The following is a 55,910-nucleotide window of genomic DNA, read 5'->3' as shown; positions in this document are numbered from 1 at the left end:
GGCCGAGGCCAGGAACGCGGAAGCAATGACGCGGCCGGTGCGGATGCCGGCGAGCGCCGCCGCCCGCTCGTTCTGCCCCACGGCGGAGAGCCGGCGCCCATAGACGGTGCGGCCCAGCAGCAGGCCGGCGAGCGCCACCGCGATCACCGCGATAACCAGCATCAGCGGCACGCCCTCGACCCGGCCGGCGGCCAGCGTCTTCAGGAAGGGGCTCATCGAGAAGCCCGCTGCCCAGCGATTGGCGATCAGCGTAGCGGTGGCGAGGATATAGCCGGTCGCCAGCGTGGCGATGATGGCGGGGATGCGCAGCACGACGACCAGCAGCGCATTGGCGAGCCCCGTCACCAGCCCGATGCCGAGCACCGCCGCCAGCGCCAGCGGCAGGCGGGCATCCGAACCGGCCGCCACCACGATGCTGGCAAAGGCGCTCAGCGTCAGCACGCTGGCGATCGACAGGTCGATATTGCCGCGCCCGGTGGTGACGACCAGCATCTGGCCGAGCGCGACGAGGGTGAGAAAGCTCGCCGAAATCGCCACCCCGGACAGCGAATGCAGGCTGAACCGCCCGGTGGTGATCGACAGCACCGCCCAGAGCAGCAGCACGCCAAGCGCCGACCAGACCCAGCGGTGGCGTTCCAGCCGTTCCATCAGCGCGGTCATCGGCGGGCCTCCCGGCGGTCGGCGAGCGCGCGCAGCGCCAGCATGGACAGCAGCAGGCAGCCCTGCACGGCGGCATTGTAGTCGGTGGAAACGCCGAGAGCGCCGAGCAGCGCCCCCACCAAAGCGAGGGTGAGCGCGCCCGCCACCACGCCGAGCGGCGAGATCATCCCGCCGATCAGCGCGCAGCCGCCCATGACCACGGCGGCGACGCTGATAAGGGTGAACGGGCCGCCGGCATTGATGTCGCTGGCGGTGTTGATGGCGGTGAGCGACAGGCCCGCCGCCAGCGCGAACAGGCTCGCCAGCATGTAGCGCATGATGGCGTAGCGCAGCGGCGACCAGCCGCCCAGCGTCATCGCCTGCGCGTTATTGCCGAAGCCGCGCAGCACGACGCCGAGCGGCGAGCGGTCGATCGCCAGGGCGATCACGGCCGCCACCGCGATGAGGATCAGCGTGGCCGGCACATCGGCCAGCGTCCAGGCGAAGGCCGCCGACAGCCATTCCGGCGACGCGCCGCCGGGGGTGGGCTGCAGCGTGTAGCCAAGGCCGAGCCAGATGAAGGACGCGCCCAGCGTGACGACGATGGCGGGGATGCGCCGCAGCTGGATCGTCGCGCCGATCAGCCCATAGGCGAGGACGCTGGCGAGGAGCGCCACCCCGCCAAGCCAGGGCGTGTCGAACAGCAGCGTGGCGCTCAGCACATTGATCAGGCCGGCAAAGGCGCCGACGCCGAGGTCGATCTCGCTGCCGCCGACCACGAACATCTGCGCCAGCGCCACCAGCACCAGCGCGATCGCCGGCCCCAGCAGCAATTCGAGCCCGAACATCGAGACGGTGAGCGGGTTCACCCACGCCATCAGCGCGAACACGGCGGCGAGGCTGGCAAAGGGGGCAAGATCGACCAGCCGGTCGAGCGGGCCGCGCGCGCCGGCGGTGGCGTCGCGCTCGGTCGCGCCGGTGCCGGCGAAGGACGCATCGACGATCGCCGCCTCGGTGATCTCGTCGCCCACCAGCTCGCGCACGATGCGCCCGCCTGAGAACACCAGCACCCGGTCGCATTCGAGGAATTCGATGTCTTCCGTCGAGTGCCAGATGACGAGGCGCCCGGCCCGCGCCACCGAGCCGATCAGCGCGTAGAAATCTTCCTTGGCCGCGACATCGACGCCGCGCGTCGGATCATCGAACAGGATCGTGTCGGCCTCGCCCACCAGCGCCCGGGCGACCAGCGCCTTCTGCTGGTTGCCGCCGGACAGGTCGAGGATCGGGGAATCGAAACGGGCGGGATCGAGCTTCAGCTTTTCGGCGGCGGCGCGGGCGGCGTCACGCTCCTGCCCGTCATCGACCCGCCCCAGCGGCGCCCGGCTTTCCAGCCGGCCGAGGGCGATGTTGGAGAGCACGCTCCAGAGCGGAAAGACGCCTTCCTTCTGCCGGTCGCCGGAGACGAAGCTGGCCTTGCCCGCGCGGGAGATGCCCGGGCCGGGCCTTCCATAGAGCCCGTGCAGCAGGTCGCGCTGGCCGGAACCTTCCAGCCCGGCAAGGCCGACCACCTCGCCGGCGCGCAGCACCACGTCGCGTCCGAGCGGGGCAATGAGGGCGCCGCTCAGGCGGACCCTTTCGCGCGCGCCCTCGCCAATGGCGGGGCGGGCGGCGCGGCGGCTCGCCATCACTCCCTCAGTCGGGCCGCCCATCGCCTGCACCAGCGCTTCCACGCTCGCCTCCACGGCCGGCCCGGACCAGACGGAACGGCCATTGCGCAGCACCAGAACGCGGTGGGCGATGTCCACCACCTCCTGCAGCTTGTGGCTGATGAAGATAAAGGCGAGCCCCTCTCTGGTGCGGGCCTTGATGAAGGCGCGCAGCTGCCGGCTGCGCTCCAGCCCGAGCGAGGAGGTCGGCTCGTCGAGAATGACGAGGCGCACCTGCGGGGTGGCGACGGCGCGGGCGATCTCCACCATCTGCCGCTGGCCGATCTGCAGATGGGCGACGCGGGCGTCGACCGAAATCCCGTGATCGGGAAACACTTCGTCCAGCGCGGCGCGGGCGCGGGCGCGAAAGATGCGGCGCCAGCCCGGCAGCGCCCGCGCCGCTTCCGGCGCTTCCAGAAAGAAGTTCTCCGCCACCGAGAGATTGTCGCAGAGCGACAATTCCTGATGGACGATGCGGATGCCGCCGGCCTGCGCCAGCGTGGTGTCGTAGAGGTCGGGGGCGATGTCGACGCCGCGGATCTGCAGGCTGCCTTCATCGGCGCGGGTGACGCCGCACAGCACACGCATCAGCGTCGACTTGCCGGCGCCATTGCCGCCGACGAGGCCCAGCACCTCGCCGGGCGCGACCACAAGATCGATGCCGTCATTGGCCCGGGTGGGGCCGAACGCCTTGCAGATGCCGGACAGACGCACCACCGGCGGGTGGGGGGCGCCAGGGTCCGTCCCGGCGGCGGGGGGCGAGCGGCGAAGCGGCGCCGACACCCCGGCGCTGGCGGCCGGGGCGTCCTGCGCGGCAGGGAAGACTGCCGTCATCATCAGGTTCCGTGGTCTGCCTCGGGAAGCGATCGGCCGGCGGGTCAGTTACCCGCCTTCGCCTTGAGCAGATTGTCCTGCACCCATTGCTGGGAATAGGACGGGCTGACGATAACGCCGGCCGGAAGGCTCTGATAGTCCTTGAGATTGTCGTCGGTGACGGTGGCGACCGGCATGATCATCAGCTTGGGCGGGTTGGCACCCTTGACCAGCTCATAGGCCAGCCAGAAGGCGGCGCCGCCAATGCCGGGCGTGGTGTTCATCGAGATGGTGGAATAGCCGTTGGCGTCCTTCTGCTTCGCCCACCACTGGATGAAGTTGGAGGAACCGCCGCCCTCGATCACCGGCATCTTCTTGGCGTACTCGCCGCCATACTGGTCGAACGCCTGGGCGATGCCGGTGTCGTCCGAGCCGCCCTGGCCGAGCACCGCATCGACATGCGGCAGGCTGGGCAGCGCATTGGCCACTGCCGACTGGGCGACGGAGGCGGTGGCCTGGCCATAGACGGTCGCCACCACCTTCACGTCGGGGTAGTTCTTCAGCACGGCTTCCTGCGCGCCATACATGTCGGCATCCGGCGCCGAGCCCTTCACGCCGCGCACGACGATGACATTGCCCTTGCCGCCGATCTTCTTCAGCACCCACTCGGCCTGCTCGCGCTTGTAGCCCTTGAAGTCGAAATTGAGCTGCCAGTTGCAGGGGGCGGAGGCGATGGAATCGAAGGACACCACCTTGATGCCGGCCTTGCAGGCCTTTTCGATGATGCCGTTCACCGCCGTCTCGGAAGCGGCGTCGACGGCGATGGCATCGACCTTCTTCAGGATCAGCTCGGCGATCTGGCTGTTCTGCTGGGCGACGGTGCCATCGCCATTCAGGATGATGTAGTCGGCGATCCTGCCATCGGCCTTGGCCTTCTCGGCGGCTTCCTTGAAGGCATCGACCATCTGGTGGCGCCAGCTATTGCCGAAATAGGCATTGGCGAGCGCGATTACCGGCTTGTCCGGCGTGGCGAGCGCCGGCAGGGCGCCGGCGGCAATAAGGGCAAAGGTCGCGCAGGCTGTGGCACAGGCGCGCGAAAGGGTTTTCAGGCGCATATCGTTCCTCCCATTGGCCCCGTTGGTGGGGCTCTTGATGGATTTCCCAGGCATCGGCGGTCTTCTGCCGCTCGATGGTAGCAAGAGTATCTCATTATACCAGTTGCGCAAGCCCGTCGGCCGGGTTCATCTGTCTCCCGGCAGGGCCGGAGGCTCTCCATACCGCCACCGAGAGTACCCCGATGCTTGATGTGTTCGAGATCATCGATCCCCGCTTCCGCGACCTCATCCTCCCCATTGCCTGGCTGGAGCGGCTGCATACGGGGATGCGCTGGTGCGAGGGGCCGGTCTATTTCGCCGACCAGCGCTGCCTGATCTGGAGCGACATTCCCAACAACCGGCTGATGCGCTGGTGCGAGGACACGCAGGCCGTCGGCGTGTTCCGGGCCGATTCCAACTTCGCCAATGGCAATACGCGCGACCGGCAGGGGCGGCTTGTGACCTGCGAGCACCGCACCCGCCGCCTCACCCGCACCGAGCCGGATGGCACGCTCACCGTTCTCGCCGACCGCTACCGGGGGGCCCGGCTCAATTCGCCGAACGATGTGGTGGTGAAGTCGGACGGCACGCTCTGGTTCACCGATCCGACCTACGGCATCGCCTCGGACTATGAAGGCGGCCGGGCGGAGCCCGAGCAGGACGGGCGCTATGTGTTCCGGCTGGACCCGCGCGCGGGCACGCTGGCCGTGGTGGCCGACGATTTCGGCCAGCCCAACGGCCTCGCCTTCTCACCCGATGAAAGCCTGCTCTACATCGCCGATTCCGGCGGCATCGGCCGCGAGGCCGGCAACCGCCATATCCGCGCCTTCACCGTCCGCGCCGACAACACGCTCGCCGATAGCAGGGTCGTCACTGAGGTGACGCCCCATGCCCCGGACGGGTTTCGCGTCGACGAGGCCGGGCGCCTGTGGTCGAGCGCCGGCGACGGGGTGCATTGCTACACACCGGAGGGGGACCTGCTCGGCAAGATCCGCGTGCCCGAGCGCGTCGGCAACCTCGCCTTTGGCGGCGCGGCCGGCAACCGCCTGTTCATCTGCGGCCACACCTCGCTCTACGCCGTCTTCGTCAACACGCGCGGCGCGAGGCCGCCGGCGCCGAAACGGCTTTAGTGGGCGGCTCGAACCGTCGGCCTCGGTGAATCCGCCCGCGTCGGCAGCGCCAGCGTGATCAGCCAGCAGAGGAACAGCATCAAAGCCGAGCCGAGAAGGCAGGCATAGATTCCGCCGAACTGGTAGAGGAAGCCGGAGGCGAGGATGCCGAGGAAGCGCCCGGCCGCGTTGGCGGCATAGTAGAAGCCGACATCCTCCGCCGCCTTCTCCGAGCCCGCATAGGCGAGCACGAGATAGGAATGCACCGACGAGTTAACCGCGAAGGCGACGCCGAACACGCCGAGGCCGATGACCAGCACCAGCGTCGGATCAGGCGGCGCCAGCGCCAGCGCGGCGGCGATCAGCGCCGGCACGAGGGCGAGCCCCAGCGACCACCACCGCGCCGCCGGCACCTCGCGCGACAGCCCGTCGGGGCTGCGCGCGACCAGCGCGGGCGCCGCCGCCTGCACCAGCCCGTAGCCGATGGTCCACAGCGCCAGAAACGCCCCGACCATGGTGAAGGTCCAGCCGCTGGCATAGAGGAAAACCGGCACGCCGACGACGAACCACACATCGCGCGCGCCAAACAGGGCGACGCGGGCGGCCGCCAACAGGTTGATGCCCTTCGACTTGGCGAAGAGTTCGCGCGCGCTGGCGCTGGCCTTGGCCTTGCCCATCATGGCGGGGAGCGAGAACACCACGCCGAGCATGACGAGAAAGAGCGCGCCCGCCATCAGCCACAGCCCATAGCGGAAGCCGACCAGCTGCAGCAGCAGCCCGCCGAGGAAGAAGCCGACGCCCTTCATCGCGTTCTTCGAGCCGGTGAACCACGCCACCCATTTGAACAGCCGGCCCTCGGCCTGCCCGCCCGCCTGCGATTCCGTGATCTTGATCGCCGATTTCGAGGCGGTCTTGGTCAGGTCCTTGGCGACGCCGCACACACCCTGCGCCAGCAGCACCCAGGTGACGAGCAGCGTGCTGCCCCATTCCGGCGAGGCGGCGGAGAGCAGCAGGAAGCCGGCGATCTGCGTCACCAGCCCGACGGTGAGCATGCGGGTGATGCCGTAGCGCGCCGCCAGCCAGCCGCCGATGAAATTGGCGCCGATGCCCGCCGCCTCATAGAGCAGGAACAGGAAGGCGAGCGTGAAGGGCGAATAGCCGAGCTGGAAGAAGGTGAACAGCACCAGCATGCGCAGGGCGCCATCGGTGAGGGTGAAGCCCCAATAGGCCGCCGTCACGATGGCGTAGTTGCGCAGCCCGCTGCCTGAGGAGCCTGTCATGGTCAAATCCCGACCTTGTGCATGTGGCAGGCGAGATCGACCATGCGGCAGGCATAGCCCATCTCATTGTCGTACCAGGCGTAAACCTTCAGCAGGGTCTCGTCGGTGACCATGGTCGAGAGGCCGTCGACGATGGAGGAGCGGGTGTCGCGGGCATAGTCGGCGGACACCAGCGCGCGCGGCTCATAGCCGAGAATGCCGTTGAGCGCGCCCGCCGCCGCCGCGCGGAACAGGTCGTTCACCTCCTCGACGCTGGTCGGGCGCTGCATCTCGAACACCGCATCGGTGAGCGAGGCGTTGAGGACAGGCGCGCGCACCGCATGGCCGTTCAGCTTGCCCTTCAGCTCCGGATAGATCAGCGCGATGGCGGTGGCGCTGCCGGTGGTGGTCGGCTGCAGCGAGAGCATGGCGGAACGGGCGCGGCGCAGATCCTTATGCGGCGCGTCGACCACCACATTGGTGTTGGTCGGGTTGTGGATGGTGGTGATCTGGCCGTGGCGGATGCCGATCGCCTCATGCACCACCTTCACCACGGGGGCGAGGCAGTTGGTGGTGCAGGACGCCGCCGTGACGATGGGGTGCATCGCCGGCTCATAAAGCTGCTCATTGACGCCGACGACGACATTGAGCACCGACGGGTCCTTAACCGGCGCGGCGACGATGACGCGCCGGGCGCCCCGGTCCAGATGCCCCTGCAGCGCGGCCGGGGTGAGGAACCTGCCGGTGCATTCCAGCACGATATCGACACCGAGATCGCCCCAGTGGATGTCGGCCGGCGCGGCATGGGCGGAGAAGCTGATGCGCCCGCCATCGATGATGACCGCGTCTTCGCCTGACGCCTCGATCGGCGCGCGCCAGCGGCCCTGCACGCTGTCGAATTCGATGAGATGCGCGGTCGCCGCCGCGCCGCACTTGAGCTCATTGACATGGACAATGTCGAGCCGGTTGCCGGCGCGCGGGTCGCTCGCCTGGCGCTCGGCCGCCCCCATCGCCGCCCGCAGCGCCAGCCGCCCGATCCGCCCCATGCCGTTGATGCCGACTCTCATGCCCGGTTTCCTCTCGGCTGGCTGACGCGCGCGATCTCTCGCAGCTCGCTGCGCCGTAGCAGTCCGGGATGACAGTTCAGTGACAGTGCCGGCACCTCTGGAGCGCGAAACGGCGGAGAAGCGCCATTTCTATCGGCTTTATTTCGGGACGGATCGACATAATCAGGCGCGGCCTGTCACCGCGACGGGGCCGTCTCGGTCATGGCGATGGTGGAGAGATCCGCCTCCGCCGCCACCGCCGCCTTGAGCGCGGCCTCGCGGCGCTCGCTGTAGCGGCTGGTGAAATAGTCCCGGCGGTCGCGGGTGAGCAGAGTGAACTTCATCAGCTCCTCCATCACATCGACCACCCGGTCATAATAGGGCGACGGCTTCATCCGCCCGTCCTCATTGAACTCCTCGAACGCCTTGGCGACCGAGGACTGGTTGGGGATGGTGATCATCCGCATCCAGCGGCCGAGCACGCGCAGCGTGTTCACCGCATTGAAGGATTGCGAGCCGCCCGACACCTGCATCACCGCCAGCGTGCGCCCCTGGGTCGGGCGGATGCCACGATATTCCAGCGGCAGCCAGTCGATCTGGCTCTTGAACACGCCTGTGATGGTGCCGTGCCGCTCCGGGCTGCACCAGACCTGGCCCTCCGACCATTCCGACAGGCTGCGCAATTCCTGCACCTTGGGATGGTCGGCCGGCACGGCGTCCGGCATCGGCAGGTCGCGCGGATCGAAGATGCGGGTTTCCGCCCCCATGGCGGTGAGCAGGCGCGCCGCCTCCTCGACCAGTAGCCGGCTATAGGACCGCTCGCGCAGCGAGCCGTACAGCAGCAGGATGCGCGGGGGATGGCTCAGCGGGCTAGCGGGCGACAGCTTGTCCGCGTCCGGCCGGTCGAAATGGGCGGGGTCGAGCGCGTCGGTGAAATCGTCTGTGGTCATCGGGCAGCCTCGGATGATGCGCGGCGCGACAGGAAGGCGGCGAGCCAGAAGCCGCACGCCAGCAGCAGCGTCAGGACGATGATGGCGGCGAGCACGCCGTCATAGGAGCCCGACATCGACCAGATGAGCGCGGCGCCGAGCGGGGCCACCGCGCGCGAGATCGTGCTCGGCGCCGACATCGCTCCGTTCACCGCGCCATAGGCCTCGCGGGTGAGCATTTCCGGTACGGAGAGCCCGCGCACGATGGTGGTGATGCCGTTCGCCGCGCCATAGAACAAAGCGACGAGCGCGATCAGCAGGAAGCTCGGCGGCAGCACGTCGAGCGCCACCAGCGCCAGCGGGAACACCGCCACCGTGACCGAGCCGATCAGCCGCACCGGCGCACGCGGCGCGAACACCCAGATGGCGACGCGCCCCGCCACCTGCGCCGGGCCGATCAGCGTCATGGCGGCGACAACGGCGGAGACCTCGAACCCCTTCTCCACCAGCATCGGGTAGAGATGGAAGGTGAAGGCCGAGAAGGCGGCGGAATAGGCGGTGAACGCCACCGCCAGCGCCCAGAACACCGGCTGCCGCGCCGCCCATGCCACCGCTGCCCTGCCGCTGAGCGGCGCCGCCGAGGAGGAGCGGTGCGGCGGCGCGTCGGCGGCGGGGTCGATCACCGACCAGTAGCAGCCGGCGCAGACAAGGATGTTGATGCAAGCCAGCACCATGAGCGCCTCGCGCCAGCCCACCGTATCGAGCAGCAGTTGCACCAGCGGGATGAACACGGTGGAGGCGAAGCCGCCCCACAGGGTCAGCGCCGTGATCCCCGCCCGCGCATGCGAAGGGCCGGAGCGGCGGGCGATGACGGCGAAGGCGGGATCGTACAGTGTCGCCGCCTGCAGGGCGCCGATGCCGGCCACCGCGACATAGAACAGAGCGAGGCTCTCGACCTGCGACCACAGCACCAGCAGCAGGCCGGCCAGCACCGAGCCAATGGTCATGATCACCCGGCCATGGCCGCGGTCGATGGCGGCGCCGATGGGATAGGCCGCAAGCCCTGCGAAGGCGAGCCCCAGCGTCGCCGCGCCATAGAGCGCGCTCTTCGACCAGCCGAGTTCATGGCCCATCGCCTCGGCGATCAGCGGGAAGCTGTAATAGAGCGAGCCCCAGGAGCAGACCTGGCCGATGCCGAGCCCGGTGACGAACAGGCTGCGCGCGCCGGGCGGGCGATGCTCGCCGGCACCGGCGACAAGAACATTCTCGCTCACGCCCGCACTCCGCCCGCCCGCGCCACGCCGTCCGTGACGGGTGCCCCCTGCCCGCCGCTGTCGTGCGCGGCGCAGCCGGCATCGGCGCAGCATTCGTCGGCGAGATAGCCGATCAGCGCCTCCATGGCGGGGTAATGCGCGCGGCAGATCAGCGTCGTGGCGTGGCGCTCCTGCGTCACCAGCCCGGTGTCGACGAGGCGCTTGAGATGATGCGACAGCGTCGAGGCGGCGATGCCGATCCGCTCCTGCAGGCCGCCGACCGGCAGGCCGGCATGCCCCGCCCGCACCAGCGTCCGGTAGATCTGCAGCCGGGTGGGGTTGCCGAGGGATTCAAGCTGGCGGGAGGCTTGTTCGAGATTCATGGAAATAAGCTAGGCGCCGCCGCCATCAGTGGTCAAGCCCTGTTTCGACAAATGTCGAAATATCACTTACCGCCCCTCAAGAGGCGCCGGGCGCCGTCCGTGGAAACCACCACCGGCCGAGCCGCAGCGCGACATGCACCAGGAGGATCAGCACCGGCACCTCGACCAATGGCCCGATGACGGCGGCGAAGGCCACCGGCGAGGCAAGGCCGAAGGCGGCGATGGCGACCGCGATCGCCAGCTCGAAATTATTGCCGGCGGCGGTGAAGGCGATCGCCGTGGTGCGGGGATAATCCGCCTCGATCAGCTTGCCCATGGCGAAGCTGATGAGGAACTGGACGATAAAATAGATCGTCAGCGGAATGGCGATGATCACCGCGTCCATCGGCAGGCGCACGAGATCGCCGCCCTTCAGGCTGAACATGGCGACGATGGTGAACAACAGCGCGCCGAGCGTGATCGGGCTGATCTTCGGCAGGAACACGTTGGCGTACCAGTCCGGCCCCTTGCGGGCGATGAGGACGCGGCGGGTGAGGAAGCCGGCGAGGAAGGGAATGCCGAGATAGATCAGCACCGCCTCGGTGATGGTCCAGAAGCTGACATCCACCACGCTACCCTCCAGCCCGAACAATGGCGGCAGCACGGTGAGGAACAGCCAGGCATAGGTCGAGAAGAACAGGATCTGGAAGATCGAGTTGAACGCCACCAGCCCGGCGACATACTGGTTGTCGCCCTTGGCCAGCTGGTTCCACACCAGCACCATGGCGATGCAGCGCGCCAGCCCGATGAGGATCAGCCCGGTCATATATTCCGGGTAGTCGCGCAGGAAGATCACCGCGAGGGCGAACATCAGCGTCGGGCCGATCAGCCAGTTCTGCACCAGCGACAGCACCAGCACCCGCTTGTCGGCGAAGACGCGGTGCAGCTCCTCGTAGCGCACCTTGGCGAGCGGGGGATACATCATCAGGATCAGCCCGATCGCGATCGGGATGTTGGTGGAACCGACCGAGAGCGTGTTCAGCGCCTCCGGCAGGCCGGTGAACACCGTGCCGAGGATAACGCCCAGCGCCATCGCCGCGAAAATCCACACGGTGAGGTAGCGGTCGAGAAAGGACAGCCGCGCGGGCCGGGGCGTCATCGCCATTGTCTGGGACATCGGGGGTTCCGGTTCTCGTTCAGCCGGCGCGATGGCCGCTGGCGTCGATGACCAGCTCGCCGTCTTCCTTGCGGAATTCGCCGCGCTGCGGGGCGTCGATGAGGTCCAGCACCGCCTCCGAGGGCCGGCACAGTTTTACACCGCGCGGGGTGACGACGATGGGGCGGTTGATCAGGATCGGGTGCGCCATCATCGCGTCGAGCAGCGCGTCGTCGCTGAGCGCGGGATCGCCGAGCCCAAGCTCCGCATAGGGCGTGCCCTTCTCGCGCAGCAGGGCGCGGACCGGAATGCCCATGCAGGTGATAAGCGCCACCAGTTCCTCGCGGCTCGGCGGGGTCTTCAGATATTCGATGATAACAGGCGTGATCCCGGCATTGCGGATCAGCCCCAGCACGTTGCGCGAGGTGCCGCAGGCGGGGTTGTGAAAGATGGTGACGGCGGCACTCTCAGGCGACATCGCAGGCCTCCTCGGTGGAGTTTCCTTGGGCGTCATAGGCGTCGGCCTCATGGGCCCCGGTAGGGCAGCAGGGCTGAAGATCGGCGATCAGCGGGGCGCAGATCTCCGGCTTGCCGCCGCAACAATCCTTCAGGAGAAAGGAAGCCAGATGACGTACCGCCTCCAGCTGGGCGCGGTAGATGATGAGCCGGCTCTGGCGCTCGGCGCCGATCAGCCCGGCGCGGGCGAGAATGCCGAAATGGGTGGAGAGCGTGTTGTGCGGCACGTCGAGCCGGCGCGCCACCTCGCCGGCCGCCAGCCCCTCCGGCTCATGGGCGACGAGCAGCCGGAAGACATCGAGCCGGGTCGGCTGCGAAAGCGCCGCGAAGGCGGAGAGAGCTTGATCCGTGTCCATATGTCGACGATAGCCGACACGTGGACGCAAATCAAGCTCTCTGATTTGGCCCACCGTGTATGTCCGATGACCGGGCGGTGCCTTAGGGCGGCATCGCGGTCCAATAGGTGCCTTCCAATGGGAAGGGCTGGAAGCGCTGGTGCAGCCGGCGCAGCAGGCCTTCCGGGTCGAGATCGGCGAACAGCTCGGGGTGGAGCCACTTCGCGAAGGCCTGCAGCGCCGCGACATTGAACGGCGAATTGTAGAAATGGTGCCACACGGCAAACGCCCGGCCGGCTTTCACCGCCGGCATTTCGGCGATGCCGACGCGCCCGGTGGCGCGGGCAAGGCTCTCGGCCGCCTGCCGGGGCGCGACATCCGGCCCGAGCGCGATCCACGGGCTGTCGGGCGGGCTCGCGGCACTGCCGATGGCGGTGCCGATATAGATATCCGGCGGGTTGACCAGCAGATATTCGAGACTGACCGTGCCGGCATCGGCGGGGATGACGCCGGCGGCGAGGTTGCTGCCGCCCGTCGCGGTGACGAAATCGCCCATCATGCCGCGCACCATGGTCTCGCAGCAGGGCATCAGGCCCACCCGGCTCTCAATGAAGACGCGCGGCGCCGGCGGGCGGTGCCGCGCCAGCCGATCGCGCACCTGCTCATAGGCGGCGCGCCATTCGGCGACAAACGCCGCCGCCTCCTCCTCCCGCCCCAGCACGGCGCCAAGCACTTCGATGCTTTTGGGCGTATTGACCAGCGGATCGGTGCGGAAATCGATGAAGACGATAGCGATGCCGGCCTGTGCGAGCACCTCGATCACCCGCGCATTGCTCGCTCCCGGGCCGTGCCCGTCGAGCCCGAAAATGGCCACCTGCGGGCGCAGCGCCAAAGCCCGCTCCAGGCTGAAACTGTCCTGGGAAGCGCGGCCGAAGCGGGGAATGTCGGCGATGGCGGGGAAGCGGGCGCGGAAGCGGGCATAGGTCGCCGGATCGACCTGCTCATACTCGCCCATCATGCCGACGACGCGGCCGATGGGGTCGTCGCGGTCGAGAATGGCGAGGGCCGGGATATAGCGGCCCTCGCCGAGGATGAGGCGCTCGACCTTGTCGGGCACGATGACCGTGCGGCCGGCGAGGTCGACGATCTCCCGCGCCGCCGCCGCCGCCGGCCAGAGCGCGACCAGCCCGGCGACCAGCAGGGAAATAAGCGCGGCGGCGCGCGCGGCAGGGCGTGCCGTCATCGACGGGTCAGAACTTCGCCGATGCGGTGACGATGAAAGAGCGCCCCGGCTGGTAGAGCGGCACGACGTCCGCGATGTCCTGGCCATAGGTGCCGCGGCTGGCATAGGTCTCGTCGAACAGATTGTTGATGTCGAGCCGCAGCATCAGGTGCGGCGCGGTGACCGGCCGGTACTCCGCATAGACATTGACGACAGTATAGCCGGGAATGGTCGTCGTCAGCGTCTCGCCATCCGGCAGCAGCGCCGGCACGTCGTCCATCTCCAGCGCCACCTCGATGTTGCCGCCGATGGTGAGGCCCCATTCGGGAATCCTGTGGGCGGCGACGAAGGTGATCATCTGGCCGACCGGCGTGGCGAGGTAGTTGCCGGTGTCGGAATCCGCCGCCTCGCCGTCGATGGTGACGTCGATATCGGCATATTTCACCCTGACGAAGCCGGTCTCCCATTCATAGCCGCCGGCAATCTCGAAGCCGCGCGATTCGATGTCACGGGCGCGGATCGCACCCAGGACGCGGTTGCTGTAGGTGACGACGCGGGCATTGTAGATGTCGGTGCGGAAGATGCTGCCTTCCAGGGTGAAGCCCTGATAGGTCGCCTTCAGCCCCGCCATGGCGTTGTTCGAGGTCACCGGCTCGGCGCCGCCGTCATAGTCCCAGGCCGGGTTCATGTAGAAATTCTCGGCCAGCGGAATACCGGCCCAGACATGGGAATAGCCGGCGCGCGCGGTCAGGAAGTTCTCGATCACATCGTACTCGCCCGAGACATTGCCGCTGAGCCCGGCATTGTCCCACGACTCGCCTGTGGTGCCGGTGAACCACTGGTTATCAGCGCGGCCGCCGAAGGACAGGCGGGTGCGCTCCCACGGCTCCAGCCGCGCCTGGGCGTAGAGGCCGACATTGGTCGCCTTTTCGGTGGCGGCGTCATAGGGATCGTAGAGCTGGGCGGTGTCGTCGTAGAAGTCGATGCCGGCGATGACATCGCCGATGCCGAAGGCGAACTTGTTCTCGAACTTGCCGTTGAAGCTGTCGGTCTTGCCGGAGACCGTATAGGGCGAGGGCAGCCCGGAGCGGGGGTTGAGATAGGTGAGCTTGGAGATCTCCGTCGAGCTATAGGCCAGCACCAGCTTGGGATCCCACCAGCCCTCGGGCGTGGAGTCGGTGTAGGTGAACACGGTGTTCTGGCGCTGGATATCGTAGGGCGTCAGTTCCGGGTCCCAGGGCCGCGCACCGGGAAAGTCCGAGCCATTAGCGCGGTAGGGGCGCGGGGCGTCGTCGCTCACGCTCTCATAGCTGATGCTGAAGCGGTCGCCGGTGGGGGCCTCGTAGGACACCTTGCCGATGCCGTTGATGAGGTTGGTGCTGGTGCCCATCACCACATCGCCATTGCCGGCGGTGAACTCGTTGCCCTGGCCGATGTTGAAATAGCCCAGCGTCTCGAAGCCGCCCTGCCGGGCGTAGCCGGTGATGTTGGCGAGCGAGGTGTCACCATTGAAGTTGAAGGAGTATTTGCCGAAGCCGCCGAAGCCGTCGGCATCGAGAAAGTCCCGCGCGTCCTTGGTCTCATAGGCGATCGAGCCGGCGAGCGCGCCGGGGCCGGCATCGGCGGGGGCGACGCCCGCATCGACGCGCACGGCCTTCAGCACGCCCGGGTCGATCAGGTTGGTGCCCATATGGTGGAACACCTTGTTGTTCTGCCGGCTGCCGTCGATGGTGACGGCGAGGTTGGTCTCCTCGATGCCGTGGACATAGACCTTCTGCGACATCGGCACCGAGCTGCCGACCTCAATGCCGGGCTGCTCGCGGAACACATCGGCGAGGTTCTGCGGGTTGAGCCGCTCCAGCGCCTGCGGGCCGATCACCGTCTCGGCCACGCCGCCCCGGCTGATGCCGTCGCCGGCGACCGAGATGACGTCCAGCAATTCGCCCTCGACCGCGCCGCCGGCATGGCTTTCCACCGGCGCGCTCTGGCCGACCACGGCGGTGCCTTCGCCTGTTATGCGGAAGGCGATGCCGGTGCCTTCCAGCATGCGGGCAAGCGCCTGCTGCGGGGTGAGGCTGCCCTGCACCGGCCGCGAGGTGACGCCACGCGAGGTCGCGGAGGCCAGCGTCACCTGCAGGCCCGATTGCCGCCCGAAGGCGTTCAGCGCGCTGGCGAGGGGCTGGGCGGGAATGTTGAACGGGCGGGCCGCGCTGGTGGCGACGGGCGCCGGCGCTGTCTGCGCCACGGCGGAGGACAGGGCCGCCAGAGAGACAAAGGCCGTCGTCGCCATCAGGCGCAGCAGGCGCCGGTTCGTGCAGGATCGCGCCGCGTGATCGTCGGCGGGGCGCATCGGCGCGCTCATCAAGTCTACTCCCCAGATCGTTCCGTGCGTTCAGCGAACGCATCCCGGGTGTCAGACGATCGAGCGGATGCGGTTTTTCATCCCGACGGGCAAAATCTTCTAGAAGCGCGAGAGAACCCGCATATAGGGCGAGATTTCCCGCATCCTGCCACCATGCGGCTCCACCAGCGCGCGCAAAGCGCGGTCGGGATCGGTGAGATCATAGAGGCCGGTGACGCGCTGCTGCGCCAGGGTGCCGTCCGGCACGGTGATCCAGGCGCGGTGGTAGCGCTGCAGCTGCTCGACCACGGCGGCGATCGTCGCGTCCTGGACGAACAGCCGGCCCTCGCGCCAGACCGCGATGTCGTCCACCGCGATCTCGCCCTTCTCCAGCGCGCCGGTGCGCAGGTCGACCCGCGCGCTCTCGCCCGGCACCAGCCGGGCATGCGCCTGCCCATGGCCGGGATAGTCCAGGCTCACCGCCCCCTCCGCCAGCTCGACGCCGGCATCGGTGGAGGTGAGCCGCACATTGAAGCGGGTGCCGAGCACGGTGACATCGACACCGCCGGCATCGACCACGAAAGGGCGGGCCGGATCGGGGCGCACATCGAAGAACGCCTCGCCCGCCAGCAGCCGGACGACGCGCGCGGAGCCGCTGAGGTCCACCGCCACCGCGCTGTCGGCGCCGAGTTCGATCCGGCTGCCATCCTCAAGCGCAAGCGCCTGCCGCGCGCCGGTGCCGGTGCGGTAATCCGCCTCCAGCAGCAGAAGCAGCGCGGGAAAAGCGAGAAAAGCCGCAAGGCCCGCCGCCAGCGCCGCGCCGATCGCCAGCGGGCGCCACAGGCGTCGCGGAAAGGAAACGACGCGGGAATCGGCGGCGTCCTGCCGCTCATCGGCCCGAGGCTCCGCAGGGGCCGGCGCCAGCGCGGCCATGAGCTGCCAGGAATGTTCGACACGGGCATAGGCACGGCGATGCTCGTCCCGCTCCTCCAGCCATTGCGCCAGCGCGCGCGCCAGCGCGGCATCGCCGGGCGCTTCCCGCACCCGCATCAGCCAGTCCGCCGCCACCTCGTGGAGCGACAATGTTGCATCGTCAGTCAAGGCGCGTATCGCCGCTCATTCGCGCTTCTCAGGAAGCGGCACCGTTACCATGCAGAAGACGATCTGCTGCGCGCTAGTTTTCATGTCCACATCGCGATTGTCACCCGCCCGCCCGGTCGAGCTCCTGCGCCAGCCGCGCCAGCGCCGCGCGCACATGCCGATGGGCGGTGGCTACCGAGATGCCCAGCCGGGCGGCGACCTCCTCCAGCGTGCAGCCGGCGAAACGGTACATTTCCAGCGCCGCGCGCTGCTCGGGCGGCAGCTCGCTCACCAGCCGTGCCATCCGCCGCAGCTCGTCCCGGTCGATAAGCTGCCGCTCGGGCGAGGCCTCCGGCGCCGGCTGCGCCCAGTCGGGAAGCGCGTCCGATTGCGTGCGGGATTCGAGCCTGCGCCGCTTCAAGCTGTCGAAGGCAAGGTTGCGGACGATGCGGTAGAGATAGCCGATGCCGCGCTCGGCCTCCTCGCTCGCGGGCGGGAATTTGAGGAAGGCGTCATGGACCACGTCCTCGGCCGCCTCGCGCGAGCCAAGGATCGGCGTCGCATAGGCGACCAGCGCCGAGCGATGCGTGGCGTAAAAGCCCGACCAATCATTCCGTCCCATGCCGACAACATTGACCCTGGGTCACAGCGGAATGGGAATAGACGGATCGGTTTTTCTACGCAATCACAATGATTTAGAAGGAATACAATGTGTGCGGGCGCGGACGCCCGGCACGGGACTGGCCGCGCCCGCCAGCGACGGACGGGATCAGGCCGGCACGCCGGCGCCGACCGCCCTCACAGCGGGCCCATCACATAGGTGGGAAGCCAGGTGGCGATTTCCGGGAACAGGCTGAGAATGACGATGCCCATCAGCATCAGCACCACATAGGGCACCGATCCACGCAGCACCTGCTGGGCCGGCACCTGCGGCGCGATCGCCTTGACCACGAACAGATTGAGCCCGACCGGCGGGGTGATGAGGCCGATCTCCATATTGATCGTCAGCACCACCGCGAACCAATAGGGGTCGAAGCCCGAGGACACGATGATCGGGTAGAGCAGCGGCGCCGACATCACGATGATGGCGACCGGCGGCAGGAACATGCCGGATACCAGCAGGAACAGGTTGATCAGCGCCATCAGCACCCAGCGGTTCACGTCGAGCCCGGCGATGGCGGCGGCGACGGTCTGGGTGATGAACAGCGAGGACAGCGCGAAGGCGAAGAGTTCCGCCGACGCCATGATCATCATGATCATCACGCTTTCGCGCAGGGTGGAGGAGAAGATCTCGAAGATCGGCTTCGGCTGGAACAGCCGGTACATGATGATGACGACGCCGAGCGTCAGGAAGGCACCCGCGCCGGCCGCCTCGGAAGGCGTGGCGACGCCGCCATAGAGCACATAGAGCGTGCCGACGATGATGATGAGGAAGGGCGTGACCTTGGGCAGCGCGGCAATTTTCTGGCCGAAGGTGAAGCGATTGCCGCTGATGTCGAAGGTGAAGTTCTTGCGGCGGCAATCATAAAGCGCCCAGGCCATGAACATGGCGGTGAGCATCAGCCCCGGCATGACGCCGGCCAGGAACAGCCGGCCGATCGAGGTCTCGGTGGCGATGCCGTAGACGATCATCGTCACCGACGGCGGAATGAGGATGCCGAGCGTGCCGCCGGCGCAGATCGAGCCGGTGGCGACCGAGGCGGGGTAGCCGCGCTTGAGCATCTCCGGGATGCCCATCTTGCCGATGGCGGCGCAGGTCGCCGGGCTGGAGCCGGTCATGCCGGCGAAGATGGCGCAGGCGCCGATATTGGACAGAACCAGCCCGCCCGGCACCCGGTTAAGCCAGCGGTCCAGCGCCTCGTAGAGATCGCGTCCCGCCGGGGTGGCAGCCACCGCCGCGCCCATCAGCACGAACATCGGGATCGAGACATAGGCGAGGTTGGCGATGCCGGCGAACATGGTCTCGGCCAGCACCTCGAACACGCCGATGCCGTTCGCCATCAACAGCCCGCCAATGGCGGTGAGGCCCAGCGCGAAGGCGATCGGCATGCCGGTGGCGAGCAGCAGAAACAGCAGGCCGATGATGAGCCCGCCGGACAGAGTGGGGGAAAGGCTCATCATGCGTGACCCTCGGCTTCATAGGCGCCGCTCAGGCGGCGGACCAGCTCGGCGACATATTGCAGCGACAGCAGGGCGAAGCTGACCGGCAGCGGCAGCAGCGGGATCCACAGGGTGATGGCCGCGACCGTCGAGGTGCGCCATTCGTTGACATAGGCCTCGTGAAAGAACGTCGCGCTGGCGATGGTCATCAGCACCGCGAAGGTGAGGCCGAGCAGCGCACCAACGATGCCGAGAGCCCGCCTTGGGCCGGGCGGCAGCGCGATCTCGATCACGTCGACGCCCACATGGCCGCGGGTCTTCAGCACATAGGGCGCGCCGAGGAACATCGCCGCCGTGGCGGAGAACACCACGAAATCGGTCTGCCAGATGGTGGGGGCGCGGAAGACATAGCGCAGGAAGATCATCTCGCAGATCACCAGCATCGCCGCGACGAGCAGCAGCCCGGCGATGAGGCCAGCGACTTTGGAGAGAAGATCGACCGCTCGCAGGAACAGGCTGACCATGGGGAGCTTTCGCGTGTCGAAGGGAGGGGCGCGCGGCGCGGTGACGACGCCCCCGCCTTCTCGCGGGGGTGCGCCGTCACAGCTGCGCAGGCCAACGTCCCGCGGCGCCCGGGCGGGGCCGCGGGACGGGCGGGCTACTGGACGGACAGCGCCTTCTTGATCAGTTCGTCGCCGCCCTTCACCTTCTCGGCGAAGTTCTTGTAGGAGCTTTCCTGCGCCACCTTCAGCCAGGCGTCGTAATCGGCGGCGGACATCTCCACCACTTCGACCCCGGCCTTCTTGTAGGTGTCGATCAGCTTCTGGTCGCCCTTGCGCACCTCCTTGGCGAACCAGGCCTGCGCCTTCTTGCCGGCGTCGAGAAGCGCCTTCTGCTGCGCCGGGTTCAGCCGGTCGAAGGACTGCTTGGACATCAGCACCGGCTCATACATGAACCAGATCGCGTTCTCGCCGGGCGCGGTCAGGCACTTCACCTGCTCATAGAGGCGATAGGAAACGAAGCTCTCCGAGGAGGTGTTGGTGGCGTCGAGCACGCCGGTCTGCATGCCGGAATAGATTTCCGAGGACGGCATCGAGGCGATGGAGGCGCCGGCGGCCGCGAGCATCTGCTCGAAGGCCGGGCCGGCGGCGCGCGTCACCTGTCCCTTGATGCTGTCGGGCCCGGTGATGCAGCCCTTCTTGGAGGCGAAGGCGCCCGAGAGCCAGGCATCGGCGATGACCAGGGCGCCGTTCTTCTCGATGATCGCCTTGATCTCCTGCATGAAGGGCGAGTCGTTGAGGCGGTCGGCGCGATCGAAATTGCGCACCAGCCCCGGCATCAGCGTGGCGGAGAATTGCGGCACGCGGCCCGAGGCGTAGTCGAGCGGGAAGGAGGTGATGTCGAGCTGGCCCTTGGTGATGGCGCCCCATTGCTCGTTCGCCTTGAACAGCGACGCGCCCGGGAAGACCTGGATCTTCAGCCCGACATTGGCCGCCTCGACGTCGCGGGCGATCATCTGCACCATCTCGTCGCGGGGATCGCCCTTGCCGCCCGGGAACTGGTGCGAGGCGCGCAGGGTGATGTCCTGCGCGAAGGACGAAGTGGCGAGGGCGAGGCCACCGGCCAGGCTGAGGGCGCAGCCAAGGGTCAGGGCGCGCGCAAGGCGTCGCGTTGCGTTCATGGTTTCCTCCGTGTCGCCGCCTTCCGGCGGACTGTTGGCGTTTCCTCGGTATCGTCGCGTCGGGCGGTTGATCCGCCACCTTGTCGCGTTTTCCGCAGCCGGTGTGATCGCAGTGGATCAACGATGTCAGGCACTCCGGCGGTAGATATCCTTGTAGCTGTCGCGCAAAATGTTCTTCTGCACCTTGCCCATCGTGTTGCGCGGCAGCTCCTCGACGAAGAACACCCGCTTGGGCTGCTTGAACTTCGCCAGCCGGCCTTCGAGCGCCTGCAGCACGGCCTGCTCGGTCAGATCCGCCCCCTTGGCCGTCACGACAACGGCGGTGACGCCCTCGCCGAAATCGGGATGCGGCACGCCAATGACGGCGCTTTCCACCACGCCCTCAATGGCGTCGATCTCGCCTTCGACCTCCTTGGGGTAGACGTTGAAGCCGCCCGTGATGACGAGATCCTTGCCCCGGCCGACAATGCTGAGATAGCCGCGCGCATCGATGCAGCCGAGATCGCCGGTGACGAAGAACCCGTCGTGAAATTCGCTCGCGGTCTTCTCCGGCATGCGCCAATAGCCCTTGGTCACGTTCGGGCCCTTCACCTCCACCATGCCGATCTCGCCGGCCGGGAGTTCAGCGCCGGTGGCGGGATCGGTGATGCGCAGAGAGATGCCCGACAGGGGAAAGCCGACCGTGCCGGCGATCCGCTCGCCCTCATAGGGGTTCGAGGTGTTCATGCAGGTTTCGGTCATGCCGTAGCGTTCCAGAATGGCATGGCCGGTGCGCTCGCGGAACGCCCGGTGCGTCTCCTCCAGCAGCGGGGCGGAGCCGGAGACGAACAGGCGCATGTTCGCGGTCGCCGCGCGCGTCAGGCCCGGCTGGTCGAGCAGGCGGGTGTAGAAGGTGGGCACGCCCATCAGGCAGGTGGCGTGTTCCATCAGCGCGATCGTCTCGCGCGGGTCGAACTTGGCGCGGAAGACCATCGACGCCCCGCTGAGCAGCACGATGTTCACCGCCACGAACAGGCCGTGGGTGTGGAACAGCGGCAGGGCATGGATCAGCACGTCCGCCTCGGTGAAGCGCCAGCACTCTTTCAGCGCCCGCGCATTGGAGAGCAGATTGCCATGGCTGAGCATGGCGCCCTTGGCGCGGCCTGTGGTGCCTGAGGTGTAGAGGATGGCGGCGAGGTCGTCCGGCCCGCGCGGCACGTCATCGAAGTCAGACGGGAAACCGGCGGCAGCGTCCATCAGCGAGCCGGCGCCCTCGCCGTCCAGCGTCTCGACGGCGGCCACGCCAAGCTCGCCCGCCAGCGCGCGGGCCTCGGCCGCGCTCTCCGGCCGGCAGACGAACAGCGCCGGCTCGGCGTCACCGAGGAAGTACCTGACCTCGTTGAGGGTGTAGCCGGTGTTGAGCGGGAGGTAGACCGCACCGGCGCGCACCGTGGCGAGATAGAGGGCGAGGCAGGGCCAGGATTTCTCGACCTGCACCGCCACCCGGTCGCCCGGCTTCACCCCGCGCGCGACGAGAAGGCCGGCGAGCCGGGCGGAGAGCGCCAGCATCTCGCCATAGGTGACGGCCGAACCGTCCGCCAGCAGGGCCAGCTTCTTGTCGCGGGAGGGGGCGGCGGACGCCAGGGCGGAGAACAGATGATTGTCGGACATGACGCTTTTCAGGTGACGGGAACAAGGGCGCGGGAGGCGGGATCGACCTTGAGCAGCTTGCGCACCTGCGGGCTCGCGACGATCTCGCCTTTTCCGGCGAAGGCTTCGTGGTTCTTCTCGATATCGGCGGGGGTGTAGCGGTAGTTCACCATCAGCCCCGCCGCCTGGGCGAGGCCCTTGGGCGAGAGGTCGCCCATCGGGTTGATGCGCTCCAGCCGGGCGCCATTGCCGAGATGGAAGCGGGCGACCGGATCGACCGGCGTACCCTTCGGCGTGCGGGCGGCGAGGAAGTAATAGGCGGCGATGGGGGCGAGCACGCCCGCCAGTTCCTCGCGCAGTTCCGGCTTCTCCGCCCAGTCCGGCGCGTCGAGCGCCTCCAGCGCCTTGCGGTCGGCGGCGGAGAGCACCACGCTCTGCTCCGCCCGGCGCTCGGCGTCGAGCCATTTGCGGAAGCCGGGCACCGGCGAGAGCGTGACGAAGGTGGTCAGGACAGGCAGTTCGCGCGAGATCTCCTCCAGCACCTGCTTGATGAGGAAATTGCCGAACGAAACCCCGGCAAGGCCCTTCTGGCAGTTGGAGATCGAATAGAACACCGCCGTGGTGGCGTCCTGCGGCCGCAGGAGCGGCCGGGCCGGGTCGAGGATCGGGAAGATCGCGCCGGGGCTTTCCTTCATCAGCGCGACTTCGACGAAGATCAGCGGCTCGTCGACCAGCGCCGGGTGAAAGAAGGCGTAGCAGCGCCGGTCCGGGGAATCGACCCGGGCCCGCAGATCGTCCCAGTCGCGGATGGCGTGCACCGCCTCGTAGCGGATGATCTTCTCCAGCACATTGGCCGGGGTCGACCAATCGATGCGCTTGAGCACCAGGAAGCCGCGATTGAACCAGGAGGAGAACAGGTGCGCGAAATCGCGGTCGACCTCGGCGAGGTCGCGCCGGCGCACCATCGCCTCCATCAGCTGCTCGCGCATCCGCACCAGCGAGAGCGTGCCGCCCGGCGCGAGGTTGAAGCGGCGGAAAAGCTCCTGCCGGCGCGGCTCGCTGGCCCGGTGCAGGTCGGCGACGGCGGACGGCACCTTCCGGCCATAGGCCTCGATCGCGGCGGCGAGGCCGTCGGGATCGGGGCCGAACTTCTCGGCCAGCACCTCGAAGAAGGCGATGGCCTCGCCGGTCTTCATATGGGCGTAGCGATCGAGAATATCGGCCGCGAGGGCGACACCGGAGGCTTCGCCGCGCCCGGACAGCAGCGTCTGGCAGCGCTCCGCCAGCGTCTCCACCCGCGTCGCCCCGCTCACCCTTTGCGAGCGGTCGAGCAGCGTGCGGCCGCGCTCGGCGATGGAGGCGAGCAGGTCTGCCACGAAGGAGGTGTTGGATCCCATGGCCGTTCCAGCGGTGGAATTTGCCAATGGCCCCGCCAAAGCGCGGCCTTCTGTATGGGATGATGACGGATTTGCATCGCCAGTCAACCATCAAGTATACAAGATGATGCCTCTTGCATTGCAGCACGGGAAATGGCTTTCTCTGCGCGGAGGTATGCCGTGCGTGGTGAACAGACGCCGAGGCTTCGCGAAGCCCTTGAGGAAGACATCGTCGCCGGGCGGCTGCGCCCGGGGCAACGGCTTGACGAGGCTGGCCTCGCCGAGCGCTTCCATGTGTCCCGCACGCCGATCCGCGAGGCGCTGATCCAGCTCTCCGCCTCCGGCCTCATCGAGATGCGGCCCCGGCGGGGGGCCTATGTCGCGCTGCTCGGCCCGCGCGAACTGGTCGAATCCTTCGAGCTGATGGCGGAAATCGAAGCCTCCTGCGCGCGGCTGGCGGCGCAGCGGCTGGGGCCGGCGGACCGGGCCGCGATCTCGGACGCCCATCTCGCCTGCCAGCAGGCGGTAACGGCGGGCGATGACGACGCCTATTACCCCGCCAATGCCCATTTCCACGCCGCGATCTACGCCGCGACCGGCAACCGCGTGCTGCGGGCCGAGGCGACACGGCTGCAAACCGCCCTTCAGCCCTATCGGCGGCTTCAGCTGAAGGTGCCGCGCCGGATCGCCACCTCGCTTGCCGAGCACGAGGCCATTCTGGAAGCGCTGCTTGCCGGCGACGGCGCCGGGGCGGCCGAGCGCATCCGGGCGCATGTGCTGGTGCAGGGCGAGCGCTTCATGACGCTGCTGGCCGCCCTCCAGCAGGAAGCGCAGATGGCGGATTGACCGGGGCGACGCCCGGGTGTGCCAGTGGCCGCGGCCGGCTGTGGCGGAAGCCCACCCCCTGGCAAGTCAAGGGGCTTCCGATCAAGTGAGGCCACCGGGCCGGAAACCACCTCGCGCGAAAAGGCTCTAGGCGAGCCCGGCGACGAAATCGGACATTGTCCTCACCAGCAGCACGCCGACCGTGGCGCCGGCATCCTGCAGCCCCACCGTCTTCTCCTGGAACGCCGCCGCCTTGCCGTGTTGGGCCACCATGGTCTTGGTCCGCTCCAGCGCCGCGTCGGCGGTGTCGGCGGCTTCCTTCAGCGCCGGCGCCAAAGCGAGGCCGGAAGCCGCCGCCTGTTCCAGCGCGCCGGCCACCGGGTCCAGCACGTCGAGAATGGTCTTGTCGCCGAGCTTGGCCTTGCCACGCTCGGCGATGCCGGTGGCGAAGGCGCGCCAGAACTGGGCGAGCTCGGCGGTGCCGATGGCCTCCACCCCCTCCAGCGCCTTGGCGCCTCGCAAAAAGCCCGTGGCGGTGAGCGTGCCCATGGTGGAGGGCGCGGTCTTGGCCATGATCGCGCCGGCGGAGCGCAGCAGCTTGGTGATCCCCGCCGCCGGCCCTTCCGCCGTTACCGTGTCGGCGGCGGCGGCGAAGGACTTCGCCATGGTGATACCGAGATCGCTGTCGCCGACCTTGCCGTCGAGCGCGATCAGGAAGTCGCGCTGTTCGGCGAACATGTCGCACCAGCGCTGGAAAAGGCCGATCAGATCATCGGCGCGGAGCGCGTCCATGCGGAAACCTCAGGCCTTGATGTGGGCGAAGAACGGGGTATTGGCCGACGCGGCGACCAGCGGGTCAAGCTCGGCGTCGAGCTTCAGCACCGAGATGGAGGCGCCGGCCATTTCCATCGCGGTGGCGAACTCGCCGATCCAGACATGCTTGACCTTGGAACCGCGCGCCTCGAACAGCTGCGACACCCGGCGGAACAGGATGTACAGCTCCTCCTTCGGCGTGCCGCCGAGGCCGTTGACCAGCACCGCGAACTCGTCGCCATTGCCGGCGGGCAGCTCGGCGAAGATGCGCTCCATCATCTCGTCGACCACGGCATCCGCCGGGGCCAGCTTGGTGCGTCCGATGCCCGGCTCGCCATGGATGCCCATGCCGATTTCCATCTCGTCGTCACCGACCGAGAAGGTGGCGTGGCCGATCTCCGGCACGACGCAGCTCGACAGGGCGACGCCGATGGTGCGCACATTCGCCCGCGCCTTGTCGGCGAGGCGGGTCACTTCGTCGAGCGACAGCATGTTGGCGGCGGCGGCGCCGGCGACCTTGTAGACGAAGAAGATGCCGGCGACGCCGCGCCTTTTGTGCTCCTCGCCGACGACGGAGGAGGCCACGTCGTCATTGCCGACGACCTGCTTCACCGTGATGCCGTCAATGTCGGCCAGCTCGGCGGCCATGTCGAAATTGATGATGTCGCCGGAATAGTTGCCATAGATGTAGAGCACGCCCGCGCCCTGATCGATGTACTTGGTGACCTCGTGCATCTGGTCGGCGCTGGGGGACTGGAACACCCCGCCCACCGCGCAGCCGTCGAGCATGTTGTCGCCGACATAGCCGAGGAACAGCGGCAAATGGCCGGAACCGCCGCCGGTGGCGATGCCCACCTTGCCCGGCTTGCGCGTGGCGACGACCAGGCAGCGCTTGTCGCCGTTCACATAGGTCACCTGCGGATGCGCCCGGTAGATGCCGTCCAGCATCTCGTCGACGAAATGCGCGGGATCGTTGAGAAACTTCTTCATGTCGGTCCTCGTGAGCTCAAATCGGGCGGTCTGTTTCAGTTTTTCTTCTGGCTGAACACGAAGAAGGCGGCGGCCATCAGGATGAAGCCGCCCACCACCACGCGCTGCCAGGTGGAGGGAATGCCGACCATGACCAGCACGCTGTTCACCACCACCACCAGCAGCACGCCCAGCAGCGTGCCGAGCACGGTGCCGGTGCCGCCGGTGATGCGCGCACCGCCCAGCACCACGGCGGCGATGACGTTGATCTCGCTGCCGACGAGATCGAACGGATTCGCCTGCCGGTTAGCGCAGGTGTGGATGATGCCGGCGAGGCCCGCGAGGCCGCCGGCATAGGCGAACAGGAAGATGTGGATGGTGCGCAGATTATAGCCGAGCCGCTCCGCCACGCTGGCATTGCCGCCCACCGCGAAGATGGCGCGGCCCATCAGCGTGCGGTTCAGCATCCACCAGGTGATCAGCGCGGCGATGGGAAGCACCAGGAAATAGAACGGCAGGGTGATGGTGCGCCCGTCGGCGGCGTCGAACTGCAACAGCGGCAGGCGGCCAAACGCGCCCATCTGCGGCGGCAGCGACATGATCCACACCGTGCCGATGAAGGCGAGCAGGATGCCGCGAAACAGATATTGCGTGCCGATGGTGACGATCAGCGAGGGCACGCGCAGATAATGCACCAGCAGGCCGTTGATCACGCCGAGCCCCGCGCCACCAAGCACCGCCGCCAGCACGATCAGCGCCATCGGCGCGTCGGGAAAGTGGTTCTTCACCAGCAAAGTGAGCGAATACATGGTGAAGGCGGCGATGGCGGTGAAGGAGACGTCGATGCCGCCCGCCGCCAGGATGATGAACACGCCAAGCGCGAACAGCCCCATCACCACGCTGGAGCGTCCGATGTCGATCAGCGAGGAGGGTTGCAGGAACGCCGGATTGGCGATCGCCACCGCGACGCAGATTCCGACCAGCAGGATGAAGGTGATCACCTCCGGCCGCCGCCGCACCAGCTCCAAAAGCGGGTTGGCGCGGGCGATGGGTAGCTCGGCGCTGTCGATCGGGTGCGTGGTGCTCATTGAATCGTCTCCGGCGGGGCGGAAGGCTGCGGCCGGGAGGCAAGCATGGCCTGGTAAAGCTGATCTTCGGTCGCCGCGCCGGCCTCATATTCGGCGACGATGCGGCCGCTGTTCATGACCAGGATGCGGTCGCAGTTCTGCAGCAGTTCCGGCAGGTCGTCGCTGACGATGAGAAGGCCCATGCCGGCCTCGGCAAGCTGCTGGATCACCTTGTAGATCGTGTCCTTGGAGCCGACATCGACGCCCACCGTCGGGCCGTGCAGGACGAGGAGCTTCGGCAGAATCGAGAGCCAGCGGCCGATCAGCACGCGCTGCTGGTTGCCGCCGGAGAGCGCGCCGACCGGCAGGTCGATATTGCCGGTGTTGAGCCGCATGTCCTTCGAGATCTTGTCCGCCAGCGCCCGGCCCTTCGCCCGGTCGACAATGCCCACCGCATTGGCGAGGTCCTGCACGACAAGGGCGATCTCGTTCTCGAAGATCGACTTGTCGAGGAACAGCCCCTCCCCCAGCCGGTCTTCCGGGACATAGCCGATGCCGAGGCGGATCGCCTGCGCGGGATGGCCGATGCGCTGCACCTTGCCATCGATGCGGATGCGCCCCTCCGCCGCCGGGGTGACGCCGGCGATGGCGGTGGCCAGCTCGTTGCGGCCGGAATCGGCAAGGCCGGTAATGCCGAGGATCTCGCCGCGCCGCAGGCTGAAGCTCACGCGGGCAAGGCTCGGCGGCAGCGACAGCCCGTCCGCCGCGAACAGCTCCTCCGCCATCGGGGCGCCGGTGCGGTAGCGCGCGCCGTCAATGTGGCGGCCGGTCATCATCTCGGTGAGCTGGTGCTTGGTGTAGTTGGCCAGCGGCCCCTGCCCCACGCACTGCCCGTCGCGGAACACGATGGCATGGCCGCCGATGCGGTAGCACTCATCCAGCTTGTGGGTGACGAACAGCACCGCGACATTCTCCGAGCGCAGGCGCTCGACCACGGCGATCAGATTGTCGACCTCGCGGCGGGTGAGCGAGGTGGTCGGCTCGTCCATGATCACCATCTTCGCCTTGGTGGCGATGGCGCGGGCGATGGCGACCAGCTGGCGCTGCGCCAGCGGCAGGTCGGAAACGATGGCGGAGAGATAGGCCGGCGCCGTCGGCAACCCGACCACCTCAAGCGCCGCCTCGGCGGTGCGCCGCAACCGGCCACGGTCGAACAGCCGCCCCAGCCGGCCGCCATGGGCGACGAGCTGCTCGTTCAGCGCGACATTTTCCGCGACGGTGAGGTTCGGCAGCAGCGACAGGTCCTGGTAGACCGTCTCGATACCGGCGGCGAGCGACTGGATGGGGTTGAGCGCGCGGAAGCTGCGCCCCTCCAGCACAATCTCGCCCTCGTCCGGGGCGTGGGCGCCGGACATGATCTTGATAACGGTGCTCTTGCCGCAGCCATTCTCGCCGAGCAGATGATAGGCCTCGCCCGGCTCAATGGTGAAGCCGACGCCGCGCAGCGCATGGACGCCGCCGAAACGCTTGTGAATGCCGCGCAGTTCGAGGAACGCGCGGGAGGCAGACGCGGCTGGGAGGCCCTGGGACATTAAGCCGTGGGACACTGGCGACCCCTTCCTCGATTGGCGGCGCGGCGGAACGGCGCGCGGGAGAGCTGCCGGGGACGCGCGCGGCGCCCCCGGAGGCCTGGTTGGTCAGGGGATCAGAAGAGGTATTCCTTGTAGTTGGCCTTGTCGGCCAGAACCATGCCGTTGCCGATGATCAGCACGCCGACGCCCGGCCCCTTGGTGACCTTCACCTTCTCATAGCCCGGCACGCCGAGATTGGCGCCGTCCTCGATCTTCTTGCCGGCGATCAGGCTCTTGGCGACGGAGTTCATCGCCATGCCGGCCTTCTGCGGATCCCAGAAGCCGATGGCGGTGATGGCGCCTGACTCCAGCAGGTCCTGCGAGGGGTTCGGCAGGCCGGTGCCGACCAGGCACACCTTGCCCGAGAGGCCCGCCTCGTCGATGGCGCGGCCGACGCCGAGCACGTCATTGCCGGCCGAGGTCTGGAAGCCCTTGATATCCGGGTGCTTGCGCAGGATTTCCTTGGCCTTCTCATAGGTGGCGTTGGCGTCGTCGAACGACTCATTGTTCGCGTCGACCAGCACCATCTCCGGGTGGGTCTTGGCATTGGCCTCGCCGGCGCCGACCCACTGCATGTGCGTGCGGCTGCCGAGCGAGCCGACAAAGGTGGTCCACTTGCCCTTGCCGCCCATGCACTGCGCCAGGCGCTCGTTCAGCGCCTTGCCGTAATCGGCATTGTCGAAGGCCTCGACATCGGCATGGGTGTTCTTCTGGTTGTCGGCCTCATGGGTGACGACGATGATGCCGCGATCCATGGCGCGCTTCAGCGTGCCTTCCAGCACGGACGGGTCCATCGGCACCACGGCGAGGCCGTTCACGCCCTTGGCGACGAGATCGGTGACGATCTGCAGCTGCTGGGCGGCATCGGCGGTGGCGGGGCCGTACTGGGTGGCGACGACGTCCGGGTTTTCCTTCTGGAACAGCTTCACGCCGGTTTCCATGCGGTCGAACCACGGAATGCCGCTGATCTTGACCACGGTGGCGATGACAGGCTTGTCCTGCGCCACCAGCGCGCCGGCCGAGCCTGCCACCAGAGCCACGGCCATGGCCGAGCCGAGCAGCATCTTCTTGGAAAGAGCTCCCATAGTTTCCTCCATTTTTGTTGCTTCCCTCATGGCGAGTTTCGATGCGTGAGGGGATCGCATCACACGAGCCGTTTGCTCTTGTTGGGCGTCAGGAAGCCGACCACGTTGTAGCGGCCGACCGCCAGGAAGGTCAGAAGCAGCGCGCCCCAGGCGAAGTCGCGCACGAAGTTCGACAGCCCGCCGAAATTCAGCATGCTGGACATCAGCTGCAGGGCGATGGTCGCCAGCACCACGCAGATCACGCGGCCATAGCCGCCCTCGGGCCGCACGCCGGCCATGACCGCGATGAGGATGGCGATCAAGAGATAAGAGGTGCCGTAGTCCCACTTCACGTTGACGTTGCGGGACGCGATGATGATGCCGGCAAGGCCGGAAAGCAGGCCGCTGGTCGCATAGGTGGCGATGAGCACGCGCGTCTTCGGGAAGCCGGCATAAAGCGCCGCCTTGGGGTTCGTGCCCATCAGCATCAGCCACAGCCCGAAGGGCGTGAACTTCAGCAGCGCGGCGATGAAGGCGGCGACGCCGATGAAGATGAGGAAGCTGATCGGCACGCCGAGGAACAGGCCGTTGCCGATCTCCGACAGCAGGTCCGGGGTGCCAACCGCCACCGCGCGCCCATCCGAGGCGACGACCGCAAGGCCGGTGAACAGCATCTGCGTGCCGAGCGTGCAGAGAATGGGGGTGATATTCAGCCGGCTGATCAGCAGCCCGTTGAACGTGCCGCCGAGGACCCCGACCAGCAGCGCGCCGACGATGAAGGCGAGCGAATAGGCCGCCTGCTGGTCCGTGCTCGACAGGAACGAGCCCACGACCACCGCCGAGACGACGCCGGAAAGATTGGCCAGCGCGATGCCGGAGAGGTCGATGCCGCCATTGCCGGCGCACATGGCCAGCATGACGCCGATGGCGAGGAAGCCGATCTCCGGCAGCTGGCCGGCCATGGACTGGAGGTTGAACGGCGACAGGAAGGCGCCGCCTGATATGGCCGCTCCCAACGCCAGCACCGCCACATTGATGGCGATGAGCATGACCAGCTGTCCGCCGGTGGCTCGCATGGTCTCCTCCCGGAGTCGCGCTGGCATTTTTAGTAAACTATGACCAGCTTCACTAAATTCGTAGCAAAGGCTTTTGCCCGGCGCAAGCGGCCTGCGGCGCCGCTGCGACACCGAATTTCCGCCCGGCCGGAACCTGCCGAAAAGCGCGGCGGGATCAAAAAAGCGGCAACATCCGGCGCCGGCAGGGACGCACCGCCGCATGAAATGCCGTATGCAAAATCCTTATGGGACAGCCCTTCTTACGCATTTGCGGCTCTCGTCGCACCGCCGAGAGGGCGAACGGCGACGCCATCTCGGCGGCGGAGACGCGGGCACGTTCCGGACAGGTCGGCCACCCGCGACGGGCGGGCCGCACCATTCTTGCAAGACGGTTGCAAGGTCGAGATTTTTGGCTTAACGCTCGAAAAGGCACCCGAATGTTTACTAAACAAAATCTGCATCACATGTGCATCACGGGTTCCATGAGGACACGTAGCCGGACATGAAAGCCAAGACGTCTTTCACCATTCGGGACATAGCCGGGGCGGCGGGCGTCTCGCCGGCCACAGTCTCGCTCGTGCTAAACGGCAAGGGGGAAATCTCCGGCCTCACCCGCGCCCGGGTGCTGGAGGCCGCCGCGCGGCTCAACTATGTCCCCCGCCTCGTCAAGGCGCGGCCGGAGGCCACCGGCACCATCCGCTTCCTCAAGATCGCCAAGCACGGGCACACCGTGAACCGCGACCACAGCGTCTTCGTCTCGGACTATATCGACGGCATGTCGGCCGAGGCGACCCGGCGCGGCTATGCGCTTGAGGTGGTGAGCCATGAGGGCCAGGGCATGACGGCGGTCGCCGACATGATCGCGGTCGCCCCGGTCAGCGGCATCATCGCGCTCGGCACCGAAATGTCGGAATCCGACATCCGCGTGCTGCAGGGCGTCGGCCGGCCGATCGTTTTCATCGACACCTTCTACGACGTGGTGGAAGCCAATTTCGTCAATATGAACAATGAGGATGCGGTCCATCAGGTGATGGCCCGGCTGCGCCAGCAGGGCTTTTCGCGCATCGGCTTCGTGGCGAGCCATGTCGAGACCACGAATTTCCAGCTCCGCCAGCACGCCTTCCACCGCAACGCCGCGCGGCTGGGGCTGACCATCGACCCCGCCCATATAATTTCCGTCGAATCCACCTTCGACGGCGCCCATATCGATACCGTCAAGGCGCTGAGCGAGGGGCTGGCGCTGGCCGACGCCTATTTCTGCACCAATGACGTGATCGCCTATGGCTTCATCAAGGCGCTGCGCGAATTCGGCATCCGCATCCCTGAGGATGTCGGGGTGATCGGCTTCGACAATCTCCCGCTCGGCGCCACCATGGAGCCGGCTCTCACCACGATCGACGTGTCGAAGCGCAAGATCGGCAATCTTGCCGTCACCCTTCTCGACGATCTCATTAACGCCGCCGAACCACAGCGGCCGGTAAAAATCCTGGTCGGCGCCAGCCTCGTCGCGCGGGCCAGCGACCGTGGCCCGGCCGATCCCCGCCCCGCCCCGCGCGCCGTGCGCCGCCGGGGCGTCGTCCCGGCCGCGTGAGGAGAAACCCATGCCGACGCTGGCGATGATTCACACCGTTCCCGCGCTGCCCGCGCGGCTGGAAACACTGGCCGCGCAGGCGCTGCCGGGGTGGAGCTTCACCCATTCCGTCGATGAGAGCCTGCTCGCGGAGACGATCCGCGAGGGCCGGCTCACCGACGCGACGCGGGCGCGCCTCGCCGCCGGGGTGCAGGAAGCTGCCGCCGGGGCCGATGCGGTGCTTGTCACCTGCTCGACGCTGGGCGAGGCGGTCGATGCCCTGCGCCCGACCCTTGCCGTGCCGCTGTTCCGCATCGATCGCGGCATGGTCGAGGAAGCGGTGCGCCGCGCCCGCCGCATCGGCGTGCTGGCGACGCTGTCGACCACGCTGGAGCCGACCGGTCGGCTGATCGACGCCACCGCCGCCGCGACGGGGCGCGAGATCACCATGGTCGCGCGGCTGTGCGAGGGCGCCTTCGCCGCGCTCGCCGCCGGCGACCGCGAGACGCATGACCGGCGGGTGCGCGAGGCCTTCGAGGAGGTCGCGCCGCAGGTCGATCTCGTCGTGCTGGCGCAGGCCTCGATGGCCGATGCGCTGCCGGCTTCCGTGCGCGCGGCGGGCACCGTCCTTACCAGTCCCGAACTCGGGATCGCCGCCGTCGCGGCTGAACTGACAGGTCGCGCACCTGCGACCGCGCTTTCCGGGAGAGAGCCCTGATGAAATACCGCACGCTCGGCCGCTCCGGCCTCAAGGTTTCCGCCCTCAGCATGGGGACGTTCTCCTTTGGCGGGGTCGGCGCCTTCGCCATGGTCGCCAATCACGGCGTGCCGGAAGCGCGCCGGCTGGTCGATACCTGCATCGATGGCGGCATCAATGTCATCGACACCGCCAACATGTATTCGCTCGGCCGCTCCGAGGAGATCGTCGGCGAGGTGCTGGAAGGCCGCCGCGACCGCGTGCTCATCTCATCCAAGGCGCGCATGCGGATCGGCGACGGACCCAATGACGAGGGCGTGTCGCGCTATCACCTCATCCGCGAGTGCGAGCGCAGCCTGAAGCGGCTGCGGACCGACCATATCGACATCTATTTCCTGCATGAATGGGACGGCGTGACGCCGCTGGAGGAGACGCTGTCGGCGCTGGATTCGCTGATGCGGCAGGGCAAGATCCGCTATATCGGCTGCTCCAACTATTCCGGCTGGCACATCATGAAGGCGCTCGGCATCGCCGAGGCCAAGGGCCTGCCGCGCTTCGTCACCCAGCAGATTCACTACACGCTGGAAGCGCGCGAGGCGGAGTATGAACTTCTCCCCATTGCCGTCGATCAGGGCGTCGGCGTCATGGTGTGGAGCCCGCTGGCCGCCGGCCTGCTCTCCGGCCGCTTCGGCCGCGACAAGTTCCCGGCCGATTCGCGCCAGGCCGCCGGCTGGAGCGAGCCGCCGATCCGCGACAGCGAGCGCCTGTGGCGGATCGTCGATGTGCTGAACGACATTGCGAGCGCGCGCGGCGTCACGGCGGCGCAGATTTCCATCGCCTGGACACTCTCCCGCCCCGGCATCGCCTCGCTGGTGGTCGGCGGCACCGAGGAAGCCCATTTCCGCGACAACATCGCCGCCGTCGACATCACGCTCACCGCCGAGGAGCTGGAGCGGCTGAACCTCGTCAGCCGTCCGCCCTATCTCTACCCCTACTGGCACCAGCACAATTTCGCCCGCGATCGCTTTTGCGAGGGCGATTGGGCGCTGCATGCGAGCTATGAGGACCTCGGCCAGGTCTAGGCGTAGGGCTGTCGATCTGGACGGAGATGTGTTTCACCGTCTCCGTCCGGCCGGCTGCAACCTCGGCGAAATCATCGCCGTAACCGGCCTACCCAGCGCCGCGCGCCGGACATCCGCGACACGTCTTTCGCCCGCGTACGCACAAGGGCGGACAGCGCACGTGCCGAGCCTACGAACGTTCTGGAAACGGGGTTCGTAAAACAGACTGCCCAAGACGAGGCGCAGGGTGGTTTGTGGGCGTTCGGGATACCGTCTGCGCGGTGGTGTCAGGCGATTCCACCGATGCCCTGTGGCAGATGGCGCTTGATCGCCACCCGCTGCCCGCCGTCCGGCTGGATCGGCAGTCGCCTCGGACCGCGCGGCAGCGATCACCGGCACCGAGTACATCATAGACGGCGGCACGGTTCCCACCGCCGAGCGCTGGGCCGAACAAACCCGGGGCCGACCGGAAAAAACCCGTGCCGACGGGAATAAGCGGCGCGGCAGGGAGTCCAACCTTCAGACGCCGCCAATAGACGCCGCTCGGCCGCCGAAGGAGAACGCCATGCGACACGCCCTCTCGCCTGCCTCGGCCGCAGGGCTGGTCTCCGGGTGCACCGTGGAACACGCGCGGCGCGATTGATCGGCTGACGAGCGCCACCGGCAGCGCCGACCCGGCATCGACACCTACCTCACTAAGTATTGGACATGTAAACGCGGAAGTCGTTTCCGCGATTGGCGCTACGCGCGGCCGTCACAACAGCGGATCACGCAGACGTGCCGATAATGATATCGCGTACAAAAAGGAAAAGCCTCATGAATACAAAGACCAGAAACATCCTTGCCGCCACCGCAGCCGCCGCAGCCGTCATCGGCATGGAGCCGGCGCGCGCGGCCGACCCCATCCCGCAGAGCCAGGCGGTCAAGAATGTCGTGCTGGTGCACGGCGCCTTTGCCGACGGCTCGGGCTGGCGCGGCGTCTATGACCAGCTGACCCAGCGCGGCTACCGCGTCACCATCGTCCAGAACCCGCTGACCTCGCTCGCAGACGATGTTGCGGCCACCACGCGCGCGCTGGAACGGCAGAGCGGCCCGGCCATTCTCGTCGGGCATTCCTGGGGCGGCACGGTCATTACCGAAGCCGGCGACAATCCGAAGGTGGCGGGGCTGGTCTATGTCTCCGCGCTCTCGCCCGACGCGGGAGAAACGACCGGCCAGCAATATGAAGGCTTTGCGCCGGCCACGGACTTCGTGCTCGACAAGGCGGAGGACGGTTTCGCCTTTGTCGACCGCGAGAAGTTCAAGGCCGGCTTCGCCCATGACGTCAGCGATCAGGATGTCGCCTTCATGCGGGACTCGCAGGTACCCATCAACCTCTCCGCGTTCGGCACGAAGCTGACGAGGGCGGCCTGGCGCTCCAAGCCGAGCTGGGCGGTAATCGCGACCGAGGACAAGGCGTTCGACCAAGCGATGCTGCTGCACATGGCCAAGCGGATCGGTGCCGACATCACCACGGTCTCCGCCAGCCACGCGCTCTTCATGACCCAGCCCAAGGTCGTCGCCGACACGATCGACAAGGCGGCGCGGACGGTTTCCAAGCAGCCGTGACCCATCGATGATGCCGCCTTGTCGGGGTCGGCAGCTCCACGGGGCGCCGCCCCGACAAGGCGGGTCCCTGCCGTGGCGCGGCGACCGCCCGGTTGCGTCCTCTATCGTTTCGATCAAATCCAGCAACTCTCCCATTTTTTGCTGCGCGCCCTATAGTGCGGGATCCGCGCCCCTTCCCGACGCCTTCGCCGGGGTGGGACGCCGATCTCCGCGTGTGGGAAGGCGATGGGAAAGACGGACAAGGACATCCTGACCACGGCTGAAACTGCCAAAATACTCGGCGTGTCGGTCCGTACCGCGCAGCTGCTCATCGAGGGTGGCTCCGTGCCGTCGTGGAAGACACCGGGCGGGCACCGCCGGGTCTACCGCGCCGATGTCATGGGACTGATTGAGCGGCCCGCACCGGGCGCATCCGGCGCGCCGCTCGCGTCCGCCACCGTCATCATTGTCGCTGCATCCGAACAGCTTGCCCATTATGATCGCCTGTTCGCCGGCATTGCCGAATGCACGGTGGAGGCGGTCGACAATGTCCACCGGGCCCTGTTTGCCATCGGCTCCGTCCGGCCGCACGCCATCATCGTCGATCTTGAGCCGCCCGATGCCGAGCGGGTGAGGCTGCTGCACAGCCTGTCGGTCAACCCGTCGCTGGGCCACAGCCGGATTCTCGCGGTCGCGGCCACAGGCACGATCGCCAGCGCCGATCTGCCCGGCCGTGTCGTGCCTGTCGAGACCGCCGAACAGGCGGCCGCCGCGATACGTGTGTCCCTGACCGACACGGGTGTGCCGACCCCGCCGCCCGCCGAGACGCTGTTTCCGATCGCGCTCAATGAGAGCCAGAGGCTGGTGGCGCTCGAGCGCTCGGGACTGTTGGACACGCTTCCCGAGGAAGCGTTCGACCGGCTGACGTGGCTGGCCGCCCGCACTCTCGACGCGCCGATCGCGCTGCTGACCCTGCTCACTCCCACGCGGCAATGGTTCAAGTCGCGTATCGGCGTTGATGCGCCGGAAACCCCGCGCAGCTGGGCCTTCTGCAATCATACGATCCTGCAGAAGGGTGTGTTCTCGGTGGAGGACCTGCCCAGCGATCCGCGCTTTGCCGCCAATCCGGCCGTCGCGGGGGATCTCGGCTTCCGCTTCTACGCCGGCGCCCCCGTCCACGACAATGAGGGCTTCACCGTGGGGTCGCTGTGCGTCATCGACCGGAGGCCGCGCACGCTGGACGATGGCGAGAGGCGGGCGCTGATGGCGCTTGCGGCGCTGGCATCGGACGAGGTGCGGCTGCGCTCCACCGAGCGGCAGTTGCGGGACGCGCTTCGCACGGCAGAGCGGCAGACACCGGGCCCAGGGCCCCATCGCGCCGGTCGCGCCAGCCGGGCCTGAAGGTGGAGACCGATCTCACAGAGGACGGCCGGCGCGAGGACGTCAGAGGTCGTAAGTCCGGCGGATCATTCCGGCGGCACGCTCGCCGATGACGGCGCAGGGGGCCTGCGTGTTTCCGGTGGTGACGCGCGGCATGATGGAGGCGTCGGCGATGCGCAAACCCTCGACCCCATAGACATTGAGAGAGGCGTCCACGACCGACATCGCGTCGCGGCCCATCTTCGCCGTGCAGCTCTGGTGCCAGTAGGTGACGGCGGATTCGCGCACGAACTGCTTCATCGCCTCGCCCTTGAGCGGGCCCGGCATCGCCTCGCCCTTCACCAGAGGCTGGAAGGCCCGGGCATTGCCAAGCTCGCGACAGAGCTCGATGCAGGCGAGTGCCGTCTCCATATCGGCCGGGTCCGACAGCATGTTCGCGTCGATCTCGATCGCGGACAGCGGATCAGCGCCGGTGAGGCGAAGCCGGCCACGGCTGCTTGGCCGCGCCAGCCCGGCGAACATCGTCCACCCCTGCGCGGGCACACCCCGTGCCGCCGTTCGCTCGCTCGGCACCGGGAACTCGGCCTGGCAGAACAGCAGGTCGGGCGATTCAAGCTCGGGACGAGTCTTCCAGTACAGTTTCGCCTCGCTGCCATTATTGCGTGGCGCGAGGGCGTCGCGGTACTCCCAGATGCAGCAGAAAGCCGTGTGATCCTGCAGGTTCGCACCGACGCCGGGCAGATGCTGGCGGACGGGGATGCCATGTCGGCCAAGCTCCGAGGCGTCGCCGATCCCCGAATACATCAGAACCTTTGGCGTATGGATGGCGCCGAGCGAAAGGATCACCTCCGCACTGGCGCAAATGCGCGAGACTTCTCCGTCGCGAACCACTTCGATCCCGACGGCGCGCCGGCCTTCGAAGATCACCCGGCGCACCGTCGTTCCGGTCATGACCGTTAGGTTGGGCCGGTCCATCCAGGGCCGCGCATAGGCGCGGAAGAGGGAGTGGCGTCGCCCATCCCGCACCAGCATGTCGGAGAGGGCGACGCCTCCGGCGCCTTCCATCATCGCGCCATTGGGATGATCGAAGCGCGGGATGCCGATTTCGGTTGCGGCATCGAGCAGGGCGAGCGCGACCGGGCTGGGATCGCGCGGCGGCTGCACCCACACCGGGCCCGATGTGCCGCGATAGTGCGGATCGGGCGTGCCCTGCCAGTTTTCGATTCCACGATAGATGTCGAGTACCGCCGGGTAGCCCCAAGCGGGATCGCCGCTCTCCTTGGCAAAGAAGTCCCAGTCGCTGCGGTGCCCGCGCGACCATACCATCACATTGATGCTGGACCCGCCGCCGAGGCCCTTGCCCATCGACATCGACAGAGTCCGGCCGTCGAGGTGCGGATTGGGCGTCGCCTGAAAGCCCCAGTCACGCGCGCTGCCGAGATTGAGCGGCCACTGCGACGGGTCGAGCACCGTCTCCGCGTCGTCGTCGCCCCCCGCCTCGACGAGGAGCACGTCGACATCGGGGTTCTCGGCCAGGCGCCGCGCCACCACCGAGCCGGAAGAGCCGGCGCCGCAGACGATGAAATTGTACTGCGCCGGCGGTCTTTCCCTCAGCCGGTGCTGGTTCTCGGCGGCTCGCCTGGCGAAATCCAGCGCCTCGTCCTTGTCCATCTCGCTCATGTCGCAAACTCCTTTGAATGGCGACGCGGTATCAATTTTATCAAATTCATCAAATATAGCTTTTGTGCTAAATCGCTGCGGCGGGCCGTGAACCGAGACAACAGGGCCTCGTTGCCGTAACGGCGGGCCCCGCTCGTGACCGCGCTTCGTCGTGCGCCGCCGATCAACCGGCCTGAGGCGCCGTGCGTCTCAGGCCGGCATGGGTGTGGGGGTGTCGGCCGTTCGGCGGGGGCCTATGCCTCGCCGGCTCGCCCGTCCGGGGGCGAGAACGCCCCCTGCGCGATCGGCCCGCTCAGTTCGTCGCGGCCGGATTGACCTGCCAGATTTCGTCGACCAGCTTGTCGCCGCGATAGAGCAGCACGTAGCGCACCTTGACGGTGTTCGTGCCGGCGAAGGTGGCGTCCACCGTCACGGTGCCGCCCTTGGGATTGGCCGCCTCCACCGCCGCGGCGATGGTCGCGTTCTGGGCGCCCTGGGCGGCGAAGAAGGTCGACCAGACCTCCTTGATCTTGGCGGGCTGGCTATAGGTGCCGTCGAGCGGGCCGCCGACCCAGTGCAGGGTCGCGCCGGGGCCATAGGCCGCCGACACGCCCGCGAGGTCGCCGCTGGCGATCGCGGTGATGCGCGACCTGGCGAGGTCCTCGGCGGATCCCGCCAGCGCGGCCGAGCCGGGAGCGGCGATAAGGACGAACGTGGCGGCGAGGGTTGAAAGGCGCATGTACCTGAATCTCCAATGTGGCCTGCACCGGGAGACTCGTGCCGCGCCGCTTTATTCCGCCGGACAGGGCCCACGTTCCGATTTTCGCGTCGGACGGGGGGGCGTCGGGGGCGGGGGCGAAGGGCCGGAGAAAATTCGCGCCCGGGCGGAATAATCGCGCCGGCTGCGAGTCCCACCTTCCGAAGGCGTCATCGCCCGAAGGAGAAAAATCCATGCGACAGCGACACCCATCTCGTGTCGGCGTGCTGCTCGCGCTCTGCCTGGCCGGCAGTGCGGCCGAGGCGGGCGACCACAGCCATGGCGCCGCTACGCCTTCCACAACCGGCGCCGAATCTCCGTTTCTCGCCGAGAACGCCGCCGCCATGGACAAGATGATGGCGGAGATGGAGGTGACGCCGACCGGCGACATCGACGCCGACTTCACGGCGATGATGATCCCGCACCATCAGGGCGCCATCGACATGGCGGTCGCCTATCTGCGCTACGGCCAGAACCCGCAGCTGCGCCGCCTCGCGCAGGAGATCGTCATCGAGCAGCAGCAGGAGATCGCCGCGATGCGGCTTGCCCTCGGCCAGCCCCTGCCGCCTTCCGCGCCGGCGCCGACCCTGCCCGAGGCCGGCGCTGCCCATGACCCTTCCGCCATGCCGCAAAACACCCTGTCGCCCCGCCCGATATCCGCCAGCACCATGGCGATGCCGGCCCTGCCGACCCCGGTGAAGTAGGAACCGTCCCATGAACAGATCCGTCCTCACCGGCCTGCTCGCCAGCGCCCTGCTCTCCTGTGCGGTGCCTGCCTTCGCCGGACAGGCGCCATTCGCCGCCGCCGCACCCGACATTCCGCTGAGCCGCCGCGACCGTGTCTATGCCGCCGAGCAGTTCTCCAACACCATCTCCGTCACCGATCCCGCCTCCAACCGGCTGGTCGGCATCATCCGGCTGGGCGAGCCGCAGCCGATGAACTTCAGCCCGCTCTACAAGGGGCAGGTGCTGGTGCATGGCATGGGCTTCGCGCCGGACGCCAAGACCCTCGTGGTGGTGTCGATCGGCTCGAACGCCGTCACCTTCATCGACACCGCCACCAATGCGGTGAAACACACGACCTATGTCGGACGCTCGCCGCACGAGGCCTTCTTCACGCCTGACGGCAAGGAGGTCTGGGTGACGGTGCGCGGCGAGGACTACATCGCCGTGCTCGACAGCGCCACCTATGAGGAGAAGACGCGCATCAAGGTGCCGAACGGGCCGGGCATGCAGATCTTCTCGCCCGACGGCACATACGGCTATGTCTGCTCTTCCTTCATGCCCGAGACGGTGGTCATCTCAGTCGCCGACCACGCGATTATCGGCCATGTGAAGCAGGCGAGCCCGTTCTGTCCCAACATCGCCGCGACGCCGGACGGCAAGCAGGTCTGGCTCACGCTGAAGGACATCGGCAAGACGCAGGTGTTCAACGCGCAGCCGCCGTTCGAAATCATCAAGACGCTCGACACCGGCCCGCTCACAAACCACGTCAACTTCGTCCACAAGGCCAATGGCAGCTTCGCCTATGTGACAATCGGCGGGCTCAATGAGGTCAAGGTGTTCCGCACGGACGACTTCATGCCTGTGGCGACGATCCCGGTCGGCAAGCTGCCGCACGGCCTCTGGCCGTCGGGTGACGGCTCGCGCGTTTATGTCGGGCTGGAGAACGCCGATGCGCTGGCCACGATCGACACGCTGACAAACAAGGTGATTGCCACCATCCCGATCGGCCAGGCGCCGCAGGCGGTCAACTATGTGCCCGGCGCCGTGCCGGAGGGCGAGGGCACGCAGAACCTCCAGCCGCTCGGCGTCGCGGGACAGGCGGCCCATCTCAGCCTGACCAAGGACGGCAAGGCCGCCGACAAGGCCCCGACCAGCATCACGCTGTTCGACCAGGGTCTGATCCAGGTCCTGCAGGCGTCAGTCACCGGGCTCGCGCCGAAGAAGCCGCATGTACTGGCGCTGGCCAGCCAGCCCGACGGCACGGGCGCGATCGAGCCGCTCTCGGCCTTCATGTCCAATCCCGCCGGCTCGGCGATCGTCAACGCCGCCGGGCCGATCCGCCAGATCGTGCAGAACGAGGCCAAGGGCCAGCGCCGCTATCTCGTCATCACGGAGGGCACGGTCGCGCAGCCCGGCGCCGTCGTCCAGCGCCAGGCGCTGGAGTGACGCGCCACGCCTGCGCCAGGAAAGTCGCTCACGGGAGAGGTTCGCCTCTCCTCGAAAGGAGACACCGTGAATAACGAGATGGTGCGCCTTATCGAGCCGCTGATCCCGGCATTGCGGCGATATGCGCGCGCGCTGATGCGCGAGCGGACGGCGGCGGACGATCTGGTGCAGGATTGTCTGGAGCGTACCATCAGCCGCTGGCACCAGCGGCGGCCGGGCGAAGACCCACGGGCCTGGATCTTCACCATCCTGCACAATCTCGCCATGACGCGGCTGCGCCGGACGACGCAGCGCCCGATCCATATCGGGCTCGACGACGCCGATCCGGCGAGCTACGCCTCCGCGGCGCGACAGGAGGACGGGCTGCGCCATCGCGACCTCGTCAATGCGCTGGCGCAGCTGCCGGATGAACAGCGGACGGTGCTTCTGCTGGTCACGGTCGAGGAACTCTCCTATGCCGACGCGGCGCAGGTGCTGGGCGTGCCGATCGGCACGGTCATGTCGCGCCTGTCGCGTGCCCGCGAACGCCTTGCGAAGCTGATGTCCGCCGAGCCGCGCGCAGCCCGCCCGTCGCCCCATCTCCGGAGCGTGAAATGAACCCTCTTCCGATCACCGAGGACGACCTGAACGGCTTCGTCGACGGCACGCTCACTCCCGAACGCCGCGCCGAGGTGAGCGCCTATCTCGACGCTCATCCGCATATTGGCCGACGCATCGCGGTCTATGGCGAGCAGCGCGACATGCTGCGCGACGCCTTTGCGCCTGTCATGGACGAGCCGGTGCCGACGGAACTCGACCTGTCGCGCATGATCGCGGAACGACGCCTGCCCCGGCAGGCGCCGCGCTGGGCGATGGCGGCGGCGGCGGTGCTGCTGCTGTCGGTGGGGGCCGCCGGTGGCTGGTCGCTGCGCGACCTGAGGCCCCCGACCTCCGAAGGTGTCCAGGCGCTCGCCCGCGAGGCGGCGGCGAGCTATGCGACCTATGTGCCCGATCAGGTGCGGCCGGTCGAGATCCGGGCCAGCGATCGCGACGTGCTCGCGGCCTGGACCGCCAAGCGCATCGGCCGTCCGATCGGCATTCCGGACCTGACGGCGGCGGGCTATCGCCTGATGGGCGGGCGCGTGGTGCCGACCGAGCACGGTCCTGCCGCGCTGTTCATGTTTGACGATGATCGCGGAACGCGCCTCGTGATGCTGGCGCGGCCGATGAAAGCCGATCCGGCCCTGCCGATGTCGCCCCATACCGAAGGCGCACTCAACGGCTTCGCCTGGGCCGATGACGGCCTCGGCTACAGCCTCGTCGGAGCGGTGGCCCCGGACCGGCTGCATCCGCTGGCAGATGAGCTGCGCCGGCAGATACGCAGCGAGGCCTGAGCGACAGGCGATCACGCGCGTCGCCGGCTCACGCGCGCGGCTGGCCGGCAGGTCGCGCGGGCGGTCAATGGACCGCGATTCGCGAAAAGCCCCCGGCCGACGCCGGCGCGCGCAAGCGGCTGTGGAGAGGATGGTCCGAACGTCACCGCCGAGAGCCTGAAGCGCTTCTCTGAGGTCGCCCGCGCCAGGCTACGGATGGAAGCCGGGGAGCATCACCGGGATCATCTTCGCGCGCTGGCCCAGCGCGTCGAGGTGGTGAGCAAGTCGGAAATTCGGCTGATGGGGAAGTCGGACCTTCTGCGCACGCGGGCTGCCGCATCAAGCGTAGGAGCGGCGGCGAACGACGTTCGCAGTTTTGTACCGAAATGGCGCGCCCGAAGAGATTCGAACTCCTGACCCCCAGATTCGTAGTCTGGTGCTCTATCCAGCTGAGCTACGGGCGCCCGGCTTCCTGCCCGTTAGGGAGGAAGCCTGTTCGCGGCCGGTCGGCAACACGTGATAACCAACCGCGAGGGCCCGTCTGCTACCCCGTTTGCGCGCGCATTGCAAGACGTCCTGGCAAGGAAGCGCGCTATCCACAGGCTGCGGCCATCCAAGACCTCTTGGAACGCGGCAGGTATCGCGGCTCACCTGGACATACCCGTCTTGCATCACCGGCGGGCCGGGCGGCTCTTACGCCCGCCCCCGCTCCAGTCACCGCACCTCGAACGGCATGTTGGCGGTGGCGCCGGCGCCCTTGCCGTCGCGCAGTTCGACGAAGACGCGGTAGCGGCCCGGCTTGAGGCCGGAGATCCGGGCTCCCGTGGGGCCGCTCTGGCGCACCGAATCGGGAAACAGCGCCGGCACCTGCTCGGCATCGCCGCCCACGCCACGATCGGCGCTCTCGGCCATGACGAACCAGCGCACCTCCATCAGGTCGCCATCGGGCTCGATGGCATCCAGCGTGAAGGCGCCCTCGTCCTCGGCCGCCCAGGCGGCGAAAGGCGCGCTCGGCTCGCCCGCCACCCGCAGCGAGGCGATGCGGGGCGCCTGGTTGCCGCCCGGCGACTGGCCGCCCCAGGCCTGGGCCATCGCTTCCGCCGCCTCCAGCCACACGCCATCGGGCAGCAGCAGGCTGTGCCAGCTCGGCGTCACCTCCTGCTTCTGGCCCCAGAGGAAGAGGATGGTGCCGGCGCCCTGCTCTTCCAGCGCGGAGAGATAACGGCGCAGCTGGATCGCCTTCTGGGTCGAGCTCGGCTCAAAGGGCGCGCCCCAGGGGGCGTGCGCGGCCTGCCACTGGCCGAGCGCGCCGAGCTCGGTGATGATGATCGGCCCGTCCCAGCCCTGCTTGCGGGCCCGCTCGACCACCGAATAGAGCGCATCGCCATAGGAATTGAGGCCGAGCACCCTGATGCTGGGCGCCGTCTTGCGCAGCTTCTCCACCTTGTCGCTGCCGGTCTCGGCCAGCACGGCGAGCGGCGGGTGAAGCGGATCGACGCGGGCGACCATGGCGGCCACCTCCTCGATGACGGGCCAGACGGGCGAATCATCGGCGAGATCGACCTCCACCTCATTGCCGATGCCCCACATCAGCAGCGCGGGATGCTCGCGATATTTCGTCACCATGGCTTCCAGCGCGGCCAGCTGGCGGGCGCGGAAGGCGGCATCCGTGTAGTCGGCGCCCTGGCGCGGCTGGCCGACCCACAGGCCGGCGATCACCTTCAGCCCGAGCTTGCCCGCTTCGTCGAGCAGCGGGCCGGGGTCCTCGCCATAGCTGCGCACGGTGGTAGCGCCGAGGCCCGGCAGCAGCGCCAGCGGCCCATCGCCCGCGACGCCGCGCACGGCGAAGGGCTGGCCGTCGACCTCGATCTCGCGGCCGGAGACCGTGACGGTGACCGGCGCCGCGCCCGGCGTGCCGGGAAGCACGGGGGTGGCGAGCTGGGGCTGGGCGAAGGCGGGCACCGCCATCAGAGGCAAAGAGGCCGCAAGGCCGGCGAGAAGGCGACGCCGGCTGACGCCGATTCGCGGGCGCCGGCTTTCGATGGTGGAGCTAATTTTCAAATCGCATCCTCTCTCGGCGCTGCGCCCCCGCGCCCTCAGCCGTAGGATCGCAGCGCCCGATGGGCGTCGAGATCGACCGGGCGATCCGGCACCCGCAGCTGGAACGTAGCGCCGATCGTGCCCGGGACCAGCTGCACATCGCCGCCATGGGCCTGCATCAGCTCGGCGGCGATGGCGAGGCCGAGCCCGGTACCACCCCGGCTCACCGAGCCCTGGAACGCCTCGAACAGATGCGCCTGCGCCCGCTCGGGCACGCCCGGGCCGGTGTCGGCAACCTCGATGACGACGATGGCGCCCTCGCGCCTTCCGGTGATGCGGATCTGGTCACGGGCGACATCGTTGGGCGCGCGAGCGCGCAGCGCCTCGACGGCATTGCGGCAGAGGTTCAGCAGCACGCGGAACAGCTGGTCGGGATCGGCGTCGACCATCAGGTCGCGGTCGATCGATTCGACGAAGCCGATGCCGGTCCCGTCCTCCCCCACGCCGAGGCCAAGCGTGTCGCGCACTTCGGCCACCAGCGGGGCGAGCGCCACCATGCGCCGCTCCGGCGGGGGCTCCTGCGCCTTGCCGTAGGCGAGCGTATGCTCGCAATAGGCGATGGCACGGTCGAGCGCCGCTTCCAGCTTGGGGGCGAATCGCTGCACCGCCGGGTCGCGTATGTCGGCGAGGCGGTCGGAAATCAGCTGCACCGAGGCGAGCAGATTGCGCAGGTCGTGGTTGATCTTCGACACGGCGAGGCCCAGCGCGGCGAGGTGGTTCTTCTGCTGCAGCGTTTCGGCGATCTGCCGCTGCATGGTGGTCAGCTCGCGCTCGGCCTGGCCGATCTCGTCCAGCCGCCGGTCGTCGTCCACTTCCAGCACCGGCAGGGCCGGGTTGAGGCGGAAGGCGACCATGCGCTGGGTGAGGCGGCGCATCGGGCGCACGAACATCCAGGCAAGGCCGAGATAGACCAGCGCCCCAGTGAGCGCGGCGATAACCAGCGATACCAGCAGCACATTGCCGGTGAAGCGCAGCATCGCCTTGCGCAGCGGCGTCTCGCTGATGACGATCTCGACGAAACCGTCGCCGCGCGGCGGGGTGCCGACGGCGCGGATCACCCGCCCATCCGGCGCCAGCAGCGTGTCGAACGCCTCGCGCACCGCCTGCAGCGGCCCGACATCGCGCACATCGGCGTGGTGGTCGACTTCCGGCGGCATGTCGGAGGAGGCGAGCAGGCGGCGCGTGTTGTCGCGCTTGAGAGCGACGGTGATGGCGCCGACGCTGCGCAGAAGTTCCTGCGTCAGCTGCGGCGAGATCATGCCATCCGGCGCGGCGTCGAGCACCAGGGCAGCGGTACGGGCGGAGGCCAGCCGGTCGGAAAGCCAGTTGAGCCGGAAGGCGGCGACGGCCGGCACCAGAATCAGCACCTCCGCCAGCAGCACGAAGGCGAGGGTGAAGGCCAGCAGCTTGCCGGACAGGCCGAGATGGAAACGTCGCCCTTCGCAGAGCCGGGGCGCGGCCGGGTCGTCCGAGACGCCGAATCCCATCGCCCCCGCCAGCAGGCGTCCGCCGCCCGAACGCGCGCGATCGCCGCCCGCCGGGACGGCGGGCACGGCGACGCCATCGGTCCCGGCTTGCGATCGCTTCTTCATGCCACCAACGCTTCTTCCGCTCCCGCGCCCCACCCCTCGCGAGTCGGGCGCGCGCGCCATCGGATGGGAGGATTACGGCAGGGAAACGACCTCGGATCAGGAAGGCGCGTGGCCGCCCCCTCCCCCGGCCCGCCTCCCGCGCCCGATCACATTCATGTAAGGCGCGGCGGCGCCGTTGCCAGAGGCCCCGCTGCCATGCTTGCGAGTCAAAATGCGCCGCAACAGCAGCTGACGCGCGCCGTCCGAGGCGACGGGGTGGAAGCGGCTGCGAGCGGTGGAATGGGCGGTGGATGGAGGGGCGCAACCGGAGTGGCGCAGGGACTCGGCATTGACTTGGGCAAGAGTGCCCCCTATAAGCCGCCCAACCACGGCTGCCCCGCCGTTGGGTTGCTTCCCGCATCTGCGTTTTTCGCCCCGGCTGGTTCCGTGGCGTGCCGGAACGGGAACCTTCCGGCACCAGGGCGGCAGATCGAACAAGCGGAGAAAGACCCGTGAAGCGCACTTATCAACCGAGCAAGCTCGTGCGCGCCCGCCGGCACGGCTTCCGTGCGCGCATGGCGACCCGCACCGGCCGCAAGATTATCAATCTTCGCCGTGCTCATGGCCGCAAGCGCCTGTCGGCCTGACCTAGCCTTTCGACCCCACATGGCTGGGGCGCGCCCCTCTGTTGCCTGAGGATCGGCGCCCTATCATGGACCGGCTCGTCAAGCGCAAGGATTTTCTGGCCGCAGCGTCCGCGCTGCGTGCCAATTCCGGGCCGCTTCTACTCCAGGGCCGCGACCGCGCCGATGAGGCGCCGGCCCGCATCGGCCTCACCATTACCAAGAAACACGGCAATGCCGTGGTGCGAAACCGTATCCGCCGGCGCCTGCGCGCGGCGGCCCGCGACGCCTTGCCACGCGCGGCCAAGGACGGTTTCGACTATGTGATCGTCGCCCGGCGCGCTGCGCTCGGCACGCCTTTCACCGCCCTCATCCACGACATAGAGCGGGGAATCGCCCGCCTTCACTCAGGAAGCCGGCGCCCGCCGAAGCCTGCGCGCGACGCCGCGCAGAGCCCGCCGCGCGCCGACGGAGAGCCCCTGCCATGACGTCCGAAAACCGCAATATGATCCTCGCCATCGTCATGTCGATGGCGGTGCTCATTGCCTGGCAGTTCTTCTCCGGCGTGCCGCAGATGGAGCAGCAGCGCCAGGCGGCCCAGCAGCAGGCGGCCCAGCAGGCCGCCGCGCCGGGCCAAGCCGCCGCGCCGGGCCAGGCCGGCAGCGAGGCCGGCTCGCAGGCCCCCGCGCCCGGAACCGCCGCCCCCACCGCCGCCGGCACCGCGCCGCGGGCGATGACCCGGGCCGAGGCGCTGGCCCGCACGCCGCGCATCGCCATCGAGACGCCGAGCGTCATCGGCTCCCTCGCCCTCAGGGGCGGCCGCATCGACGACCTGTCGCTGAAGGGCTATCACGAGACCGTCGACAACAGCAGCCCGATCATCGTCCTGCTCTCGCCCTCGGGCGGACCGAATCCGTTCTACGCCGAATTCGGCTGGGTGCCCGGCGCCGGCGTGAATGTCGCGGTGCCGGCCGGCGACACGCTGTGGACCGCCCCGGAAGGCGCGCGCCTCACCCCCGAGACGCCGGTTGTGCTGACCTGGGACAATGGCGCCGGCCTCATCTTCCGCCGCACCCTCTCCATCGACGCCAACTACATGTTCCATGTGCTTGATGAGGTGGACAACACCACCGCCGAGCCGGTCGCGCTGCACCCCTATGCGCTGGTCTCGCGCCACGGCACGCCGCACACGCTCGGCTATTACATCCTGCATGAAGGCCTGATCGGCGTTACCTCCGAGGGCGGGCTGCACGAAATCAAGTACAGCGCGATCGCCGAATCGCGCAGCCAGACCTTCCCCTCGGTTGGCGGCTGGCTCGGCATCACCGACAAATACTGGGCGGCGACCATCATCCCCGGCTCGGCCGAGAAGGTGCAGGCCCGGTTCTCCGCCGCGCAGACCGGCAATGACCTGACCTACCAGACCGATTTCCTCGGCGACGCCGTCACCGTGGCGCCCGGCGCCAAGGCCTCCACCGATGGCCGCCTGTTCGCCGGCGCCAAGGTGGTGCAGCTGGTGGACGGCTATCAGACCCAGTACAATATCGACCGCTTCGACCTGCTGATCGACTGGGGCTGGTTCTATTTCATCACCAAGCCGCTGTTCCTGGTGATCGACTGGATCTACCGCTTCGTCGGCAATTTCGGCGTCGCCATCCTGGTCGTCACCGTGCTGTTGAAGGGCATCTTCTTCCCGCTCGCCAACAAGAGCTACGCCTCGATGGCGAAGATGAAGGCGGTGCAGCCGGAAATCTCGGGGCTGCGCGAGCGCTATGGCGATGACCGCGTCAAGCTCCAGCAGGAGATGATGGCGATCTACAAAAAGGAGAAGATCAACCCGGTCGCGGGCTGCCTTCCGATCCTGATCCAGATCCCGGTCTTCTTCGCCCTCTACAAGGTGCTGTTCGTCACCATCGAAATGCGGCATGCGCCGTTCTTCGGCTGGATCCGCGATCTCTCCGCGCCCGACCCGACGACCATCTTCAACCTGTTCGGCCTCATTCCCTGGGACCCCGCCACGGTGCCCGTCATCGGCCACTTCCTCATGCTCGGCATCTGGCCGATCATCATGGGCATGACCATGTGGGCGCAGATGAAGCTGAACCCGGCCCCGCCGGACCCGACGCAGAAGATGATCTTCGACTGGATGCCGCTGGTCTTCACCTTCATGCTGGCCTCGTTCGCCTCCGGCCTCGTCATCTACTGGGCTTGGAACAACACGCTCTCGGTGATCCAGCAGTCGATCATCATGCGGAAGAACGGCGTGAAAGTTGAATTGTGGGACAATCTGAAGAGCATATTTATCCGCACGAAGAAGCCGAAGGCCGGCTGATGCGGGGACATTGAACGCCATGGAACAGGCCGACGATACGTCTGCTGCGTCGGCCTTCACGGCCGACGAGATCGAAGCCGGGCGCCGGCTCTTTGCCGGCGAGTGGAACTTCCTCACGGCGGCGCCCACCATCGCCACGCTGCCGCCGATGCGCTCGATCGAGATCGCCTTCGCCGGCCGCTCCAATGTCGGCAAGTCGAGCCTGGTCAACGCGCTGACCGGGCGCAAGGCGCTGGCCCGCACCTCGGTGACGCCGGGGCGCACGCAGGAGCTGATCTTCTTCGGCCTCGGGCCGGAGCTGACCCTGGTCGACATGCCCGGCTATGGCTTCGCCAAGGCGCCGAAGGACAAGGTCGACGCCTGGACCGCCACCGTGCACGCCTATTTGCGCGGGCGGGCCAATCTCGCCCGCGTCTTCGTGCTGATCGATTCCCGCCACGGGCTGAAGCCGATCGACCGCGAAGTGCTGGATGGGCTCGACAAGGCCGCCGTCTCCTATGCCGTCGTGCTGACCAAGGCCGACCAGCTGCGGGCGGACGAGCTGGTGGAACGGGTGGCGGAGACGCAGGCCGGCCTTGCCCGGCGGCCGGCGGCGTTTCCCATCGTCTTCCCCACCTCCAGCCGCGAGGGCTTCGGCATCGGCGATCTCCGGGCGGCGGTGATCCGCCTGATGGCCGAGCGCGGCATACGCTGAGGCATCTTCCTGCGGGTTGGCGCGTTAAAGCCCCGCAGGGTTAGATCGCCGGCTTTTGACCCCTGTCATGGCCACACCCTGTCGGGCGCGCGAAGGATCGCGCGCGTCAACCGCAGGAGAGAACCATGCCCAAGATGAAAGCCGCCATCTTCGTCGAACCCGGCCGAATCGTCCTCGACGAGAAGCCGATTCCCGATGTCGGGCCGCTCGACGCGCTGGTGCGGATCACCACCACCACCATCTGCGGCACCGATGTGCACATTCTCAAGGGCGAGTATCCGGTCGCCCGCGGCCTGACCATCGGCCATGAGCCGGTCGGCATCATCGAGAAGCTCGGCTCGCAGGTGACGGGCTATGCCGAGGGCCAGCGGGTCATCGCCGGCGCCATCACCCCCTCAGGCTATTCCTATGCCTGCCTGTGCGGCTGCGGCTCGCAGGACGGGCCCGGCATGAAGCACGGTTTCAAGCCGATGGGCGGCTGGAAGTTCGGCAACACCATTGACGGCGCCCAGGCGGAATATGTGCTGGTGCCGGATGCCCTCGCCAATCTCGCCCCGGTGCCGGATTCGCTCTCCGACGAGGAGGTGCTGATGTGCCCGGACATCATGTCCACCGGCTTTTCAGGCGCCGAAAGCGGCGCGGTGCAGATCGGCGACATCGTGGCGGTGTTCGCCCTCGGCCCGATCGGCCTGTGCGCCGTCGCCGGCGCCAAGCTGAAGGGCGCCACCCGCATCATCGGCGTCGACACCGTGCCCGAGCGGCTGGCCATCGCCCGCCAGCTCGGCTGCAGCGACGTGGTGGACTTCAAGCAGGGCGACGTGGTCGAGCAGATCCTGGCGCTTACCGACGGGCGTGGCGTCGATGTCGCGATCGAGGCGCTCGGCACCCAGGGCACGTTCGAGAGCGCGTTGAAGGTGCTGCGCCCCGGCGGCACGCTGTCCTCGCTCGGCGTCTATTCCACCGATCTGAAGATCCCGCTCGGCGCCTTCTCGGCCGGGTTGGGCGACAACAAGATCGTCACCACGCTCTGCCCCGGGGGCAAGGAGCGCATGCGCCGGCTGATCGACGTCATCGCCTCCGGCCGCATCGACCTCAAGCCGCTGGTCACCCACCGCTTCAAGCTGGACGATATCGAGGCGGCCTACGACCTGTTCGCGCACCAGCGCGATGGCGTGCTGAAAGTGGCGATCACGCCGTAGAAGAACAGGATGGCGCCATCCCGGCCGCAACGCTGAGCCGGGATCGCGCCATCAGCCCCGCAAACGTCCCGGACCGGCCCTGAGGTCCGTCCGGGATGACGCTGCGATGTCAGCCATCATTGGCGGAAGAGAGCTGTTCGGCCGAGATATAGCCGCCCTGCTGGCGGATGCGCAGGCCCGGCCCGCCGCCGGTGCTGGCCTGGCCGGGCGCGAGCAGTTCGACGCCGGCCTCCTCCAGCGCCCGCAGCACCCGCTCCGCCTCGCCGGGGTCGAGGTCGTCCACCGCCTCACCACCACGTTCGAAGGCCTGCAGCCAATCAGGTGTCACCCGCGCCTTCGCGGCCAGTTCGGCGGCGCTCCAGCCCAGCAGGGCGCGCGCGGCGCGGCATTGGCCGGCGGAAAGGGCGAGGCTGGCGGGAAGTGTTTCGGGCATGGCGCGGCTCCTGACGTCTGACCCTGCTGAGGTAGGGCGCCGGGCGGGGAAAGTCATCACCCGCCCGCCCCTTGTCTGGCGTGGGCCGTCGCCGGCGCGTTACGCCGCGTCGGTGGCCGGCGCGCCGGTCAGGAGAGTGTGGATCGCCTGCGCGTCGCGGCAATGGCGCAGCTTGCGGGCGGTCTCGGGGTCGCGCAGCAGCCGGGCCACCCGCGCCAGGGCCTTGAGGTGATCGGCCCCCGCCGCCTCCGGTGCCAGCAGCAGGAAGATGAGGTCGACCGGCTCGCCGTCCAGCGCCTCGAAATCGATCGGCCGGTCCAGCCGGGCGAACATGCCGAACAGCTTGTCCATCTTCGCCAGCTTGCCGTGCGGAATGGCGATGCCATTGCCCACCCCGGTGGAACCGAGGCGCTCGCGCTGGTTCAGCGTCTCGAAGATCTCGCGCTCGTCCCGTTTCAGCAGCGCCGCCGCATGGGCGGAAAGCTCCTGCAGGGCCTGTTTCTTGCTGCCGACCTTGAGAGTCGGAAACACCGCGGACGGTGCCAGAATGTCGTTCAGAGCCATGAGACGATCCGCGGCGTGGCGATCCGGGTCGGGGCGAGATGAAGCGCGCGAACCGCTCCAGCGGCCGCGCGCTTCCCATGAGGCAGGGTGATCAATGGATTTCTTCCGCCAGGGCGCTGGCCGGCGGGTCCACCCAGCCGACATGACCGTCCCCGCGCCGGTAGACGACGTTGATGCGGCCATGGCCGGCATGGCGGAACACCAAAGCGGTGGCGCCGGTAAAGTCGAGTTCGAGAACCGCGTTGCTCACCGAAAGGCGCGGCAGGTTTGCGGTCGCCTCGGCGACCACGGTCGGGCACCAGCCCTCGCTGGGCTCGGCCTCCTCGTGGTCGGGTGCCGAGAACACGGTGACCGGAACCATCTCGCCCCTCGGGGCGGGCTCGCCGGCGCCCTCGCCATGGCCGGCGCGGCGCTTGACCCGGCTCTTGTAGCGCCGCAGCCGCGTTTCGATCCGCTCCACAGCGGCATCGGCGCTGGCGTAAGGGTCCTGCGCGTCCGCATGGGCCTGCAGCACCGTCCCGCTGTCGAGATGGAGCGCGCAGTCCGCGCGATAGCCGGAGCCCTCGCGGGCCACGGTGACGTGGCCGGACCAGCCACCGTCGAAGTACTTGTCCATCGCCCCGGCGACGCGATCGGAAACGCGCTGCCTGAGAGCTTCGCCCACGTCGAGATTTTTACCTGAAACCCGCAGCGGCATCGTGACTAGTCCCTCTGCTGGGGCGGGTCGGGAAGCGTTCGCGAAATCGCCCCTCGCCCTGCCCGAACTCCCTAACATGCCCGGCCGGTGCCACTAAGAGGTATGAGCCGCGAAGGAAAGTGTCAACGAGAAGCGGTGGACAGCGTGTGTGAAGCTTGTGTGAAGCCGGTTTGAAACCCGCTTCGCGCCCCTTCCTGGCCTGTTCAGCCGGCGGCGGCCGCCGCCTGCTTCTCGCGCCGGCGCTGCACGGAGGAGGGAATCCGCATCGCCTCGCGATATTTCGCCACCGTGCGGCGGGCGATGTCGATGCCCGCCTCGCGCAGGCGCTGCACCAGCGTGTCGTCGGAGAGCACGTCGTCGGGGCTCTCCGCCTCGATCATCTGCTTGATGCGGAAGCGCACCGATTCCGCCGAATGCGCTTCCCCGCCATCCGAGGACGAAATAGACGACGAGAAGAAATATTTCATCTCGAAGATTCCGCGCGGCGTCGCCATGTATTTGTTGGACGTCACGCGCGAGACGGTGGATTCGTGCATGCCGATGGCGTCGGCCACTATGCGCAGGTTCAGCGGCCGCAGATGCTGCACGCCGAGCGAGAGGAAGGCGTCCTGCTGGCGCACGATCTCGGTCGCCACCTTGAGGATGGTCCGGGCGCGCTGGTCGAGCGAGCGGGTGAGCCAGGTCGCCGTCTGCATGCAGTCGGAGAGAAAGGCCTTCTCGCGCTCATTGCGGGTGATCTTCTGCACCCGGGCATAATAGGCCTGGTTGACCAGCACCCGCGGCAGGGTCTCGGAATTGAGCTCCACCAGCCAATTATCGGTAGCGCCGCGCACGAAGACATCCGGCACCACCGGCTGGATGATTCCCGAGCCGAAGGCGAGGCCCGGCTTGGGGTTCAACCGGCGGATTTCGCCGACCATCTCGGCCAGATCCTCGTCGTCGACGCCGCACACCCGCTTCAGCGTGGTGAATTCGCGCCGGGCCAGCAATTCGAGATGGGCGAGCAAGGCCGCCATGCAGGGGTCGTAGCGGTTGCGCTCGCGCAGCTGGATCGCCAGGCACTCCGCCAGCGAGCGCGCGCCGATGCCGGGCGGATCGAAGGTCTGCACCACGGCCAGCACCTTCTCCACCGTCGCCAGCGGGGCGCCAAGCCGCTCGGCGACGCCGGCGAGGTCGGCGGAGAGGTAGCCGGCCTCGTCGATCAGGTCGATGAGGTTGAGGCCAATGAGCCGCTCGACCGGATCGCTGACCGCCAGCACCAGCTGAGCTTCGAGGTGGTCGGCCAGCGAGATCTCGGCTGAGACGAAGGCTTCGAGATTGTAGCCCTCGCCATCCTGGCCGCCGCCGCCCGCGCCGGTCCATTCGGAATAGGCCGGCGCCTCGCTGCTGGGCATGGGGGCGACCGGCTCGCGGCCGGTATCGTCGGGAAAGACGTTCTCCATGCTGGTGTCGAGGCGGTCCTCAATGGCGCTGCGGCTGGTGTCGAGCCGCTCTTCCAGCCAGTCCGACACCCGCTCGTCGCGGCCATCGCGCTCGTCCCGCACGTCGCGTTCGCCGGCGGCTTCCGCCCTCGGGTCGAGATCGGCATCGCTGGTGCGCTCGCGCACCGCGCCGGCATCGCCCTCGCCCTCCCCGGTGCCGGTCCGCTCGCCCTCGGGCTCCGACTGGCGTTCCAGCAGCGGGTTGCGCTCCAGTTCCGCCTCGACATAGGCCACCAGATCGAGATTGGACAGCTGCAGCAGCTTGATCGCCTGCATCAGCTGCGGCGTCATCACCAGCGACTGGGTCTGGCGGAATTCGAGACGCGGACCTAGCGACATGGCGCGCACTCTCCACGGGCAGCGGCGGCGGCGGTGGGCGGGATGCGGTCCATGCTACAGACGGAACTCCTCGCCGAGATAGAGGCGGCGGACTTCCTCGCTCGCCACGATTTCCTCGGGCGAGCCTTCCATCAGCACGGAACCGGAATGGATGATGTAGGCGCGGTCGATGAGGCCAAGCGTCTCGCGCACATTGTGATCGGTGATCAGAACGCCGATGCCGCGCTCGGTGAGCTGGCGCACCAGCGCCTGGATGTCGCCGACCGCGATCGGGTCGATGCCGGCGAAGGGCTCGTCCAGCAGCATGAATGTGGGGCGCGAGGCCAGCGCGCGGGCGATTTCCACCCGCCGCCGCTCGCCGCCGGAAAGGGCGATGGAAGGCGATTTGCGCACATGGGTGACGCGGAACTCTTCCAGCAGCTCGTTGAGCTGGCGCTCCCGCTCGCGGCGGTTGGGCTCCACCACCTCCAGCACGGCGCGGATGTTGTTTTCCACCGAGAGGCCGCGAAAGATCGAGGCTTCCTGCGGCAGGTAGCCGACGCCGAGACGGGCGCGGCGGTACATTGGCAGGT

At 68.0% G+C, this 55,910-nt stretch carries 51 protein-coding genes, 1 tRNA gene and 1 pseudogene (2 of these 53 only partly in view); 17 read left to right on the top strand and 36 right to left on the bottom strand.

From position 1 onward, the window contains the following. The 3 genes in view from A3M1_RS0113360 to A3M1_RS0113350 are tightly spaced (at most 41 nt apart) and all read right to left on the bottom strand, a layout consistent with a single transcriptional unit that may run on beyond the window. On the bottom strand, positions 1-660 hold the 5' portion of the coding sequence (locus tag A3M1_RS0113360) for an ABC transporter permease (protein WP_018389480.1). Its footprint begins 327 nt before the window's first position; the window shows 660 of its 987 coding nt (coding positions 1-660); the start codon lies at positions 658-660; the stop codon falls past the left edge of the window. Next, the gene (locus A3M1_RS0113355; RefSeq protein WP_018389479.1) at positions 657-3,182 is read right to left on the bottom strand and encodes an ATP-binding cassette domain-containing protein; all 2,526 of its coding nucleotides are present in this window, start codon (positions 3,180-3,182) and stop codon (positions 657-659) included. The genes A3M1_RS0113360 and A3M1_RS0113355 overlap by 4 nt, the downstream gene beginning before the upstream one ends. Before the next feature lie 41 nt (positions 3,183-3,223). Continuing rightward, positions 3,224-4,273 carry an ABC transporter substrate-binding protein gene (locus A3M1_RS0113350; protein ID WP_018389478.1) on the bottom strand — a complete coding sequence of 350 codons (1,050 nt, stop codon included), beginning with the start codon at positions 4,271-4,273 and terminating at the stop codon, positions 3,224-3,226. Between the two features lie 182 nt (positions 4,274-4,455). On the opposite strand from A3M1_RS0113350, the gene A3M1_RS0113345 reads away from it, so the two are divergent. Continuing rightward, positions 4,456-5,382, top strand: coding sequence for an SMP-30/gluconolactonase/LRE family protein (locus tag A3M1_RS0113345; RefSeq protein ID WP_018389477.1), 927 nt, complete (start codon positions 4,456-4,458; stop codon positions 5,380-5,382). On the opposite strand, the gene arsJ is transcribed toward A3M1_RS0113345, so the two are convergent. The 17 genes from arsJ to A3M1_RS0113260 all read right to left on the bottom strand — a co-directional run bounded on the left by arsJ (position 5,379) and on the right by A3M1_RS0113260 (position 23,667). Further along, positions 5,379-6,641, bottom strand: coding sequence for an organoarsenical effux MFS transporter ArsJ (gene arsJ / locus A3M1_RS0113340; RefSeq protein ID WP_018389476.1), 1,263 nt, complete (start codon positions 6,639-6,641; stop codon positions 5,379-5,381). The genes A3M1_RS0113345 and arsJ overlap by 4 nt on opposite strands. Before the next feature lie 2 nt (positions 6,642-6,643). After that, complete coding sequence (locus tag A3M1_RS0113335) at positions 6,644-7,687, bottom strand: ArsJ-associated glyceraldehyde-3-phosphate dehydrogenase (RefSeq protein WP_018389475.1); 1,044 nt, start codon at positions 7,685-7,687, stop codon at positions 6,644-6,646. A 176-nt stretch (positions 7,688-7,863) separates the two neighbouring features. Further along, positions 7,864-8,616 (bottom strand): arsenical resistance protein ArsH, encoded by a 753-nt coding sequence (arsH, locus tag A3M1_RS0113330; RefSeq protein ID WP_018389474.1) that lies wholly within the window; start codon positions 8,614-8,616, stop codon positions 7,864-7,866. Then, complete coding sequence (locus A3M1_RS0113325; RefSeq protein ID WP_018389473.1) at positions 8,613-9,869, bottom strand: MFS transporter; 1,257 nt, start codon at positions 9,867-9,869, stop codon at positions 8,613-8,615. The genes arsH and A3M1_RS0113325 overlap by 4 nt, the downstream gene beginning before the upstream one ends. Beyond that, a complete protein-coding gene (locus tag A3M1_RS0113320) occupies positions 9,866-10,231 on the bottom strand; it encodes a helix-turn-helix transcriptional regulator (protein ID WP_018389472.1) in 366 nt (121 codons plus the stop codon). The genes A3M1_RS0113325 and A3M1_RS0113320 overlap by 4 nt, the downstream gene beginning before the upstream one ends. Before the next feature lie 76 nt (positions 10,232-10,307). Next, the gene (gene arsB / locus A3M1_RS0113315) at positions 10,308-11,369 is read right to left on the bottom strand and encodes an ACR3 family arsenite efflux transporter (RefSeq protein WP_198291177.1); all 1,062 of its coding nucleotides are present in this window, start codon (positions 11,367-11,369) and stop codon (positions 10,308-10,310) included. 37 nt (positions 11,370-11,406) lie between these two features. Next, positions 11,407-11,844, bottom strand: a complete 438-nt coding sequence (arsC, locus tag A3M1_RS0113310; RefSeq protein ID WP_018389470.1) for an arsenate reductase (glutaredoxin) — start codon at positions 11,842-11,844, stop codon at positions 11,407-11,409. After that, positions 11,834-12,238 (bottom strand): helix-turn-helix transcriptional regulator, encoded by a 405-nt coding sequence (locus A3M1_RS0113305; protein WP_018389469.1) that lies wholly within the window; start codon positions 12,236-12,238, stop codon positions 11,834-11,836. The genes arsC and A3M1_RS0113305 overlap by 11 nt, the downstream gene beginning before the upstream one ends. A gap of 82 nt (positions 12,239-12,320) precedes the next feature. Beyond that, positions 12,321-13,460 carry an ABC transporter substrate-binding protein gene (locus tag A3M1_RS0113300; protein WP_018389468.1) on the bottom strand — a complete coding sequence of 380 codons (1,140 nt, stop codon included), beginning with the start codon at positions 13,458-13,460 and terminating at the stop codon, positions 12,321-12,323. Positions 13,461-13,467: 7 nt separating this feature from the next. Further along, the gene (locus A3M1_RS0113295) at positions 13,468-15,801 is read right to left on the bottom strand and encodes a TonB-dependent receptor (RefSeq protein WP_018389467.1); all 2,334 of its coding nucleotides are present in this window, start codon (positions 15,799-15,801) and stop codon (positions 13,468-13,470) included. 99 nt (positions 15,802-15,900) lie between these two features. Further along, positions 15,901-16,881, bottom strand: a complete 981-nt coding sequence (locus tag A3M1_RS0113290) for a FecR family protein (protein ID WP_245261668.1) — start codon at positions 16,879-16,881, stop codon at positions 15,901-15,903. 100 nt (positions 16,882-16,981) lie between these two features. Next, positions 16,982-17,482 carry an RNA polymerase sigma factor gene (locus tag A3M1_RS0113285; RefSeq protein ID WP_018389465.1) on the bottom strand — a complete coding sequence of 167 codons (501 nt, stop codon included), beginning with the start codon at positions 17,480-17,482 and terminating at the stop codon, positions 16,982-16,984. Between the two features lie 176 nt (positions 17,483-17,658). Next, entirely contained in the window at positions 17,659-18,981 is a 1,323-nt protein-coding gene (locus tag A3M1_RS0113280) for a TRAP transporter large permease (protein WP_018389464.1), read from the bottom strand. Further along, entirely contained in the window at positions 18,978-19,484 is a 507-nt protein-coding gene (locus tag A3M1_RS0113275) for a TRAP transporter small permease subunit (protein WP_018389463.1), read from the bottom strand. The genes A3M1_RS0113280 and A3M1_RS0113275 overlap by 4 nt, the downstream gene beginning before the upstream one ends. A 134-nt stretch (positions 19,485-19,618) precedes the next feature. Next, entirely contained in the window at positions 19,619-20,641 is a 1,023-nt protein-coding gene (gene dctP, locus A3M1_RS0113270) for a TRAP transporter substrate-binding protein DctP (RefSeq protein ID WP_018389462.1), read from the bottom strand. Between the two features lie 126 nt (positions 20,642-20,767). Beyond that, the gene (locus A3M1_RS0113265) at positions 20,768-22,291 is read right to left on the bottom strand and encodes a malonyl-CoA synthase (protein WP_018389461.1); all 1,524 of its coding nucleotides are present in this window, start codon (positions 22,289-22,291) and stop codon (positions 20,768-20,770) included. Positions 22,292-22,299: 8 nt separating this feature from the next. Beyond that, positions 22,300-23,667: a malonyl-CoA decarboxylase gene (locus tag A3M1_RS0113260; protein WP_018389460.1), complete on the bottom strand. Its 1,368-nt coding sequence runs from the start codon at positions 23,665-23,667 to the stop codon at positions 22,300-22,302. 159 nt (positions 23,668-23,826) lie between these two features. Between A3M1_RS0113260 and A3M1_RS0113255 the strand changes: the two genes are divergently transcribed. Next, positions 23,827-24,492, top strand: coding sequence for a GntR family transcriptional regulator (locus A3M1_RS0113255; RefSeq protein ID WP_018389459.1), 666 nt, complete (start codon positions 23,827-23,829; stop codon positions 24,490-24,492). Positions 24,493-24,618: 126 nt separating this feature from the next. On the opposite strand, the gene A3M1_RS0113250 is transcribed toward A3M1_RS0113255, so the two are convergent. The 6 genes from A3M1_RS0113250 to A3M1_RS0113225 form a co-directional block, all read right to left on the bottom strand. Then, positions 24,619-25,263, bottom strand: coding sequence for a dihydroxyacetone kinase family protein (locus A3M1_RS0113250; protein ID WP_018389458.1), 645 nt, complete (start codon positions 25,261-25,263; stop codon positions 24,619-24,621). A gap of 9 nt (positions 25,264-25,272) precedes the next feature. Continuing rightward, positions 25,273-26,274: a dihydroxyacetone kinase subunit DhaK gene (locus A3M1_RS0113245; RefSeq protein ID WP_018389457.1), complete on the bottom strand. Its 1,002-nt coding sequence runs from the start codon at positions 26,272-26,274 to the stop codon at positions 25,273-25,275. A 35-nt stretch (positions 26,275-26,309) separates the two neighbouring features. Beyond that, complete coding sequence (locus A3M1_RS0113240) at positions 26,310-27,341, bottom strand: ABC transporter permease (RefSeq protein ID WP_018389456.1); 1,032 nt, start codon at positions 27,339-27,341, stop codon at positions 26,310-26,312. Continuing rightward, positions 27,338-28,912 carry a sugar ABC transporter ATP-binding protein gene (locus A3M1_RS0113235; protein WP_018389455.1) on the bottom strand — a complete coding sequence of 525 codons (1,575 nt, stop codon included), beginning with the start codon at positions 28,910-28,912 and terminating at the stop codon, positions 27,338-27,340. The genes A3M1_RS0113240 and A3M1_RS0113235 overlap by 4 nt, the downstream gene beginning before the upstream one ends. 113 nt (positions 28,913-29,025) lie before the next feature. Beyond that, the gene (locus tag A3M1_RS0113230) at positions 29,026-30,036 is read right to left on the bottom strand and encodes a substrate-binding domain-containing protein (protein WP_018389454.1); all 1,011 of its coding nucleotides are present in this window, start codon (positions 30,034-30,036) and stop codon (positions 29,026-29,028) included. 59 nt (positions 30,037-30,095) lie between these two features. Continuing rightward, positions 30,096-31,091: an ABC transporter permease gene (locus A3M1_RS0113225; RefSeq protein ID WP_018389453.1), complete on the bottom strand. Its 996-nt coding sequence runs from the start codon at positions 31,089-31,091 to the stop codon at positions 30,096-30,098. 481 nt (positions 31,092-31,572) lie between these two features. Between A3M1_RS0113225 and A3M1_RS0113220 the strand changes: the two genes are divergently transcribed. The 6 genes and pseudogenes from A3M1_RS0113220 to A3M1_RS0113200 all read left to right on the top strand — a co-directional run bounded on the left by A3M1_RS0113220 (position 31,573) and on the right by A3M1_RS0113200 (position 37,386). Further along, complete coding sequence (locus A3M1_RS0113220) at positions 31,573-32,661, top strand: LacI family DNA-binding transcriptional regulator (protein ID WP_018389452.1); 1,089 nt, start codon at positions 31,573-31,575, stop codon at positions 32,659-32,661. A 10-nt stretch (positions 32,662-32,671) separates the two neighbouring features. Continuing rightward, positions 32,672-33,358: an aspartate/glutamate racemase family protein gene (locus A3M1_RS0113215; RefSeq protein WP_018389451.1), complete on the top strand. Its 687-nt coding sequence runs from the start codon at positions 32,672-32,674 to the stop codon at positions 33,356-33,358. Further along, the gene (locus A3M1_RS0113210) at positions 33,358-34,419 is read left to right on the top strand and encodes an aldo/keto reductase (RefSeq protein ID WP_018389450.1); all 1,062 of its coding nucleotides are present in this window, start codon (positions 33,358-33,360) and stop codon (positions 34,417-34,419) included. The genes A3M1_RS0113215 and A3M1_RS0113210 overlap by 1 nt, the downstream gene beginning before the upstream one ends. 343 nt (positions 34,420-34,762) lie before the next feature. Further along, positions 34,763-34,834 (top strand): annotated as a pseudogene (locus A3M1_RS26480) (short-chain dehydrogenase); the annotation flags it as partial. Between the two features lie 440 nt (positions 34,835-35,274). Continuing rightward, positions 35,275-36,006 carry an alpha/beta fold hydrolase gene (locus A3M1_RS0113205; protein WP_245261886.1) on the top strand — a complete coding sequence of 244 codons (732 nt, stop codon included), beginning with the start codon at positions 35,275-35,277 and terminating at the stop codon, positions 36,004-36,006. A 225-nt stretch (positions 36,007-36,231) separates the two neighbouring features. Continuing rightward, on the top strand, positions 36,232-37,386 hold the full coding sequence (locus A3M1_RS0113200; protein ID WP_018389448.1) for a GAF domain-containing protein: 1,155 nt from the start codon (positions 36,232-36,234) through the stop codon (positions 37,384-37,386). A gap of 42 nt (positions 37,387-37,428) precedes the next feature. Here the strand turns inward: A3M1_RS0113200 and A3M1_RS0113195 are convergent, their stop codons facing one another. Together A3M1_RS0113195 and A3M1_RS0113190 are read right to left on the bottom strand one after the other, a co-directional pair. Then, a complete protein-coding gene (locus A3M1_RS0113195) occupies positions 37,429-39,045 on the bottom strand; it encodes a GMC family oxidoreductase (RefSeq protein ID WP_018389447.1) in 1,617 nt (538 codons plus the stop codon). A 292-nt stretch (positions 39,046-39,337) separates the two neighbouring features. Continuing rightward, complete coding sequence (locus A3M1_RS0113190) at positions 39,338-39,763, bottom strand: nuclear transport factor 2 family protein (protein WP_018389446.1); 426 nt, start codon at positions 39,761-39,763, stop codon at positions 39,338-39,340. A 212-nt stretch (positions 39,764-39,975) separates the two neighbouring features. On the opposite strand from A3M1_RS0113190, the gene A3M1_RS0113185 reads away from it, so the two are divergent. The 4 genes from A3M1_RS0113185 to A3M1_RS0113170 all read left to right on the top strand — a co-directional run bounded on the left by A3M1_RS0113185 (position 39,976) and on the right by A3M1_RS0113170 (position 43,326). Beyond that, complete coding sequence (locus A3M1_RS0113185; protein WP_026291367.1) at positions 39,976-40,485, top strand: DUF305 domain-containing protein; 510 nt, start codon at positions 39,976-39,978, stop codon at positions 40,483-40,485. Between the two features lie 10 nt (positions 40,486-40,495). Then, positions 40,496-41,953, top strand: coding sequence for a YncE family protein (locus tag A3M1_RS0113180; RefSeq protein WP_018389444.1), 1,458 nt, complete (start codon positions 40,496-40,498; stop codon positions 41,951-41,953). 78 nt (positions 41,954-42,031) lie between these two features. Further along, positions 42,032-42,550 (top strand): sigma-70 family RNA polymerase sigma factor, encoded by a 519-nt coding sequence (locus A3M1_RS0113175; protein ID WP_018389443.1) that lies wholly within the window; start codon positions 42,032-42,034, stop codon positions 42,548-42,550. Then, positions 42,547-43,326 (top strand): anti-sigma factor, encoded by a 780-nt coding sequence (locus A3M1_RS0113170; protein WP_018389442.1) that lies wholly within the window; start codon positions 42,547-42,549, stop codon positions 43,324-43,326. The genes A3M1_RS0113175 and A3M1_RS0113170 overlap by 4 nt, the downstream gene beginning before the upstream one ends. A 366-nt stretch (positions 43,327-43,692) precedes the next feature. On the opposite strand, the gene A3M1_RS0113165 is transcribed toward A3M1_RS0113170, so the two are convergent. The 3 genes from A3M1_RS0113165 to A3M1_RS0113155 form a co-directional block, all read right to left on the bottom strand. Continuing rightward, positions 43,693-43,769: transfer RNA gene (locus A3M1_RS0113165), tRNA-Arg, on the bottom strand. 250 nt (positions 43,770-44,019) lie between these two features. Further along, positions 44,020-45,366: a hypothetical protein gene (locus tag A3M1_RS0113160; protein WP_018389441.1), complete on the bottom strand. Its 1,347-nt coding sequence runs from the start codon at positions 45,364-45,366 to the stop codon at positions 44,020-44,022. 35 nt (positions 45,367-45,401) lie between these two features. Further along, positions 45,402-46,997: a HAMP domain-containing sensor histidine kinase gene (locus A3M1_RS0113155; RefSeq protein ID WP_018389440.1), complete on the bottom strand. Its 1,596-nt coding sequence runs from the start codon at positions 46,995-46,997 to the stop codon at positions 45,402-45,404. Between the two features lie 491 nt (positions 46,998-47,488). Between A3M1_RS0113155 and rpmH the strand changes: the two genes are divergently transcribed. From rpmH to A3M1_RS0113130, 5 genes are all read left to right on the top strand, one after another. Further along, positions 47,489-47,623 carry a 50S ribosomal protein L34 gene (gene rpmH / locus A3M1_RS0113150; protein WP_018389439.1) on the top strand — a complete coding sequence of 45 codons (135 nt, stop codon included), beginning with the start codon at positions 47,489-47,491 and terminating at the stop codon, positions 47,621-47,623. 65 nt (positions 47,624-47,688) lie between these two features. Continuing rightward, positions 47,689-48,087, top strand: coding sequence for a ribonuclease P protein component (gene rnpA / locus A3M1_RS0113145; RefSeq protein ID WP_018389438.1), 399 nt, complete (start codon positions 47,689-47,691; stop codon positions 48,085-48,087). Then, the gene (yidC, locus tag A3M1_RS0113140; RefSeq protein WP_018389437.1) at positions 48,084-49,931 is read left to right on the top strand and encodes a membrane protein insertase YidC; all 1,848 of its coding nucleotides are present in this window, start codon (positions 48,084-48,086) and stop codon (positions 49,929-49,931) included. The genes rnpA and yidC overlap by 4 nt, the downstream gene beginning before the upstream one ends. A gap of 19 nt (positions 49,932-49,950) precedes the next feature. Then, on the top strand, positions 49,951-50,625 hold the full coding sequence (gene yihA / locus A3M1_RS0113135; RefSeq protein WP_018389436.1) for a ribosome biogenesis GTP-binding protein YihA/YsxC: 675 nt from the start codon (positions 49,951-49,953) through the stop codon (positions 50,623-50,625). A 125-nt stretch (positions 50,626-50,750) separates the two neighbouring features. After that, positions 50,751-51,824 (top strand): NAD(P)-dependent alcohol dehydrogenase, encoded by a 1,074-nt coding sequence (locus tag A3M1_RS0113130; protein ID WP_018389435.1) that lies wholly within the window; start codon positions 50,751-50,753, stop codon positions 51,822-51,824. Between the two features lie 109 nt (positions 51,825-51,933). Here the strand turns inward: A3M1_RS0113130 and A3M1_RS0113125 are convergent, their stop codons facing one another. From A3M1_RS0113125 to lptB, 5 genes are all read right to left on the bottom strand, one after another. After that, the gene (locus tag A3M1_RS0113125) at positions 51,934-52,257 is read right to left on the bottom strand and encodes a helix-turn-helix transcriptional regulator (RefSeq protein ID WP_018389434.1); all 324 of its coding nucleotides are present in this window, start codon (positions 52,255-52,257) and stop codon (positions 51,934-51,936) included. Positions 52,258-52,356: 99 nt separating this feature from the next. Then, the gene (gene ptsN / locus A3M1_RS0113120) at positions 52,357-52,821 is read right to left on the bottom strand and encodes a PTS IIA-like nitrogen regulatory protein PtsN (RefSeq protein ID WP_018389433.1); all 465 of its coding nucleotides are present in this window, start codon (positions 52,819-52,821) and stop codon (positions 52,357-52,359) included. Positions 52,822-52,912: 91 nt separating this feature from the next. Then, the gene (gene hpf / locus A3M1_RS0113115) at positions 52,913-53,518 is read right to left on the bottom strand and encodes a ribosome hibernation-promoting factor, HPF/YfiA family (protein ID WP_026221305.1); all 606 of its coding nucleotides are present in this window, start codon (positions 53,516-53,518) and stop codon (positions 52,913-52,915) included. A 203-nt stretch (positions 53,519-53,721) separates the two neighbouring features. Next, complete coding sequence (rpoN, locus tag A3M1_RS0113110; RefSeq protein WP_018389431.1) at positions 53,722-55,338, bottom strand: RNA polymerase factor sigma-54; 1,617 nt, start codon at positions 55,336-55,338, stop codon at positions 53,722-53,724. Between the two features lie 54 nt (positions 55,339-55,392). Continuing rightward, positions 55,393-55,910 carry the 3' portion of an LPS export ABC transporter ATP-binding protein gene (gene lptB / locus A3M1_RS0113105; protein WP_018389430.1) on the bottom strand. 496 nt of this gene lie beyond the right edge of the window, so 518 of the gene's 1,014 nt are visible here — the last part of the coding sequence; its start codon lies beyond the right edge, outside the window — the gene reads right to left on this strand; its stop codon occupies positions 55,393-55,395.

This window comes from Ancylobacter sp. FA202, from assembly GCF_000380205.1.
In the GTDB taxonomy this organism is placed as follows: domain Bacteria; phylum Pseudomonadota; class Alphaproteobacteria; order Rhizobiales; family Xanthobacteraceae; genus Ancylobacter.
This window is presented reverse-complemented; position numbering and strand designations above follow the sequence as displayed.

What these genes read in the sequence shown, in the direction of transcription:
- arsB (WP_198291177.1), bottom strand. Translation starts at nt 11,369, where the DNA reads ATGACGCCCCGGCCCGCGCGGCTGTCCTTTCTCGACCGCTACCTCACC.
- A3M1_RS0113355 (WP_018389479.1), bottom strand. Translation starts at nt 3,182, where the DNA reads ATGATGACGGCAGTCTTCCCTGCCGCGCAGGACGCCCCGGCCGCCAGC.
- A3M1_RS0113250 (WP_018389458.1), bottom strand. Translation starts at nt 25,263, where the DNA reads ATGGACGCGCTCCGCGCCGATGATCTGATCGGCCTTTTCCAGCGCTGG.
- A3M1_RS0113215 (WP_018389451.1), top strand. Translation starts at nt 32,672, where the DNA reads ATGCCGACGCTGGCGATGATTCACACCGTTCCCGCGCTGCCCGCGCGG.
- A3M1_RS0113220 (WP_018389452.1), top strand. Translation starts at nt 31,573, where the DNA reads ATGAAAGCCAAGACGTCTTTCACCATTCGGGACATAGCCGGGGCGGCG.
- yidC (WP_018389437.1), top strand. Translation starts at nt 48,084, where the DNA reads ATGACGTCCGAAAACCGCAATATGATCCTCGCCATCGTCATGTCGATG.
- A3M1_RS0113300 (WP_018389468.1), bottom strand. Translation starts at nt 13,460, where the DNA reads ATGACGGCACGCCCTGCCGCGCGCGCCGCCGCGCTTATTTCCCTGCTG.
- A3M1_RS0113240 (WP_018389456.1), bottom strand. Translation starts at nt 27,341, where the DNA reads ATGAGCACCACGCACCCGATCGACAGCGCCGAGCTACCCATCGCCCGC.
- rnpA (WP_018389438.1), top strand. Translation starts at nt 47,689, where the DNA reads ATGGACCGGCTCGTCAAGCGCAAGGATTTTCTGGCCGCAGCGTCCGCG.
- yihA (WP_018389436.1), top strand. Translation starts at nt 49,951, where the DNA reads ATGGAACAGGCCGACGATACGTCTGCTGCGTCGGCCTTCACGGCCGAC.
- A3M1_RS0113200 (WP_018389448.1), top strand. Translation starts at nt 36,232, where the DNA reads ATGGGAAAGACGGACAAGGACATCCTGACCACGGCTGAAACTGCCAAA.
- A3M1_RS0113175 (WP_018389443.1), top strand. Translation starts at nt 42,032, where the DNA reads ATGGTGCGCCTTATCGAGCCGCTGATCCCGGCATTGCGGCGATATGCG.
- A3M1_RS0113345 (WP_018389477.1), top strand. Translation starts at nt 4,456, where the DNA reads ATGCTTGATGTGTTCGAGATCATCGATCCCCGCTTCCGCGACCTCATC.
- A3M1_RS0113210 (WP_018389450.1), top strand. Translation starts at nt 33,358, where the DNA reads ATGAAATACCGCACGCTCGGCCGCTCCGGCCTCAAGGTTTCCGCCCTC.
- A3M1_RS0113335 (WP_018389475.1), bottom strand. Translation starts at nt 7,687, where the DNA reads ATGAGAGTCGGCATCAACGGCATGGGGCGGATCGGGCGGCTGGCGCTG.
- A3M1_RS0113265 (WP_018389461.1), bottom strand. Translation starts at nt 22,291, where the DNA reads ATGTCCGACAATCATCTGTTCTCCGCCCTGGCGTCCGCCGCCCCCTCC.
- A3M1_RS0113170 (WP_018389442.1), top strand. Translation starts at nt 42,547, where the DNA reads ATGAACCCTCTTCCGATCACCGAGGACGACCTGAACGGCTTCGTCGAC.
- dctP (WP_018389462.1), bottom strand. Translation starts at nt 20,641, where the DNA reads ATGAACGCAACGCGACGCCTTGCGCGCGCCCTGACCCTTGGCTGCGCC.
- A3M1_RS0113285 (WP_018389465.1), bottom strand. Translation starts at nt 17,482, where the DNA reads ATGGGACGGAATGATTGGTCGGGCTTTTACGCCACGCATCGCTCGGCG.
- A3M1_RS0113185 (WP_026291367.1), top strand. Translation starts at nt 39,976, where the DNA reads ATGCGACAGCGACACCCATCTCGTGTCGGCGTGCTGCTCGCGCTCTGC.
- A3M1_RS0113245 (WP_018389457.1), bottom strand. Translation starts at nt 26,274, where the DNA reads ATGAAGAAGTTTCTCAACGATCCCGCGCATTTCGTCGACGAGATGCTG.
- A3M1_RS0113130 (WP_018389435.1), top strand. Translation starts at nt 50,751, where the DNA reads ATGCCCAAGATGAAAGCCGCCATCTTCGTCGAACCCGGCCGAATCGTC.
- A3M1_RS0113320 (WP_018389472.1), bottom strand. Translation starts at nt 10,231, where the DNA reads ATGAATCTCGAACAAGCCTCCCGCCAGCTTGAATCCCTCGGCAACCCC.
- arsJ (WP_018389476.1), bottom strand. Translation starts at nt 6,641, where the DNA reads ATGACAGGCTCCTCAGGCAGCGGGCTGCGCAACTACGCCATCGTGACG.
- ptsN (WP_018389433.1), bottom strand. Translation starts at nt 52,821, where the DNA reads ATGGCTCTGAACGACATTCTGGCACCGTCCGCGGTGTTTCCGACTCTC.
- A3M1_RS0113350 (WP_018389478.1), bottom strand. Translation starts at nt 4,273, where the DNA reads ATGCGCCTGAAAACCCTTTCGCGCGCCTGTGCCACAGCCTGCGCGACC.
- rpoN (WP_018389431.1), bottom strand. Translation starts at nt 55,338, where the DNA reads ATGTCGCTAGGTCCGCGTCTCGAATTCCGCCAGACCCAGTCGCTGGTG.
- A3M1_RS0113205 (WP_245261886.1), top strand. Translation starts at nt 35,275, where the DNA reads ATGGAGCCGGCGCGCGCGGCCGACCCCATCCCGCAGAGCCAGGCGGTC.
- A3M1_RS0113230 (WP_018389454.1), bottom strand. Translation starts at nt 30,036, where the DNA reads ATGGGAGCTCTTTCCAAGAAGATGCTGCTCGGCTCGGCCATGGCCGTG.
- A3M1_RS0113260 (WP_018389460.1), bottom strand. Translation starts at nt 23,667, where the DNA reads ATGGGATCCAACACCTCCTTCGTGGCAGACCTGCTCGCCTCCATCGCC.
- A3M1_RS0113190 (WP_018389446.1), bottom strand. Translation starts at nt 39,763, where the DNA reads ATGCGCCTTTCAACCCTCGCCGCCACGTTCGTCCTTATCGCCGCTCCC.
- A3M1_RS0113305 (WP_018389469.1), bottom strand. Translation starts at nt 12,238, where the DNA reads ATGGACACGGATCAAGCTCTCTCCGCCTTCGCGGCGCTTTCGCAGCCG.
- A3M1_RS0113125 (WP_018389434.1), bottom strand. Translation starts at nt 52,257, where the DNA reads ATGCCCGAAACACTTCCCGCCAGCCTCGCCCTTTCCGCCGGCCAATGC.
- A3M1_RS0113180 (WP_018389444.1), top strand. Translation starts at nt 40,496, where the DNA reads ATGAACAGATCCGTCCTCACCGGCCTGCTCGCCAGCGCCCTGCTCTCC.
- A3M1_RS0113225 (WP_018389453.1), bottom strand. Translation starts at nt 31,091, where the DNA reads ATGCGAGCCACCGGCGGACAGCTGGTCATGCTCATCGCCATCAATGTG.
- A3M1_RS0113295 (WP_018389467.1), bottom strand. Translation starts at nt 15,801, where the DNA reads ATGAGCGCGCCGATGCGCCCCGCCGACGATCACGCGGCGCGATCCTGC.
- hpf (WP_026221305.1), bottom strand. Translation starts at nt 53,518, where the DNA reads ATGCCGCTGCGGGTTTCAGGTAAAAATCTCGACGTGGGCGAAGCTCTC.
- A3M1_RS0113235 (WP_018389455.1), bottom strand. Translation starts at nt 28,912, where the DNA reads ATGTCCCAGGGCCTCCCAGCCGCGTCTGCCTCCCGCGCGTTCCTCGAA.
- A3M1_RS0113275 (WP_018389463.1), bottom strand. Translation starts at nt 19,484, where the DNA reads ATGGTCAGCCTGTTCCTGCGAGCGGTCGATCTTCTCTCCAAAGTCGCT.
- A3M1_RS0113195 (WP_018389447.1), bottom strand. Translation starts at nt 39,045, where the DNA reads ATGAGCGAGATGGACAAGGACGAGGCGCTGGATTTCGCCAGGCGAGCC.
- arsC (WP_018389470.1), bottom strand. Translation starts at nt 11,844, where the DNA reads ATGTCGCCTGAGAGTGCCGCCGTCACCATCTTTCACAACCCCGCCTGC.
- arsH (WP_018389474.1), bottom strand. Translation starts at nt 8,616, where the DNA reads ATGACCACAGACGATTTCACCGACGCGCTCGACCCCGCCCATTTCGAC.
- A3M1_RS0113155 (WP_018389440.1), bottom strand. Translation starts at nt 46,997, where the DNA reads ATGAAGAAGCGATCGCAAGCCGGGACCGATGGCGTCGCCGTGCCCGCC.
- A3M1_RS0113280 (WP_018389464.1), bottom strand. Translation starts at nt 18,981, where the DNA reads ATGATGAGCCTTTCCCCCACTCTGTCCGGCGGGCTCATCATCGGCCTG.